The 57671-nt window shown below is 51.0% G+C and carries 50 protein-coding genes, 5 tRNA genes and 1 other RNA gene (2 of these 56 only partly in view); 19 read left to right on the top strand and 37 right to left on the bottom strand.

Translation table 11 applies throughout. The features are described 5' to 3' along the window. Positions 1-1011 carry the 3' portion of a saccharopine dehydrogenase family protein gene (locus QET93_RS07145; protein ID WP_280132875.1) on the top strand. The gene continues 216 nt to the left of window position 1, outside the view, so the window shows 1011 of its 1227 coding nt (coding positions 217-1227); its start codon lies beyond the left edge, outside the window; it ends in the stop codon at positions 1009-1011. An 88-nt stretch (positions 1012-1099) separates the two neighbouring features. Here QET93_RS07145 and pepT read toward each other — a convergent pair whose 3' ends face one another. The 7 genes from pepT to QET93_RS07110 all read right to left on the bottom strand — a co-directional run bounded on the left by pepT (position 1100) and on the right by QET93_RS07110 (position 9032). Next, positions 1100-2338: a peptidase T gene (gene pepT / locus QET93_RS07140; RefSeq protein ID WP_345786078.1), complete on the bottom strand. Its 1239-nt coding sequence runs from the start codon at positions 2336-2338 to the stop codon at positions 1100-1102. A gap of 69 nt (positions 2339-2407) precedes the next feature. Next, entirely contained in the window at positions 2408-3127 is a 720-nt protein-coding gene (trmD, locus tag QET93_RS07135; RefSeq protein ID WP_280126521.1) for a tRNA (guanosine(37)-N1)-methyltransferase TrmD, read from the bottom strand. Between the two features lie 52 nt (positions 3128-3179). Continuing rightward, a protein-coding gene (prfB, locus tag QET93_RS07130; RefSeq protein ID WP_345783060.1) for a peptide chain release factor 2 occupies positions 3180-4302 on the bottom strand; the annotation gives its coding sequence in 2 pieces (ribosomal slippage) (positions 3180-4214 and positions 4216-4302; 1122 coding nt in all). A gap of 163 nt (positions 4303-4465) precedes the next feature. Continuing rightward, positions 4466-5719: a DUF1015 family protein gene (locus tag QET93_RS07125; protein WP_280126519.1), complete on the bottom strand. Its 1254-nt coding sequence runs from the start codon at positions 5717-5719 to the stop codon at positions 4466-4468. Positions 5720-5749: 30 nt separating this feature from the next. Then, positions 5750-6820 (bottom strand): alanine--glyoxylate aminotransferase family protein, encoded by a 1071-nt coding sequence (locus QET93_RS07120; protein WP_280132877.1) that lies wholly within the window; start codon positions 6818-6820, stop codon positions 5750-5752. 216 nt (positions 6821-7036) lie between these two features. Continuing rightward, the gene (locus tag QET93_RS07115; protein WP_280132878.1) at positions 7037-8203 is read right to left on the bottom strand and encodes a pyridoxal phosphate-dependent aminotransferase; all 1167 of its coding nucleotides are present in this window, start codon (positions 8201-8203) and stop codon (positions 7037-7039) included. A gap of 241 nt (positions 8204-8444) precedes the next feature. Next, a complete protein-coding gene (locus QET93_RS07110; RefSeq protein WP_280126516.1) occupies positions 8445-9032 on the bottom strand; it encodes a hypothetical protein in 588 nt (195 codons plus the stop codon). A 188-nt stretch (positions 9033-9220) separates the two neighbouring features. Between QET93_RS07110 and QET93_RS07105 the strand changes: the two genes are divergently transcribed. From QET93_RS07105 to QET93_RS07095, 3 genes are all read left to right on the top strand, one after another. Continuing rightward, a tRNA-Thr gene (locus QET93_RS07105) sits at positions 9221-9295 on the top strand. Positions 9296-9331: 36 nt separating this feature from the next. After that, positions 9332-9407, top strand: a tRNA-Lys gene (locus QET93_RS07100). A gap of 23 nt (positions 9408-9430) precedes the next feature. Next, positions 9431-9506, top strand: a tRNA-Lys gene (locus QET93_RS07095). 98 nt (positions 9507-9604) lie between these two features. On the opposite strand, the gene thiD is transcribed toward QET93_RS07095, so the two are convergent. Next, positions 9605-10414: a bifunctional hydroxymethylpyrimidine kinase/phosphomethylpyrimidine kinase gene (gene thiD, locus QET93_RS07090; protein WP_280132879.1), complete on the bottom strand. Its 810-nt coding sequence runs from the start codon at positions 10412-10414 to the stop codon at positions 9605-9607. A 92-nt stretch (positions 10415-10506) separates the two neighbouring features. Here thiD and QET93_RS07085 point away from each other — a divergent pair, with 92 nt between their 5' ends. From QET93_RS07085 to QET93_RS07075, 3 genes are read left to right on the top strand one after another with little or no spacing between them, the layout of a single operon-like run. After that, a complete protein-coding gene (locus QET93_RS07085) occupies positions 10507-11001 on the top strand; it encodes a hypothetical protein (RefSeq protein ID WP_280132880.1) in 495 nt (164 codons plus the stop codon). Positions 11002-11033: 32 nt separating this feature from the next. Beyond that, positions 11034-11627 carry a leucyl/phenylalanyl-tRNA--protein transferase gene (gene aat / locus QET93_RS07080; protein ID WP_280132881.1) on the top strand — a complete coding sequence of 198 codons (594 nt, stop codon included), beginning with the start codon at positions 11034-11036 and terminating at the stop codon, positions 11625-11627. Positions 11628-11646: 19 nt separating this feature from the next. Continuing rightward, on the top strand, positions 11647-13110 hold the full coding sequence (locus QET93_RS07075; RefSeq protein ID WP_280132882.1) for a 5'-nucleotidase C-terminal domain-containing protein: 1464 nt from the start codon (positions 11647-11649) through the stop codon (positions 13108-13110). A gap of 17 nt (positions 13111-13127) precedes the next feature. On the opposite strand, the gene QET93_RS07070 is transcribed toward QET93_RS07075, so the two are convergent. The 7 genes from QET93_RS07070 to QET93_RS07040 all read right to left on the bottom strand — a co-directional run bounded on the left by QET93_RS07070 (position 13128) and on the right by QET93_RS07040 (position 18092). Then, on the bottom strand, positions 13128-13826 hold the full coding sequence (locus QET93_RS07070) for a hypothetical protein (protein WP_280132883.1): 699 nt from the start codon (positions 13824-13826) through the stop codon (positions 13128-13130). Then, positions 13823-14275 (bottom strand): rhodanese-like domain-containing protein, encoded by a 453-nt coding sequence (locus QET93_RS07065; protein ID WP_280132884.1) that lies wholly within the window; start codon positions 14273-14275, stop codon positions 13823-13825. The genes QET93_RS07070 and QET93_RS07065 overlap by 4 nt, the downstream gene beginning before the upstream one ends. Further along, positions 14269-15162 carry an NAD-dependent epimerase/dehydratase family protein gene (locus QET93_RS07060; RefSeq protein ID WP_280126509.1) on the bottom strand — a complete coding sequence of 298 codons (894 nt, stop codon included), beginning with the start codon at positions 15160-15162 and terminating at the stop codon, positions 14269-14271. The genes QET93_RS07065 and QET93_RS07060 overlap by 7 nt, the downstream gene beginning before the upstream one ends. A gap of 15 nt (positions 15163-15177) precedes the next feature. Further along, positions 15178-15852 (bottom strand): 2-C-methyl-D-erythritol 4-phosphate cytidylyltransferase, encoded by a 675-nt coding sequence (gene ispD, locus QET93_RS07055; RefSeq protein WP_280132885.1) that lies wholly within the window; start codon positions 15850-15852, stop codon positions 15178-15180. A gap of 56 nt (positions 15853-15908) precedes the next feature. Continuing rightward, positions 15909-16364: a GatB/YqeY domain-containing protein gene (locus QET93_RS07050; protein WP_280126507.1), complete on the bottom strand. Its 456-nt coding sequence runs from the start codon at positions 16362-16364 to the stop codon at positions 15909-15911. Positions 16365-16659: 295 nt separating this feature from the next. Beyond that, positions 16660-17553: a TetR family transcriptional regulator gene (locus QET93_RS07045; RefSeq protein WP_280132886.1), complete on the bottom strand. Its 894-nt coding sequence runs from the start codon at positions 17551-17553 to the stop codon at positions 16660-16662. A gap of 29 nt (positions 17554-17582) precedes the next feature. Beyond that, positions 17583-18092 carry a thioredoxin family protein gene (locus tag QET93_RS07040; RefSeq protein ID WP_280132887.1) on the bottom strand — a complete coding sequence of 170 codons (510 nt, stop codon included), beginning with the start codon at positions 18090-18092 and terminating at the stop codon, positions 17583-17585. Between the two features lie 43 nt (positions 18093-18135). On the opposite strand from QET93_RS07040, the gene QET93_RS07035 reads away from it, so the two are divergent. The 5 genes from QET93_RS07035 (at position 18136) to QET93_RS07015 (ending at position 23244) form a co-directional block, all read left to right on the top strand. Then, positions 18136-18723 carry a YwaF family protein gene (locus QET93_RS07035; protein ID WP_322189921.1) on the top strand — a complete coding sequence of 196 codons (588 nt, stop codon included), beginning with the start codon at positions 18136-18138 and terminating at the stop codon, positions 18721-18723. A 348-nt stretch (positions 18724-19071) separates the two neighbouring features. Continuing rightward, complete coding sequence (locus QET93_RS07030; RefSeq protein WP_280126503.1) at positions 19072-19437, top strand: hypothetical protein; 366 nt, start codon at positions 19072-19074, stop codon at positions 19435-19437. Positions 19438-19619: 182 nt separating this feature from the next. Next, positions 19620-21737, top strand: coding sequence for a DNA gyrase/topoisomerase IV subunit A (locus tag QET93_RS07025; protein ID WP_280126502.1), 2118 nt, complete (start codon positions 19620-19622; stop codon positions 21735-21737). Positions 21738-21801: 64 nt separating this feature from the next. Beyond that, positions 21802-21876, top strand: a tRNA-Thr gene (locus tag QET93_RS07020). Between the two features lie 279 nt (positions 21877-22155). Beyond that, on the top strand, positions 22156-23244 hold the full coding sequence (locus tag QET93_RS07015) for a metallophosphoesterase (protein WP_322189920.1): 1089 nt from the start codon (positions 22156-22158) through the stop codon (positions 23242-23244). Positions 23245-23350: 106 nt separating this feature from the next. On the opposite strand, the gene purB is transcribed toward QET93_RS07015, so the two are convergent. From purB to QET93_RS06975, 8 genes are all read right to left on the bottom strand, one after another. Further along, entirely contained in the window at positions 23351-24775 is a 1425-nt protein-coding gene (purB, locus tag QET93_RS07010; RefSeq protein ID WP_280132890.1) for an adenylosuccinate lyase, read from the bottom strand. Positions 24776-24861: 86 nt separating this feature from the next. Beyond that, positions 24862-25536 (bottom strand): TetR/AcrR family transcriptional regulator, encoded by a 675-nt coding sequence (locus QET93_RS07005; protein WP_280132891.1) that lies wholly within the window; start codon positions 25534-25536, stop codon positions 24862-24864. Between the two features lie 40 nt (positions 25537-25576). Then, positions 25577-27838 carry a multiheme c-type cytochrome gene (locus tag QET93_RS07000; RefSeq protein ID WP_280132956.1) on the bottom strand — a complete coding sequence of 754 codons (2262 nt, stop codon included), beginning with the start codon at positions 27836-27838 and terminating at the stop codon, positions 25577-25579. Between the two features lie 150 nt (positions 27839-27988). After that, positions 27989-30133, bottom strand: a complete 2145-nt coding sequence (locus QET93_RS06995; RefSeq protein ID WP_280126498.1) for a polyribonucleotide nucleotidyltransferase — start codon at positions 30131-30133, stop codon at positions 27989-27991. A gap of 484 nt (positions 30134-30617) precedes the next feature. Further along, entirely contained in the window at positions 30618-31082 is a 465-nt protein-coding gene (locus QET93_RS06990) for a hypothetical protein (protein WP_280132892.1), read from the bottom strand. An 87-nt stretch (positions 31083-31169) separates the two neighbouring features. Further along, entirely contained in the window at positions 31170-32207 is a 1038-nt protein-coding gene (locus QET93_RS06985; protein ID WP_322189919.1) for a GDSL-type esterase/lipase family protein, read from the bottom strand. 36 nt (positions 32208-32243) lie between these two features. Continuing rightward, positions 32244-33779, bottom strand: coding sequence for a sialate O-acetylesterase (locus QET93_RS06980; RefSeq protein ID WP_280132894.1), 1536 nt, complete (start codon positions 33777-33779; stop codon positions 32244-32246). A 98-nt stretch (positions 33780-33877) separates the two neighbouring features. Beyond that, positions 33878-34660 (bottom strand): VC0807 family protein, encoded by a 783-nt coding sequence (locus tag QET93_RS06975; RefSeq protein ID WP_280126494.1) that lies wholly within the window; start codon positions 34658-34660, stop codon positions 33878-33880. Between the two features lie 228 nt (positions 34661-34888). On the opposite strand from QET93_RS06975, the gene QET93_RS06970 reads away from it, so the two are divergent. After that, the gene (locus QET93_RS06970; RefSeq protein WP_280132895.1) at positions 34889-35878 is read left to right on the top strand and encodes a malate dehydrogenase; all 990 of its coding nucleotides are present in this window, start codon (positions 34889-34891) and stop codon (positions 35876-35878) included. 215 nt (positions 35879-36093) lie between these two features. Here the strand turns inward: QET93_RS06970 and QET93_RS06965 are convergent, their stop codons facing one another. Next, the gene (locus QET93_RS06965) at positions 36094-37167 is read right to left on the bottom strand and encodes a L,D-transpeptidase (protein ID WP_280132896.1); all 1074 of its coding nucleotides are present in this window, start codon (positions 37165-37167) and stop codon (positions 36094-36096) included. A 212-nt stretch (positions 37168-37379) separates the two neighbouring features. Between QET93_RS06965 and QET93_RS06960 the strand changes: the two genes are divergently transcribed. Beyond that, a complete protein-coding gene (locus QET93_RS06960; protein ID WP_280132897.1) occupies positions 37380-38789 on the top strand; it encodes a Gfo/Idh/MocA family oxidoreductase in 1410 nt (469 codons plus the stop codon). Between the two features lie 56 nt (positions 38790-38845). Here QET93_RS06960 and QET93_RS06955 read toward each other — a convergent pair whose 3' ends face one another. The 4 genes from QET93_RS06955 to QET93_RS06940 all read right to left on the bottom strand — a co-directional run bounded on the left by QET93_RS06955 (position 38846) and on the right by QET93_RS06940 (position 40294). Continuing rightward, the gene (locus QET93_RS06955; RefSeq protein WP_322189918.1) at positions 38846-39160 is read right to left on the bottom strand and encodes a hypothetical protein; all 315 of its coding nucleotides are present in this window, start codon (positions 39158-39160) and stop codon (positions 38846-38848) included. Positions 39161-39190: 30 nt separating this feature from the next. Beyond that, a complete protein-coding gene (locus QET93_RS06950) occupies positions 39191-39490 on the bottom strand; it encodes a DUF2089 family protein (RefSeq protein ID WP_345783059.1) in 300 nt (99 codons plus the stop codon). Positions 39491-39768: 278 nt separating this feature from the next. Further along, positions 39769-40130, bottom strand: a transfer-messenger RNA (tmRNA) gene (gene ssrA, locus QET93_RS06945). A gap of 87 nt (positions 40131-40217) precedes the next feature. Further along, positions 40218-40294, bottom strand: a tRNA-Arg gene (locus tag QET93_RS06940). A 193-nt stretch (positions 40295-40487) separates the two neighbouring features. Here QET93_RS06940 and QET93_RS06935 point away from each other — a divergent pair. Both QET93_RS06935 and QET93_RS06930 read left to right on the top strand, forming a co-directional pair. Further along, positions 40488-42659 (top strand): RecQ family ATP-dependent DNA helicase, encoded by a 2172-nt coding sequence (locus tag QET93_RS06935; RefSeq protein ID WP_280132899.1) that lies wholly within the window; start codon positions 40488-40490, stop codon positions 42657-42659. 196 nt (positions 42660-42855) lie between these two features. Further along, a complete protein-coding gene (locus tag QET93_RS06930; RefSeq protein WP_345786077.1) occupies positions 42856-44424 on the top strand; it encodes an alpha-isopropylmalate synthase regulatory domain-containing protein in 1569 nt (522 codons plus the stop codon). A 24-nt stretch (positions 44425-44448) separates the two neighbouring features. On the opposite strand, the gene QET93_RS06925 is transcribed toward QET93_RS06930, so the two are convergent. From QET93_RS06925 to QET93_RS06910, 4 genes are read right to left on the bottom strand one after another with little or no spacing between them, the layout of a single operon-like run. Then, positions 44449-46446, bottom strand: coding sequence for a hypothetical protein (locus QET93_RS06925; RefSeq protein WP_280132901.1), 1998 nt, complete (start codon positions 46444-46446; stop codon positions 44449-44451). 6 nt (positions 46447-46452) lie between these two features. Then, on the bottom strand, positions 46453-47187 hold the full coding sequence (locus QET93_RS06920; RefSeq protein ID WP_280132902.1) for a glycosyltransferase: 735 nt from the start codon (positions 47185-47187) through the stop codon (positions 46453-46455). A 2-nt stretch (positions 47188-47189) separates the two neighbouring features. Further along, the gene (locus tag QET93_RS06915) at positions 47190-48431 is read right to left on the bottom strand and encodes an NAD(P)-binding protein (protein WP_280132903.1); all 1242 of its coding nucleotides are present in this window, start codon (positions 48429-48431) and stop codon (positions 47190-47192) included. Further along, the gene (locus QET93_RS06910; RefSeq protein ID WP_280132904.1) at positions 48428-48976 is read right to left on the bottom strand and encodes a GtrA family protein; all 549 of its coding nucleotides are present in this window, start codon (positions 48974-48976) and stop codon (positions 48428-48430) included. The genes QET93_RS06915 and QET93_RS06910 overlap by 4 nt, the downstream gene beginning before the upstream one ends. A gap of 401 nt (positions 48977-49377) precedes the next feature. Here QET93_RS06910 and QET93_RS06905 point away from each other — a divergent pair, with 401 nt between their 5' ends. Continuing rightward, a complete protein-coding gene (locus QET93_RS06905) occupies positions 49378-50667 on the top strand; it encodes an aminotransferase class I/II-fold pyridoxal phosphate-dependent enzyme (protein WP_280132905.1) in 1290 nt (429 codons plus the stop codon). A 102-nt stretch (positions 50668-50769) separates the two neighbouring features. Here the strand turns inward: QET93_RS06905 and QET93_RS06900 are convergent, their stop codons facing one another. Further along, on the bottom strand, positions 50770-52695 hold the full coding sequence (locus QET93_RS06900; RefSeq protein ID WP_280132906.1) for an alkaline phosphatase family protein: 1926 nt from the start codon (positions 52693-52695) through the stop codon (positions 50770-50772). 273 nt (positions 52696-52968) lie between these two features. On the opposite strand from QET93_RS06900, the gene QET93_RS06895 reads away from it, so the two are divergent. Next, on the top strand, positions 52969-53220 hold the full coding sequence (locus tag QET93_RS06895; protein WP_280126479.1) for a helix-turn-helix transcriptional regulator: 252 nt from the start codon (positions 52969-52971) through the stop codon (positions 53218-53220). A gap of 206 nt (positions 53221-53426) precedes the next feature. On the opposite strand, the gene QET93_RS06890 is transcribed toward QET93_RS06895, so the two are convergent. Then, a complete protein-coding gene (locus tag QET93_RS06890; RefSeq protein WP_280132907.1) occupies positions 53427-53933 on the bottom strand; it encodes a dihydrofolate reductase in 507 nt (168 codons plus the stop codon). 18 nt (positions 53934-53951) lie between these two features. Beyond that, the gene (locus QET93_RS06885; RefSeq protein ID WP_280132908.1) at positions 53952-54773 is read right to left on the bottom strand and encodes a thymidylate synthase; all 822 of its coding nucleotides are present in this window, start codon (positions 54771-54773) and stop codon (positions 53952-53954) included. 105 nt (positions 54774-54878) lie between these two features. Here QET93_RS06885 and cls point away from each other — a divergent pair, with 105 nt between their 5' ends. Further along, positions 54879-56327, top strand: a complete 1449-nt coding sequence (gene cls / locus QET93_RS06880; RefSeq protein WP_280132909.1) for a cardiolipin synthase — start codon at positions 54879-54881, stop codon at positions 56325-56327. 19 nt (positions 56328-56346) lie between these two features. Here the strand turns inward: cls and QET93_RS06875 are convergent, their stop codons facing one another. Together QET93_RS06875 and rfbB are read right to left on the bottom strand one after the other, a co-directional pair. After that, positions 56347-57159 carry an undecaprenyl-diphosphate phosphatase gene (locus QET93_RS06875; RefSeq protein ID WP_280126475.1) on the bottom strand — a complete coding sequence of 271 codons (813 nt, stop codon included), beginning with the start codon at positions 57157-57159 and terminating at the stop codon, positions 56347-56349. Positions 57160-57241: 82 nt separating this feature from the next. Then, positions 57242-57671: the 3' portion of a dTDP-glucose 4,6-dehydratase gene (rfbB, locus tag QET93_RS06870; protein ID WP_345786076.1), read on the bottom strand. It continues 626 nt past the right edge of the window; 430 of the gene's 1056 nt are visible here — the last part of the coding sequence; its start codon lies off the right edge, out of view — the gene reads right to left on this strand; it ends in the stop codon at positions 57242-57244.

Genomic DNA, 57671 nt, shown 5'->3' with positions numbered 1-57671 from the left:
CGGACGGTCAAACCCAAGCTGCTCATCAACGTCGCCCTGCCCTATCAGGACCTGAACCTCATGGAAGCGTGCCTCCAGGCAGGTGTCCACTACATGGACACGGCCAACTATGAACCGCTTGATGTCGCCAAATTCGAATACTCCTGGCAGTGGGCCTACCAGGATCGCTTCCGCGATGCCGGGCTTTACGCCCTGCTCGGTTCCGGTTTCGATCCGGGCGTAACAAATGTCTTCACGGCTTGGGCTCTCAAACACCATTTCGACGAAATCCACACGCTGGATATCATTGATGTCAACGGCGGAGATCATGGACAGGCTTTTGCCACCAACTTCAATCCGGAGATTAATATCCGCGAAGTCACAGCCGAATGCCGCCACTGGGAAAACGGTAATTTCACAACCACCCCTCCGATGAGTCTCCACCAGACATTCTCCTGTCCGGACGGCGTCGGTACTTACGAAATCTACCGTATGTACCATGAGGAAATGGAAAGCCTCGTGAAGCACATCCCCACTATCCGCCGGGCTCAGTTCTGGATGTCCTTTTCTCCGAACTATCTCAAGCATCTTGAGGTCCTGCAGAATGTCGGCATGACCCGTATCGACCCGGTCGTGTACAACGGCGTGGAAATCGTCCCTCTTCAGTTTTTGAAGGCCGTTCTCCCCAATCCGGGAGACCTGGGCAAAACGACGCACGGCAAAACCTGTATCGGCACGGTCATCACCGGTATCAAGGACGGTCAATTCAAAGCCGTTTACATTTACAACATCTGCGACCACGAGGAATGCTTCCGCGAAGTCGGTTCCCAGGCTATTTCCTACACGACCGGAGTACCCGCCGCTATTGGAGCCCGCATGATCCTCGAGGGCAAGTGGGGCGGCAAGGGTGTCTTCAACATGGAACAGAACGATCCCGATCCCTTCATGGAGGAACTCAACCTCCGGGGACTTCCCTGGACTTGCATCGAACTGACGGAGGAACAGGCAAAATCCCTCACCGTCACCAAGTAAAAATTCAACCAACCCCAAAGGAAAAGGGCGTATCCGGGATTTCCGGATACGCCCTTTTGCAAGGTATTTACGGCTTTTAAAAAAGGAATCAAACACCACCCGCCGTGCCAAAGAGACGGACTATTTCCACAAGAATATCGGAAATTTTTTCCAAGGACTGGACGGGAACGTATTCAAAGCGTCCGTGGAAGTTATGTCCGCCGGCACACAGGTTCGGGCAGGGAAGTCCCATGAAGGAAAGCCGGGCTCCGTCCGTACCGCCGCGAATAGGGACAATGGACGCTTCAACGCCAAGATTTATCATAGCCTGCCTGGCATGATCCATCAGGAAGGGATAGGGGGCAACCTTCTCCTTCATATTGTAGTAACTATCCTCAATTTCCGCGGTAAACGCACCTTCGCCATACTTGTCGTTAAGATAAGAGCAAATGGAACGGATGCATTCCTTCCGGGTTTCAAACGAATTGCGGTCATGATCCCGGATGATGTACTCCGCCCGGGCCTGTTCCACCGTACCAGACAGGGCTTCCAAATGAAAAAAGCCTTCGTAACCCTCTGTAAAAGAGGGATTGTCAAACACGGGCAGCATTTGCTGGAATTCCATCGCCATCAACAAGGCATTTTTCATCTTGCCCTTGGCATAGCCGGGATGAATGTTTTTCCCGGAAATCGTTAGATTAACACTGGCGGCATTAAAATTTTCATACTCGATCTCACCCAGCTGACCGCCATCGACCGTATAGGCAAAATCCGCACCAAAACGCTTTACGTCAAAAGCATCAGTACCATGCCCGACCTCTTCATCAGGGGTAAAGGCAATCTTGATTTCGCCGTGAGAGAGTTCCGGGCGGTTCATCAGAGTCTCCACCATAGTCATAATCTCGGCAATGCCCGCTTTATCGTCCGCTCCCAGCAAGGTCGTACCATCCGTGACAATCAAATCCTGTCCCTTGTACTGGAGCATTTCCGGATAATCCACCGGAGAAAGCACAATCCTCTGTGCTTCATTCAGCACAATGTCACCACCGTCGTAGTTCGAAACAATGCGAGCCCGGACATCCTTGCCGGATACGGCGGGAGAAGTATCCATGTGCGCTATAAATCCGATTGAGGGCAGATTCTCAATACCCGCCGAGGCAGGAATCGACGCATAAACGGTACCGGACTCATCAACGGAAACGGTGACAACCCCCAGTTCCTTCAACTCATCCGCAAGCAGGAATGCGAGATTCTTCTGCTTCTCACTACTGGGAATCACTCCTGCATTGGGAACGGATTGCGTATCAATCCGTACATAATTCAAAAAACGCTTTACAACAGAACTCATATCCATGCCTCCCTACACCAAAACCACGGCCATTCCAAGATTTCTCTGCGTAACGCAATCCGGGGTTATCTATCTAGCCTCACCACCGTGGTTCTTCACCCATGCCTCATAAAGATCCGGACGATTCGTACGCGTCCGCTCCAATGACATCGCATGCTTCCATTTTTCAATGGCAGGGTGGTTGCCTCCCAGGAGGATATCCGGCACAGCCATGTCGCGGAACACATTGGGCTTGGTGTAAGCCGGGGCTTCCAAAAGACCGTCTGCAAAAGACTCGTCCACGGGAGAGCGCTCATCACCCAAAGCCCCGGGTATCAGGCGCGCTACAGCGTCAATAACGATCACAGCAGCAATAGCGCCATTGGTTAAAATATAATCGCCGATAGAAAGCTCAATGTCCACCAGTTGCTCGACCACCCGATGATCGACTCCTTCGTAATGACCACAAAGAATAATCAAGTGACCTCCCTCCACGGAAAGCTCTCGGGCAATTCCCTGGTTGAACACCCTGCCCTGCGGCGTCATCAGCACCACACGCGTGTTCGCGCGACGCAATGCTTCAACAGCGGCGAAAATCGGTTCGGGCTTCATCAGCATGCCCTGCCCTCCGCCACACAGGTAATCGTCCGTCTTGCGGTGCTTGTCGGTCGTCCAGTCGCGGATATTGTGCGCCTGGATCTCAATCAGCCCTTTCTGCCGGGCTCGGCCCAGAATACTCTCACCAAGAGGCGCTTCCACCATCTCGGGAAACAGGGTCAGCACATCGATTTGAAGAGATGGTTCAGCCACGGCGGAAAAGGATGATTGGTTAATATTTGAATCGTTGGTTGCCCAGGAAGAATTAACCGCGTTTCTGACCGCGCAGCATCGCCTCGATGAAGGGGTCGAGATTGCCGTCCATCACATCCTGAATATTGCCGGATTCCTCACCCGTGCGTAAATCCTTGACCATCTGGTAGGGCTGGAAGACGTAGGAACGGATCTGGTTTCCCCAGGCAATGTCGCCCTTCTCGCTGTACTGGCGGTCGGCTTCGGAACGCTTGCGATCTTCCTCCAGCTGAATCAGTTTGGCCTTCAACATGTTCATGGCTTCTTCCCTATTGCGAAGCTGGCTGCGTTCGTTCTGGCAGGCAACGATAATGCCCGTCGGAATGTGCGTAATGCGAACGGCGGTTTCCACCTTATTGACATTCTGACCACCCTTGCCGCCGGAACGGTAAGTATCCAGCTTGATGTCGCGGTCAAGAATTTCAATGTTGACCGTGTCGTCAACAATCGGGGTAGCATCCAGCGATGCAAATGAAGTGTGACGCTTACCGGCAGAGTCGAACGGGGAAATACGTACCAGACGGTGAATGCCTCGTTCGTTCTTCAAGTAGCCGTACGCGTAGTCTCCATCGATTTTCAGAGTGACGGAACGGATACCGGCATCGTCTCCATCCGTACTTTCCATCACAGTAACTTCATACCCCCTGCGTTCACACCAGCGCATATACATACGGAGCAACATACTGGCCCAGTCGCAGGCTTCGGTACCACCCGCCCCGGCATGGATCGTGATGTAGGAACCAGCCTGGTCATGTTCTCCGTTGAGCAAAGTCAGCAGTTCGAAATCGGCGAGAGCCTTCTGCCATGCCGCATATTCGCGTACGGCTTCTTCCGTCAGAGAATGATCGTTTTCATCCTCATGGGCAAATTCGATCATGACATCAACGTCGTCCAGTTTGCTTTCCAGCCCCTGGAATGCTTCCAGCCTTCTTTTCAAAGGATTCACCCGAGCCATCAGAGCCCGTGCCGCTTCCGGGTTATCCCAGAAATCGGGAGCGCTCATTTTTTCATCGAGTTCCGCAACCTGTTGTTTAATGCCATCCAAGTCAAAGATAGCTCCCGAGCTCGGAAAGACGACTGCGTAAAGCAGCCGTGTCGAGCGCCGAGAGATCAGCAGCGTGTGGTGTCGTATCCATACGCGGAGGAACCTACCCGATCCCGTTCAGGGAAAAAAGCCCAAAATCCCGGATGACGTGAGGATGCATCCTCTTCAAAAAAACAAGAGCCGGACGGCAGAACTCCAGTCCTCCGTCCGGCATCTCAAAAAACGGACAATCTTCTTTCAGGAAAAAGAAGCGTTCAGTCTTCGAACTCGTGAACAAACAGGCCGCTGCGCAGCTTCGGCTCGAACCACGTCGATTTCGGAGGCATGATCATGCCGGAATCCGCCACGCGGAACAGATCCTCCATCGTCACCGGATACAAAGAAAAAGCTACACGCATTTCCCCAGACTGGCAACGGCGTTCCAATTCCTCCAACCCACGGATACCGCCGATAAAATCGATGCGTTCATCCGTGCGAGGGTCGTCAATACCGAGGATAGGCCGCAATACCAGCTGTTGCAGGATGGCACAGTCCAGGCTCTCGATAGGATCGCTTTCGTCTACCAGTTCCGGTTTGATCTTCAGAGAATACCAGGAACCGTCCAGGTACATGCCGAATTCGTGCTTGGACGACGGAGCATATCCGGAGGGCGATTCCTCGAGGCGAACATCGGCCACATCGGAGAGACGTTCAAGAAAAGCCTCCTTGTCCAGACCGGCAAGATCTTTGACCACACGGTTGTAATCCATGATGAAGAGGTCTTCGTCGCAGAACACCACCGCCATCAGGTAATTGAACTCCTCCTGCCCCGAATAGTCAGGATGACTCTGCCGCCTCTTGGCGGAAACCGCCGCACTGGAAGCCGTCCGGTGGTGACCATCGGCAATATAGAGTTCACCGACTTCTTCAAATCCCCGCCGGATCGCTTCGATCACCGCATCATCATCGACGGGCCACAGAATATGCGTAACCCCGTCTCCGGAAGTAAACTGGTAATCCGGTTTGTGGAATTTGATCCATTCCCGCACGGAAGCGGAAATCCCCTCATGTTTTCGGTAAGCAAGAAAAACGGGTTCCGTCTGGGCCGAACAGGCATCGAAATGGCAAATGCGATCCAATTCCTTCTCGTGGCGGGTCAATTCATGCTTTTTGATCGTTCCGGACAAATATTCGTCCACGGAGGCACAACCGACAATACCTGTCTGCACCCGCCCGTTCATGATCTGGCGGTAGATATAAAAACAGGGCTTGGCATCGCGGACCAAAATACCTTCCCGTACAAAACGCTGCAAATGATCGCGTCCCAAGGCATAGGCTTCCGGAGCATGGATCAGGGACTCGTCTGCCAGATCCACATCCGGGCGGCAGACATGCAAAAACGACGTCGGCCTCCCGGCCGCCATGGCAACAGCCTCACGATGATTCATTACATCGTAGGGCAGGCAGGACACCTGCTCCGCCATATCTGTCGGAGGCCGCAACGCGGCAAAGGGACGTATCGTAGCCATACGCAAATAAATGAAAGGCTTTGCCCGGAATTACAGATGCAGAATGTCCGCAATGGCAGACGTCACTTCCTTCATGTCATCCATAGTCAGTTCACCCATGTGAGCAATACGGAACGTCTTGTCCTTCAAAGCACCATACCCGTTGCCGATTTGCAGGCCGCGTTCTCCGAGAGCCTTGTTCAGGTCACCTACATTGATATCGCGCGTATTGGTAATCACCGTCAATGTATTGGAAAGATAACGGCGGTCCGGGAACACGGAAAAGTACTCGTCAGCCCAGGAACGGGTAAAATCAGCCATAGCCATATGACGAGCCCAGCGGTTTTCCACACCTTCTTTCATGATGCGTTCCAACTGGTAATTCATCGCATACATCAAAGGAAGACTCGGAGTGGACGGGTACTGGTAATCCTTCTTCTGGATAAAATCGTAGAGTTCACGAAGATCGAAATACAAGCCGCGGCACGGCACCTGTGCCGTCCGTTCATACGCCTTGGAGGAAAGAGTGCAAGCCGCCATGCCGGGAGGCAAAGCCAAAGCCTTTTGCGTGGACGTAATCAGAATGTCGATACCAAGTTTGTCGGTATCAATCCGGGTTCCGGCAGCAGAACTCACCGCATCGACACACCAGACCACATCGGGATACTTCTTCATAACTTCCGCGATTTCTTCCACCGGGTTCATGATACCGGTAGCCGTTTCATTGTGCGTCACGCAGATCGTATCGTATTGGCCGGTCGCCAAAGCTTTGTCTACCATCTCGGGAGTCGTGGCCCGGCCAAGTTCGCTCTTGAAAATATCGGCCGGTACGCCATTGGCTACAGCCATCTTGTACCAGCGGTCTCCAAACGCCCCCACTGAAAAAACAGCCGCTTTTTTCGCCGTGCAGGAACGGACGGCGCCTTCCATCAATCCGCTACCAGAGGAAGTGGAAAGAAGAATCTCATTCTCTGTCAGAAAAACCTTGCGAAGTTTGTCGGAAATACCCCTCTGCAGCTCGGAAGCCGCTTTGGAACGATGTCCAATCATAGGGCCGGCAAGGCTAGCCAGCACATCTTCGGCCACTTCGGTAGGTCCGGGGATATATAATTTCTTTCTCATAATGTTGATGGGGTACGGGGATAACACATAGTTACCACACTTTCCGCGTCTTGTCTGCGAAGATGACACAACACAAAAATATTACTGAGTCCGGTCAAAGGGCTTCATCGACAAAAACGAGATATTGCCGATTCAAGAGAAAATCAAATATTTTTAAAAATAAAAAAGAGCCCTCCCCCCACGGGAAAGGCTCTTGGAAAATCATATCCGGCAACCTTAGTGCGCCCTGCAGAATTCTTCAAAGCGGTCAAGACCTTCTTTGAGAATGTCCAGCGTGGTGCAATAGCTAATGCGGAGGCTCTTGTCATTACCGAAGGCAACACCCGGTATGGCAGCCACTTTGTAGCGTTCCAGAAGTTTGTCGCACAGATTCAGGGAGGTCAAACCGATCTTGCTCGTATCAACGAGGAAGTAGAATGCCCCCTGAGGTTCCACGACGCTGATGTTCGGAATGGCCTTCAGGCGTTCATAAACATACTGGCGGCGCATATCATATTCGTCCCGCATGTCGGAGATGAAACTCTGATCGCCCTTCAAGGCAGCAATACCGCCGTACTGGGCGAATGTACAGGCATTGGATGTCGTGTGATCCTGAATCGTTTGAATCGCCTTGGAAATTTCCTTGGGAGCCGCCGTGTAGCCAAGCCGCCAACCGGTCATGGAATATCCCTTGGAAAATCCGTTGACCGTTACCGTCAAGTCATAGATTTCCGGACTAAGGGAAGCAATGCTGACATGCTTGGCATCTCCGTACACGAGGTGCTCGTAAATTTCGTCGGAAAGAATGAGGATGTCTTCGCTGGCGGCAAGTTCGCCAATAGCCTTAAGCTCTTCCTCAGTATAGACGGCCCCCGTCGGATTGGTCGGCGTGTTGACGATCACCATCTTGGTACGGGGAGTCATCGCTTCTTCGAACTGTTCGACCGTCATCTTCCATCCGGTTTCCGGCGTCGTTTCAACAATCACGGGGATGCCGCCGACCATGCGCACCATTTCCGGATAACTCACCCAGTAGGGAGCGGGAATGATCACTTCATCTCCTTCGCTTACCAGAGCGTTAATTGCGTTGAAACAAGCATGCTTGGCTCCGCAGCTGACAACAATCTGCGTGGGCTCGTATGTCAGACCGTTCTCCTTCTGGAGTTTTTCGGAAATGGCTTCGCGAAGAGCGAGGAGGCCCGACGAAGGAGTATACTTGGTCTGGCCGTTGTTCAGGGCATCAATGGCAGCCTGCTTAATAAATTCAGGCGTGTCCATTTCGGGTTCGCCACCTGCCAGTCCATAAACCTCTTCTCCCGCAGCCTTCATGGCTTTGGCACGGTTGGTCACCTTCAAAGTCAGAGAAGGAGTGAGGCTGGCAATGCGGGGGGAAATCATATCCATAAGTCTTAGTGCTTGGTGGTATTCGCCCGTTTGCGGAAAGCGACCCCCGCCCTCCGCCAGGGCGTTGAAAACATACGCCATTCACTCGTCTTCCGCAAGAACAATACTGAAATTTCACAAAGGGAAGCATACGTGCCCCCCGGTTCCCCTTCTATTCGCCTCCGCCAATAAAAACAGGAGCCGTTTCGCACACGGCAAAACGGCTCCATAAATCAATGATTACTTGCAAGAAGGAAAACAATCAGCGAATGGTCACGCGGGGATCGTTCGCCAGAACATCAGCCAATTCGTCCCAACCTTCCTCCGTCTGCAACTGGAACATCTGAAGATACACTGAAGCAACCCCGGCAGGGTATTTTTCAAACAACTGATCCACCGCCTTTTGAAGTTTCTCCTGATCCAACGTATCCGGCAAGACATCCACGACACCATGACCGTTGTGCTCAATGCCAAGAGTGTTCAAGAAATCTACAAGCATGGATTCATGCTTGCGAAGCAGCCACACCTGAAGAAGGTGGTCGCCAATTTCCTCGCTGGGCTTCCAGGAAAGCATTTTTTTCAAGAAAAGGAACTGCTCCTGAAGAGGCTTTTGCTGAATATACTGGGGGCGCAACTTCTTCAGGGCACCCAGTTCACGCACGGCAGCGCGGTAAATGGCGCGTTCCCGATTGCGCATCCAATCCAGAATGTCACTAATCGTTGCTTCGTCTGCCTGCTGGAAAATGTAATAAGCCTTCATCTGTTTGTCGAGTAAGTAGTAAAGGGGTCGTTCGTAATTATCGACATAAACACTAACATCCCCCGCCCTGTCCAGCAAATCTAATGTCACACCCAAAAAACATACAAATCACACATTCCTTCCGGCCTGCATACTTAAGTAACTCATCTTTTTAGGGCAGTAGGTTATTTTGCCCATTTTCACAATCTTGTCGATCAATTTTTTTACAATGCCAGCAAAAAAAAGTCTTGCATCGGTTGGGGTGCTGTGGTTAATTCCTGCCACGCTTCACGCCAGACGCCACTGTAGCTCAGCGGTAGAGCAACGCATTCGTAATGCGTGGGTCGTCAGTTCAATCCTGACCAGTGGCTCCATGAAGTGCAACCCGGTCGTGAGACCGGCGGATACATGCCTCCTTAGCTCAGTTGGTAGAGCAGCTGACTCTTAATCAGTTTGTCCACGGTTCGAACCCGTGAGGGGGTACCATCCGCCGATCCGTAACCATCAACGCCTCCTTAGCTCAGTTGGTAGAGCAGCTGACTCTTAATCAGTTTGTCCACGGTTCGAACCCGTGAGGGGGTACCAGATTTCTCAAATCTCCCTTCGCTCTGTTTCAGACCGAAGGGGGATTTTCTTTAGATAATTCTCATAGGATTGAACAAGACCTACCCAAGGCAACGTTGTCAAACCTTCAGGGCATCAACCTGGCGCGGCAACATCCAGCGGTAATAGTCGGCGATCGCATTGTACACGAAATCAAGCCCCGTTTCCACCGCCATAGGAAGAGGCATGCCTTTGGCCAGGGATGCCGTAATCGCAGCTGAAAGAGTACATCCCGTACCGTGCGTACTTACATCCGAAATCCTGGGATGCTTCCATTCGTAAACACGGCTGTCTTGGCCAACAAGAACGTCGATACATTCTCCTTCCAAATGACCGCCCTTCAACAAAATGGCGCATTTGTAACGGTATGCCATCTCACTGGCGGCATCCTTGAGCTGGTCAGGCTCGGTAATGGGAGAAGACCCCAGCAAGGCCGCCGCCTCATCAAGATTGGGAGTTAAAAGCGTCGCCAAAGGCATCAACTCCGCTTCATACACTTCGATGGCCTCCTGCATCATTAGCGGGCTACCTGCCGTAGCAATCATGACCGGATCAACCACCAGCGGCAACTTCCATTCATACAATTCCGCGGCAAGAACACTGACAATCTGGGGGGAATACAGCATTCCCGTCTTGATCGCCTTCACCGGAAAAGAAGACAGACACAAACGCACCTGGTCGGCCACCATGCTCGTCTCCATTTCTTGGATACCATGCACCTGTCCAGGCACTTCGGATACAACGCAGGTCACTGCCGTCAACGCATGCACCCCCAGGGTGTGCGCCGTTTTGAGATCCGCCTGCAACCCGGCCCCGGCAGAGCAATCGGACCCCGCCACCGTCAGAATAACAGGAGGAGCATCAAGTACGTGCTGAGAATAATTGTCCATACTTTCCTTCTATCATATTTTTCCGGGAATGCATCAAAAAAACAATTCCACACCGTGGACAATCAAACCATTCATGGTATCGTCAAGGCAACATGCAGCCACACCCGGATATCGATACCGACGACCTCCCCGAATTCTGGATTTTTACAGAACCCGGAGCACTTCCTACTTTGGATGAACTTCAGGACGATATGTTTACGATGGACTCATGTGCCCGTCTCAAATCATCCGGAAAACTGGAAACCCTCCCGGACGGTATCATCGAAGGGGAATGCCTTGACGAACAAGGAGCATCCGGATTCGACGTCTGGTGGGAAGTCCAGATCGTAGATGCCCGCAAAGCTTTCAAAAAAGACCGCCGTGCCCTCCAATCCATCGGCTCATATACCCAGATGCTGATCTTTACCATGGAAGACGATTGTGCTCTCGGTCATGTCTTTACCATGATGCACGCCCTTCTTTCTCTCCGCCCCGGCCTGCTGGCAATTCTGGATGGGGGAAAACAAATCACGCTGGACCGCCGCGATGCCCTCGCCTTCCTCGAAGAAGAAATCAAGGATAACCTCAATTTTTCGGACGAGACCTGAAGCTTCTTCCCATTTCCTCTTCTCCGCTCACCATGGATTCCCTCTCCCCGGAAACCCTGCTCTCCGCCTACTGCGAAGGGTACTTCCCCATGGCCAACCCGACTGCCGGGCCGGCTTCTCCCATTGAATTTTTCTCTCCGGATCCCCGGGCAATCATCCCGCTTGACGAACGTTTCCACATCCCGCACGGTCTTCGCCGCACCTTGAAGAAAAAAACCTTCGAAATCCGCATGGACACCGACTTCCCCAGCGTCATCTCCGCATGCGCCCGCGCCGACACACCGGAGGAGCAATGGATCGATTCCCGAATCAACCAAGCCTACTGCCGACTCCACGAACTCGGCTTCGCCCACTCCGTGGAATGCTGGGATGCCGAAGGACTCCAAGGCGGCCTTTACGGAGTCGCTATCGGCAGGGCCTTTTTCGGGGAAAGCATGTTTCACCGCAAAACAGATGCCAGTAAAATTGCACTGGTTGCCCTCGTCCGTTTCCTGAGATCCAACAATTTTACCCTGCTCGACACCCAGTGGACAACACCTCACCTAGCCACCTTCGGAACTCTTGAAATACCCAGAAGAAAATACCTCCGCCTCCTGCACGCAGCCATTATAGACAACAACATCTAATTTTCCCCCCTAAACCAATATGTCCTCTCGTTTTTTATATAAGTTCAGGTTCCTGTTCTTTCTGGCGTTCCTCTTCGCCGTTCTTCATACCTCCGGATATGCATCCACCCAACCCCGGGAACCCATTACAATCGTCTCTACCAACGACATCCACGCCTCTATCGACAATTTTCCTCAACTGGCATCTCTCGTCCAGAATATCAGGAACCAGCATAAAAACGTTCTTCTGATTGATGCCGGCGACAAATTTTCGGGAGATCCCTGTATTGACGATGCGCCTTCCCCCGGATGGCCGATCATGCAATTAATGGGAGAACTGGGCTACAACGTCATGGTCCCCGGCAACCATGCTTTCGACTACGGCTGCGACCAATTCGAAGCCATCTGCCGCCAGGCGGCACACCAGTACCCGTCCCTTCATTTCCTGAGCTCAGACATGCAAGGAAGACGAACACTCCGGGATCTGTACCAGCCTTATATCCTCTTTCCACTGGGAGGGATCAACATCGGTATTATCGGCCTGACGAACGCGGAAAGCTGTTCCCGAGAAAAACTCGGAGGAACTTCCTTCCACATGCCTTCCGACTCCTGGATTCGCAATTTCAAAAAAAATCATAACGTCGATCTTCTTATTCTTGTCAGTCATATGGGAGTCAACAAAGACACTGAAATCGCCCGACATTTTCCGGAAATCGACCTCATCATCGGAGCGCACACGCATACGGCCCTTCTCGCCCCCCTCATTGAAAACGGTGTCGTCATCACCCAGACGGGTTGCAATTTGAAGTACGCAGGCGTCACAACAATCTCCCCTCAGGGAGAAATATCAAACAGCCTTACCGAACTCGCCACCTATCCGGCAAAGGACAAACACTTTCAGACCCTGGTCGACTCCATCAAACAAGCCAACAACACCCAACGAGAAATTGCCACGGCGGCGACCAGACAGGATCCTCCACACCTTGCGGAACTCACCTGCGATGCTATGAAAGAGGCAACGGGAGCCGACATAGCTTTTTATAACATCCGGGGTATTCGCATTAATGAAATCCCCAAGGGATCTATCACCGCCCACCACATCTATGCGGCAGAACCTTTCCATAATACAATCTTCCTTTGTACCATGACGGAAGAGGAGATCAGAGACATGATCCTCAACCGACTTGCCATTGATCGGCAACGCTTTCCCCTTTCACCCAGAATCGACCTCTATTGTTCCGGGCTCTCCTACCACATCACCAATGAGACTCCCCCCTCCATCACCCTTCGTCTGCCTTCCGGCAAGTCCCCCGACAACACACCCCGTTCCTACCAGGTAGCCGTATCAAATTACCTCCTGTCTACCTATAGCATTCCAAACAAAAAGGAGGCACGACCAGTAAAAATCACCGTCCGGCAGGCCATCATCGACTACATCGAAGGAAAGACCGTCGCCCAGGATTCCAAGCCGCTTCGCTCTACGATCACGTACAAGCCCGATTAACAGACGGAAACAAGAACTCAGCGTTTGAAATCCGGGCTCTCCAGAATCATCAGAGCCGCCTTCTGACCTATGCGTTCCAATTCGTCTTCGGTCTGAGGGGGATTATCGTCGGTATAGCCCAGTTCCTTCATCGCCTGGGGCATCACTTGGTCGATCCTCTCCAAAATCAACGCGTAGTATTTCTTGAAAATTCCGGAGACGACATCCTCCGTAAACCCGTACTTAATCAGAAGGTCATCCCCTTCTGCAGAAGCCTTCTCTTTTTCCGTCTTCAAACGCTCCAGGGTTTTCCGCGGAACATTGCCGCGCACAGCCTCCAAAAGCTGCCGTGTAATCTTCAAATCCTTGATATGGTTCTTGAGAACATCGTCCGGTACGCCTTCCATATTCAACGAAGCCATGGCATTCACTTCCATTTCCAACATGCGTTCCGAGTACGGACCGGGAATACCCTCTTCCTCTGAGGTTTCGCAATGAAGAGTCAGGCGATAACGAATCGATTCGAAAACAGCATCGTTCATACATCTCTGCAAAGCCATCATCTGCTCGGGAGAAGCCGCCACACCTGCTTCAGTCTTTCCGTCGGACGTTTCCTCCCCGGCAGCCATTGATAGAAGAGCTAAAGCCAGAGCCAGACCTCCGGTCAACAGGGTATTCCTGACCAAAGTATAACCGCCGACATAAAATACGGCGTTTTTGACAAACAAGATATTCATCTCTGAATTGGAGGGCGTTCGGGTTCGGACAACTCTTCTTTTTCCTGAAGGGACTGTTTGAGTTTGTTAAGGTTGGTGACCTTTTTGTACCCCAGTTTCAGTAAATTCTCCCGGGCAAGTTCCGCTCGTTTGCCAGTCTTGCAATAGACAAACACCGGGTAATCCTTGCGAGGCATCATCATGGGAAATATATTACCCACGGATTCACAGGAAATATTAATCGCCCCATCACAATGGCTGGCATTGAATTCCCCCCCCGTCCGCACATCGACCAGCAAAAACCCTTCGTCTGCAAATTCATCCTTAATCTGCGAACGAACAATTTTATCAATCTCCGTAATTTCGCCATTCGTCTTGGAACGTTCTTCCTCCTTGCTCCAAATAAACACGATCGACAAAACAACGACCATGATCAGATAAGGGGAAATATAGAGCTTTTTTTCTAGCATGATCTCACCGGGAAAAGATCGTCGTTTTTCATTTCCAAATCCTCAAGGACATTGTGTACTCCATCTACTACGCTCAGGTACAGGGGTTCCCAGCCCTGAGACATTAAAAGAGAACAGGAAATTCTTTGATTAGTCATCCCTCTCCGCGACGAGGGATGAGCCTCCGTAAAACGAGGCATCGGCCTGTCAACCAAACGGCTCAGGAAGGCATAAACCTCCCGCAAACGCATCGGAGTCATATCAGTAATATTGAAACACCCTCCGGGAATGGCTGCATCCATCAAATGAATCATCGCAGACACGGCATCATCCCGGTGAACATAGTTCACCCACCTATCCGGGTCTCCCGGCAAAGCTTCCCCCTGGAGCATATACTTCTCCACAAGCACACAACGACCGGGACCATATAAGGCCGACAACCGGCCAACTACTCCGCCCGCCTTGCGGACGATCAACTCACCGTCCAGCAGAACGCGGGACTGCGGACGCACGGGATTTGCGGAATGCTCCTCCGTCACCCACGCTCCATCCGCAACTCCGTACACAGCCGTACTGGAACAGAAAAACAACCGGGCCTCCGGAAACAACCGCACCAAATTCGACACACCTTCCACGTAAATCCTCCGGTACTCATCGACACTCCCGCCCCGAGTACTAACGCTGTACACAATCCATGACGGAGAGAAGCCCTTTCCCTGCAATTCATTTTTCAATCGTTGCAATTCAACAGGATTCCGGACATCAGCCTTATAATCCGCCCGTTCTCCTTGAAGATCCGCCGTCACGACACAATGGTCTCTTTCCCTCAATTCAAGAGCAAGCGAAGAGCCCAAATATCCGGTGCCAATCACAAGTACGCTATTTTTTGGAACTGGGGAAATATTCATGGCTGTATCAGTAGGTCAGATCATGGCTCGCAGAGCCGTCGCCATTGCCAAGTCTCCCGGCAATGTAATTTTCGGATTGGGCCAGGGATTCTGAACCAAAAAGGTCGCCCGTCCCATATGTTCCAATGCGGACACTTCATCCGTCACTAAATCACCCGTTTCAAGAACATGCCGATACGCCTCGCGAATCAGTGCCACATCAAATACCTGCGGAGTCTCCATCGCCCACAGATGTTCCCTGTCAATAAACTCTGCCTGTGAAAAATGCGCGTCGTCGGCACGTTTCAACGTATCGACAACAGGATGAGCGCTGGCCGCAGCCCCATGTACCGAAGCTGCCTCAATGCAATTCATCAAATGTTCCTGACGAAGCAACGGCCTGGCGCCATCGTGGATAGCAACCAAAGGAGATTCCCCCTGCAAAGCAGACAAACCGGCAAGCACGGAAAAACAACGTTCGCGTCCTCCATCCACACGCCTCACCGGCACGCCGGGCCGTTCTCCCTCCATCACCCGTACAAAACGATCCTCCGGGCAAACAAGCACAACCTCGCGAATGAGCGGACACTCCAGAAAAACCTCCAGGCTCCGGCGCAATACGCAAGTACCGTCCAACAGAGCCATGAGCTTGTCAAACCCAGCTCTGCGAGAACTGCCTGCAGCTACAATAATAGCGGAACAATCAATCACGGGATAGTTTAGACCTTCGGAAAGTCATTTCTGTTCAGTGCAAAAACAGGGATTGCTCAGGAAAGTCTGGCCCCGATGAGGCTGGAAAGAGTCTTCCCATCCACTCTGCCTTCCGTACGTTCTTTCATCAGTTTCATTACCTGGCCCATATCCTTCTTGGATGAAGCTCCCGTTTCCGCAATCACGGCATCCAGAAGAGCAGTAACTTCTGCCTCGCTCATGGCAGGAGGAAGAAATTGCTGTAAAATGGCAATTTCGGCCTTTTCCTTTTCGGACAAGTCGGAACGTCCGGCCTTTTCATATTGTTCCACGGAATCCTCGCGTTGCTTGATCTGCTTCCGGACAACGGCCAATTCCTCCGGAGCATCCAGAACGGTCGTCAAACTACCTTTTTCAATCGCAGCATTCGTCAAAGCAGCCTTCAAACTCCTTAGCGTGTTCAATCCAATGGAATCCTTGGCCTTCATGGCATCTTTCATCCCAGAGATAATCTGTTCGGACATCTTACTCATAACAGTCGCTATTCAATACAATACAGAGCCGCAATTCAAGACTTCTTCACGGAAAACAAAGGAAATGCGCCCCTGGCAACACGAACCGGTTACCAGAGAAACGCCCGCATGCGATTTTCACATGCGGGCGTTTTTCCAACTTTCTACCTATGAATCAGTTCAATCTCTTCCAAAACCCCGAAAGCTCTCTCCTTCCTCCGGGATTATCCAACTGATATGGGTTGGACACAACCGGAAGGCAATACGTTCATCCTCCAGCAGAGGTACCGTGTCATCCCGGTAACACGGAGAAGCATTAAAACAATTCCGTCTGGAAAAACGAATGGTCGGAATCCGTTCGTACAATCGGAGGCGCATCTTCTTCAATCATCCTCTCCTCCTTCTCCTTTTGGCGAGCTGCTTCCTGCAAACGTGCCATGTGCGATAAGTCTTCCAATGTCACGGGTTTCAACTCAAAGGGATCCACCTCATCCGTCACACCGAGCTCCAACTGCGACACATCGTCCCTGGATGCCTGGGTACGACGAACCGATTTCCTGCGAACGGGGGGCTCCTCATCCCCTCCCCACTTGCTCTCTTCCGGAAAATCCTTCAAATAGGAACCCACCGCACAATCAAAAATAGCATCGCGATCCCAGTGCAAATTCCACTCACGCCCCTTGCGGCAACATATCCTGATATCAGCTTCCAGCATCTCGATCCTGAGAGCGGCGGCAGAATCTCCCTCCTCCTGCGAATACGCAGCAGACCAGACACGGCACAATTCTTTCTTCAGGGGAGAACACACGGCATCGCAATCCACATCAATTAATCCCGTAGAAGCTTCACGTTCATACGCCATGATCTCGCTATCCCAGGAATCGCCGTCGAGTATCCAGTCCAGAAGACTTCCCGCCAACTGAACAAAACGTTCCTTTAATTCCGCAGGAGCCATAGCTGCCACATCCGCACAATCGTGAAGCATCCAATACAGATGGATCTCTGCCGACCGCGCCTGCAGAAAAGACCAGACCTCCCGGTACAATCCCGCCTTATCCCGGAAATAATAGCTGATTGCGGCACTATTAGCCCCGCTCTTTACACTAATATCCTGGTTCGTTACATGGTAGAACCCTCTCCGTCCGAATTCCTCTCCGGCCGCCCTGAGAATCCTGCTTCTCGTCTCTTCTCCGTCACTCCTGATTGGCATATCTTCTTGGGAATAGGCATCAAAAATTCTCATTCCGTCTTCAACGTATCATCGATCAACTCGCCAAGACGTTCGGCACTCACATTCCCCACCATGTCGCGCAAGCGCATCCCCTCCACGTAAAGTACAGTTTTTGGAACGGCATCCACCCCGTACTCCTGGGCAATCTGAGGGTACTTGTCCGCATCCACCGTCAGTACAAAACAACGCCCTTTCTGAGATTTGGCGTAATTCATCAACGATGTCCGATACTGGGCACATTGGGGACACCATGGAGCATAGAACACAAGCAACACATTACGCCCCGACATCCCGGTTATCTGATTCAGGTCATCTCCCACGTACTCGCTCATCACAACCACTTTCTCTTCCTTGTGATCTCCGATCATTGGCGCGGGAGGGGGAGTAAATGTTCTCTCCAAAGGCTTGGGGGCCGGTTTTTTCTCAGAATACCTGGCACGGCGCTCCTCCGAATCGTCGCATCCGCACAATCCGGCGATCACTACCGCGCTCACACAAGCTGCCAGCCACTGTTTCATGCGCATGAATATGGTCAATACAAAGCAGCATGAAAAGCAAGAAATGACTCGAATCACCGCCCAATTCAGGCATAAAGCATCCATGCCTCACCCTATCGAAACGTCTGCAGAAGGCACACTCCTTCCCTTATTTACCCAATACAGCCTCTCCCATTTCGCAGCATTAGCCGTTGCTGCCATCCTGGGCACATGGGTTATCCGGCATGCCGGAAAGCAAAACCAAGCCGAAAAACACCGTACCGCCCGAATCCTCGGATGGCTTTGCCTAGCCGTTATCCCCGGAGGAGTCCTGGCGACACACTTCACAGTTCCGTCTACCCCATGGGAGGAACTTCTCCCCCTTCATTTCTGCGATATCATGCTCGTCTGCTGCGCCTGGTCCATGTTCAAGCCATACTCTCCCATCTCAAACTGTACCTACTTCTGTTCCCTGGCCGCCACAGCCCAGGCACTGATAACTCCTTCTCTGGAGTATGATTATCCAACTCCCCTCTATTTTTCATTTTTTACCAGCCACTCGCTCGTCATCCTGTGTGCCTTATTCATCCCCCTTGTTTTTAAATGGGTTCCGAAGTCATCCGGAAAATTTTTGGCGCAACTCTTCGGCATATGCTATCTCATTGCAATTTAACCTATTAATATATTATTGAATACCAATTTTGGATTTGTCCTCCATATTCCCGAATCGGATTCCATCCTTTCTCTCTTCGGCCCTTGGCCATGGTATCTTGTCGTCATGCAAATTCCTGGATTCATTATTATTTTTTTGCTAGACATTCCATTTCATATAATACGTTCCAGACAAATTAATTATGCAACAAAACAAACCCAAAAAAACACGAGTGCCAACATGGAGGCATGAAGAGAGCAATTTTTTGAAGCCATGATACGATATTGAAAAAACATAGTTCCAATCCGTAATTTTTACTTGCATCCTTCACTCAATTTTATATATTTTTCTCATCTCAAACAATTTGTTATGGAAAACGAGAGCAATCAAACCACTAAGGCCAAGCGCTACACAGAAACGGAAAAAGCAGAAATCCTTGATTTCATTGCTAATTTCACGGGACGTGGCGCACAGAAGGCAGCTGCTGAAAAATTCGGAGTCAGCGCAGTAACCATCTCCAATTGGACTAAGGCAGCCAAGAAAAGGCGTGGCCGCAAGCCCGGTTCTAAAAATACAACCGAGCGTTCCAAAAAAATGATCGTTGTCACCAATCCTGATGACCTCCGCCGTCTCGCGGCTGTTATGGAAGAAATCGCGGAACTCGAATCCCTTGTCGAAAAACTTACCGCGCTTCGTGAAGAAGCCGACGCCCTTCGAGCCAAGTTCGTTGGATAATTCCCATCCGATCGGATGACAATTTAAAACTTCCCTTTGCAACTACGGCAAAGGGAAGTTTTTTTATGTCTGCCGATCCCTTTCAACCTTGGGAATATGGTAGCAACACATGCATTTTACATCCCTCCCGTACGGGAATCCCGCTTGCCCTTCGAAAAGCACTTCCCTATAATTAATCACACGTGAGTAACCCACCCGACATAATTCCACCCCGCCGGACAGTGGAAGGCATGTATGCCGACTACTTCATGGACTATGCCTCCTATGTCATTCTGGAACGCGCCGTTCCGCACATCAACGATGGATTCAAACCCGTCCAGAGACGTATCCTGCACTCCATGGAGCGGATGGACGACGGACGCTTCAACAAAGTCGCCAACATCGTCGGCGACACCATGAAATACCATCCCCACGGCGACGCCTCCATCGGAGACGCCCTCGTTACCCTAGGACAAAAAGGATTACTCATCGACACACAGGGAAACTGGGGCAACATCCTCACAGGAGATCCTGCCGCTGCTTCACGATACATAGAAGCGCGCCTCACGCACTTCGCCAAAGAAGTCGTCTACAGCCCCAAAGTCACCGAATGGCAACTCTCATACGACGGACGCAACAAGGAGCCGGTTACACTGCCAGTCAAATTCCCCCTCCTTCTAGCCCAGGGAGCAGAAGGTATTGCCGTTGGACTTTCCTGCAAAATCCTTCCTCACAACTTCAACGAACTCATCGACGCCTCCATTGCCCACCTTCGGGGAGAAGAGTTCACCCTCCTACCCGACTTCCCTACAGGAGGCATCATGGATGCCACGGACTATCGTGATGGAGACCGTGGTACCGGAAGAGTCCGCGTGCGTGCCAGAGTTGAAATAGAAAGCAAAAAAATCCTCCGGATCACGGAAGTTCCCTTCGGTGTCACTACCGATAAATTGATAGAATCCATCGTCGCAGCTGCCGACAAAGGGAAAATCAAAATTCAAAAAGTCGAAGACAACACGGCACAACATGCCGACATCCTCGTCCACCTCCCCCCCGGTAGCGATGCCGAACAGATGCGCCAGGCCCTCTACGCCTTCACCGACTGCGAAGTCAGCATCTCCCCCAATGCCTGCGTCATACGCGACAATAAACCCTACTTCATGGGGGTCAGTGAAATCCTCAAATACAACACGGACAACACCCGGAGCATTCTCCGGCAGGAACTTGAAATCCAGCTCCAGGAGCTCAATCAGGAATGGCACCGTTGCAGTCTGGAACGTATCTTCATCGAAAACCGCATCTATCTGACAATCGAAGATTGCGAAACCTGGGAAAGCGTCCTCGACACCATCGACAACGCCCTCCAACCCTTCATCTCCCACCTCAAGCTCCCCGTTACACGCGACGACATCATTGCCTTAACCGAGATCAAAATCAAACGCATTTCCAAATACGATGCCGACAAGGCGGAGAAAAACCTCCTCCACCTTGAAGAAGACATCGCCAAAACTGAAAAAAACCTCGCCAACCTCACCCGCTACACCATTCGCTGGTTCGAGAACATCCGTAAAAAATACGGAGCCGCCTTCCCCAGAAAAACCCGTCTGGAAGCATTCGGTACCGTCGACCGCGCCCAAGTTGCCGCCGCATTGGAAACTCTCTACCTCGACGAAGAAGGTTTCGCCGGATTCGGCGTCAAAAAAGGCGAACCCATTTGCAAGTGCTCATCCCTTGATGATGTCCTCATCATTGATGCCGATTGCGTTCTGAAAGTAGTCCGCATTCAGGAAAAATTCTTTGCCGGGAAAAACCCGCTCTACATCAATATCCTTCGCAAAGACGACGATCCCGTCTTCAACCTCATGTACCGGGATGGTCGTAACGGTCCCCTGTACGCCAAACGCTTCAAGATCGGAGGATTTACCCGTGACAAGGAATACCCTTTAACCAAAGGGACCAAAGGTACGCGTATCTTTCACTTCAGCGTACACGCCACGGAAGAAGACAGTGCCGCCATCAGCGTCAACGTCTATCTAAAAGCCGTTCTCAAACTGCGCAACCTCGTCCGGTCCTATTCTTTCGGCGAACTCCGCATCAAAAACCGTAATGCGCAAGGCAACATCGTCATCAAACACCAGGTAGACCGAGTCTCTCGCATCATGGCGCCATCCAAACAACAGGAAGACAGCCCGGCAACTCCCGCTTCCCCAGTCCCTGCTCAATCGCAAATCCCTCCTCCCTCCGCATCTTCGTCGGAAGAACATCCCGAAGATTCTTCTCAGGATACATCTCCCCCCATGACACAGGGATCTCTCTTCTGATTTTGACAACGAATTCCCTTGCCAAACTAATTACAGCCACTATATTGTTTCCCACATAAGTCATGCCGATTTAGCTCAGGGGTAGAGCACCCGCCTTGTAAGCGGACGGTCGTCGGTTCAAATCCGACAATCGGCTCCATTTATAACCCTCATAAGCACAAACGCTTATGAGGATTTCTTTTTTGATTTCACTTGGTAAATATTGTCTCACTTTCAGAATCAGACTAGTTCTAGAACACCTGAAACCATCCGCAGACTTTTTCTCAACTTCTCAACACAACAAGAGGAAAGGAAGGAGACAAATAAAACGGGAAGCTCTCTTGCCGAACATATCTTCTGCATTTATAAACAACCTTGAATGAATGCTATGATTATTTTTGGAGCAGTACTGACTCTCTATGTTTTTTGGAGAGGAATCATGCCGTTGAAAATCAAAAGAATCTGGAAAACAGGACTCCTTTTGGTACTAGCCGCCGTAGCTTTCAAATTCTATCTACTTGGTCTTATCGGTGGTCCTATGTTTTTTGCGCCGGATCTTCCCAAAAGTTTTCTGATGATCACAACCTGGTTGTTTGCCACCTTGTTCATCTTTTTTTTCCTGCTTCTGGCAGCTAATATTCTCAACGGATGTTGTCACTTGTTGCGTCTTTGTTTCCGCCGCAGAGGAAAGGCCAAGTTCCCATTTGCCAGTAACCATGTCAATCTGGTGCTGCTGATCCTATCTCTCATCCTGGCAACATTCGGCATCATCAATGGTACCAGCGTGCCTAATGTCCGGGAAGAAACGGTCTTCCTCAAGCATCTGCCCCTGGAAGCGGAGGGCATGACTATTGCCGTACTGGCCGATCTGCATGCGGACAGTATAACCCGAGCCGACCGCATCCAGTCTATCGTCGATCGAGCCAATGCTTGCAAACCGGATCTGACCGTCATTGTCGGAGACTTTGTAGACGGACCGGTCAATATCCGTGGCAGGGATCTTCTCCCCCTTCAGAATCTTTCCGCTCGGTATGGTGTATACGGCGTTCCGGGCAATCACGAATATTATTCAGGATACGATCAATGGATGGATTTTCTCTCCTGTTTGGGTATCAAAATGCTTCCGAATGAGCATGTACTCGTCGGTACGGGTAAGGCCGGAATTGTACTGGCGGGCGTTACCGACCCTACAGCAGGTCGTACAGGACATCCACAGCCTTCCATCGAACAGGCGTTGAACGACGCACCGCACTATATGACCAGAATCCTTCTCTCCCATCAGCCCCGACTAGCACCCGAGGCTTCCCGAAACGGAGTGGACCTGCAAATTTCAGGACATACCCATGGGGGAATGATCGTCGGAGTAAACCGTATTGTAGCCGGATTCAATGCCGGTTACGTCTCCGGTTCATACCATGTCGGCGACATGGTATTGTTTATCTCAAACGGATCAGGGATTTGGAACGGCTTTCCAATACGTCTCGGAGTACCGTCCGAAATCGTCATTCTTCGCCTGAAAAAAGCCTGAGTGTCTCCCTTCCCAAAAAAATCCGGGCTGTTCTCTGCACATCACGGCAGAAACAGCCCGGATATTTATCATGCAGCCGGTACAGCCATACCGACAGCTCTTGAATTTACAGGATAGCCCCCGGTTTGTAAGAAGCACCAGCCGGGTACTCCGCTACAAGAGCTTCCACAGAATCACGGAAATAATCCACCTGCGAGGCGGCCATGCCCGTTGTCCGGGAATTATGGTCGAAAATTTCCTGAAGTTCCGCCCGCGTCATGCCGAGACGTGAATCGGCACCAAGACGATCCAACAAGTCATTGGATGTGATTGAGCCCTTACGGAGATCATTGGAAACCGCCACAGCATGTTCCTTGATGACTTCGTGGGCGGTTTCACGGCCAACACCACGCTTGACGGCTTCCATGAGAATAGTCGTCGTCATCAGGAAGGGCAGATAACGACGCAGTTCCGCTTCGACAACGGGTTCGTAAATTCCCATTTGGTCTAAAACCGTCAGGAAGGTCTCAAACAATCCATCGGCAGCAAAGAAAGAATCGGGCAACACAACGCGCCGTACCACTGAGCAGGAAACGTCCCCTTCATTCCACTGATCACCGGCAAGTCCGCCGATCATGGTCAGCAATCCCTTGAGGATGATATGGAAACCATTAACACGCTCACAGGAACGGGCGTTCATCTTGTGAGGCATGGCGCTGGAACCCGTCTGTCCCTTGGCAAATCCTTCCGTCGCCAGTTCATGGCCGGCCATCAGGCGCAATGTCTTGGCAAAGGAAGAACAACCGGAGGTAAGTTCTACCAAGCCGGAAACGACGGAAAAGTCCAGAGAACGCGGATACACCTGCCCGACGTTCATCAACTTGGAGGGAATGCCGAGATGGGCGCACACACGGTTTTCCAATTCAATCACGCGAACCTTGTCCTGCTGGAACAGAGACAACTGATCCAACTGGGTTCCGACAGCTCCTTTAAGGCCACGGACAGCATAGCGATCCATCGTTGAAATCCAGGAAGAAAGAGCATGGACGATTTCCTCGCCAAACATAGCTATCCTTTTCCCTACTGTCGTCGTCTGAGCCGCTACGTTATGCGTCCTGGCTGCAAGAGGTACATCCTTCCACTGCCCGGCACGAGTACTCATGCGGACGAGAACCGCGACGGCCTTGTCGCGAATGATTTGCATGGAACGCCAAACCTGAAGTTGTTCGACATTTTCCGTCAAATCCCTGGAAGTCATTCCCTTATGAATATGTTCACATCCAGCTAAATCGCAAAATTCTTCAATGCGAGCCTTGACGTCGTGCCGCGTAATACGTTCCCGGGCATTGATGGAATCCATATTGACCTGATCCTTGACCTGTTCATAGGCTTCAATCACACCGTCCGGAATATCCAGGCCCAGATCCTTCTGCGCCTTCATCACGGCAATCCAGAATTCACGTTCGAGAACAATACGGCCTTCGGCCGACCAAATGGACTTCATCGCGGAAGAAGCGTACCTCTCCGCTAAAACATTGGGAATGACACTCATATCTGCTCCTATTTTACCACTGGCAAGCGAAGAATGCACGCCTAATCCACCTGTAAATCCACATAACCAGGCAAATCCAGGCCTTTTTATTTCAGCATTGATTCCAATGCGGAACAAAGGGATTTCACCATGCGATTCAGCACCTCTTCGTAATCGCTGCTCAAGGCCTCGCAAGGCCAGATGTTGCTACTGGCGCTACGCCCCAGCGTAGAAAAGAAGAGTGACCTGGCAATATGCATAATAAACTGGATGTAGATGATAGAAACATCAGGGTAAAGTTTTTTGATACACGTCACATACAACTCATAAATCGGAGTAACGTATTTTGGAGTCATTCTCTCTTGAATAAATTTGGGTTCATGGGGAAGACGCCACAAAAGTCTGGCAAATTCACAACCTCCGTATTTGGAATCCAAAAGAATCTGAAACGCAGGTTCCATAAAAGCACGAACATATCCCTCTAAAGACGGGTTCTTGTCTGCTTTTGCCACGGCTCTGCGGCGAAGCTCAAGAATATCTTCCGCATAACGGTCGATGACAGCAAAATACAGGCCTTCTTTGCTCTCGAAGTAATAGACAATAGAAGCAAGGTTCACCTGTGCTTCCGCTGCAATAGCACGCATGGAAACACCTTCAAATCCATTATTGGAAAACAATTTCTGAGCTCCGTCAAGAATCCGAGTACTCGTTTCTGCGGACCGTTCAGCCTGTTTGCGTCGTATGTCTGTCATAGAGATCTGGTTTTGGATGATGGGCGCCATTCTTTGAATATGCCTTGCGGGACTTTATCTCATTTTTTCTTCATTGTCTAGACGAGCGTTCCAGAATTCTCCAAGATCCATGATGATTTGAATTAATCTTTAAGGATTGTTCGGCATATTTCTTTGATTTTTCTTTATTTCCTATTTGGGAATAAATTGTGGCTATCGCGTAGGGATAATCTGCGTTTTCCGGTTCAAATTTCATGCATTTTTTCAATTCGCGAATAGCGATTTCATGGTTACCCAAACTATTGTAAAGTAATGCCATATTATAACGGGCACGTGAGAAAAATTCATCAATTTCAACTGCTTTTTCAAAAGACGTCAAAGCTTGTTGATTTTGTCCAATTTCAACCTGTCCCAGCCCCAAAAGATACCATAGGGAAGCATCTTGGGGAGAAAGTTTGACAGCGTCTGTCATAAGAGCTACCGCTTCATTAATTTTCCCTTTACCGGAGAGATAAACGGCATAATCACGACGAACGACAGGAGATGTGGCATCCCAGCGTAGAGCTTTCTCGAACCACTCGCGGGCCGCTTCATCATTACCTCGTCCAGCTTCCAATTGGGCAAGTTTCATGGCACCGGACGGCTGGTCGGCTTGGTGCATGGCTGCCCTGCCCAATTCCAGAAATCCGGCACTCTCCTGGGGCAGTTCATCCCGAAGAGCCCATTCCGCCTGCAGGCGGACAACGCGCGAAGAATCCTGGAGCAAAGGTTTCAACGCCTGGGGATCTGTCCTGCCGAGAACTTTGGCCGCCGCCGCCCGCAACAAAGGTGTTGGCGACTTCATCCCCTGCAGTGCGTAAGACTGGACACGCTGCTCATCAGACCAGGAATCCAGCAACTCCATCAGTGTTGCCTTCCATGTATCGTTCTCTTCACGTCCATACGCTTTCAGCAAAGCGTCCAGAGCACGTGAATCACCATCGTAGGCCCATTGAACTGCCCGGGTACGATCCCGGTAACGGGCCATTTTAGGAGTCTTGCCATAATACTGCTCCACGACACGGGCGGCCCATTGGTCATCCTTGTCCTTATGGCACATCGTACAGGCATTGGGAATTTTCAATTCCAGGCTCATGGCCGGATCGGGAGAATTGAACGAATGGTCCCGGCGAGGATCACGCGCCATATAAGGGCTCTCCGGCATGTGGCACTCGACACAGCGTCCCCCCATGGAATCCGGCGGACACGGCGTATGCTTCGCCATGTCGATCACCGGAGCCGCCACTCCGTTGACTTTCTCACCCGTAGCATGACAACGCATACACAGGGCATTGTTTTCCTGAGGCAACTTGAGCAGGCCGGAATGGGGATCATGGCAATCCAGGCAGGTCACCCCCGCCTTACCCATCCTGCTGAGACGGAGCCCCGTCTCGCAATAGTCTTCATCGCGTTGCATACCGTTGGGCCAAAAGACACCGGGCTGAACGGGCAAAACCAATTGAAAGTGGTCATCAAATTTTTTGCCAATGGAGAATTCATGGTCAAACTCATCCCGTCTGGCATGGCATGCAGCACAATTGTCGTGGTTCTCTTCCAGAGTTGGCTTCCGTACGGTGGAAATCATGCAACCGGTCTTGTCCTCAGGTTTGTTAAGCAAGGGGCCATGACACTGAATACAACTCACACCGGGTTCTTTCCATGTGGAATGATAACGGTCGGCAGCAGGGTCGTAATTCTTACGGAAATCACTCATGTGGCACCATGCGCACTGGGAGTTCCAATTCATCCCGCGACCGAGCCAATGTCCCCAATCGTTGGAGGAACGTTCTTCCTTTCCGAAAATATCGAACCATTCTTTATGGTTCACATCCCACGCGGCGCTCATCGTATGATAACCTTCATCGGACGCCGGCAGCAGATACTGCACCAACGGCGTACGACCGGTAGCCCAGGCAACTTTCCATGTTTTACCAGACTTCTCATCCGACACCGATCTCTCACCATCCTTCCCTGTCGAAAATACAAGCGTACTCCCATGAGCCTTCAATTTGTTGCCATGGAAAGCTTCGGCGTCAAGCTGGGGATCCAGCTTGCGGAAGGCCCAGGCGTGATCGGAATTACTCCACTGACGAAATTCCTCCGGATGACAAGCCGCACATTGCAAGGAAACCGGCACCTCGCTTTGGTCCCAATGGGCGCTAGCTCCTTGATAAATCGGCCTATCCTGTCGGACTGCATCAGTCTTCAAACGGTTCCACCACAACAAAGCCGAACCGATACCCAAGAGCACTGCCGCACCACAGACCATCCAGATGATCCACGACAAACGAGAGGATTTTTTTTCTGTTTCCATCACAGTCAATAACTTCCCGGCTTACGCCGGATCAATGAGCAGCATCCCGGCACCATGCAAGTTTCCTGCTGGAGGGATGATGACAAAAAAGCCCCTTCCGGGCAAACCGGAAAGGGCTGAAAAAGCATAAAATAGAATTACCGGGGAAAATTATTCCGTGATGCCCCGGTCTGCGGCTTCCTTCGCTTTCTGTTCGCGAATCGCGGCCTTGATGGACATTTTCACGCGCCCCTTGTCATCAATACCGATGCACTTGGCAGTTACCATATCACCGACATTGACCACATCTTCCGTCTTGGCGGTGCGGCCATCGGCAAGTTCGGAAATATGGATGAGACCGTCTTTGCCGGGCAACACTTCCATGAACGCACCAAACGCGGTCGTGGAAACGATTTTACCCGAATAGAGTTCACCCACTTCGATTTCCTGGAACATGCGCTTGACCAGGTACATGGCCCGGTCGAGGCCTTCCTGTTTGGAAGCATAAATATGTACCGTACCGTCATCTTCAATGTTGATGTCGGCTCCGGATTCAGCCTGGATCGCCTTGATATTCTTACCGCCCGGACCAATAAGTTCGCCAATGCGGTCGGCAGGAATCTTCGTGGATTCAATGCGGGGAGCATTCGGACTCATCGGTGCGGGAGAAGAAATGGAAGCGTTCATCGTTTCCAGAATCTGCATGCGGCCCTGCTTGGCAAGGCGGATAGCTTCTTCCAAAATGGAGAGCGGGATACCGGGCAGCTTCAAGTCGAGCTGGTAACCGGTCACGCCAACTTCCGTACCGCAAAGTTTGAAGTCCATATCACCGTAGAAGTCTTCGGATCCGATAATGTCCAGAAGGGTCTTGTAGCTGGTGATCTCATGCTGGTCGTTCTGTTCCGTCACCAAACCGACGGAAATACCGGCCACCGGACGCTTCAGCGGCACACCGGCTGCCAGAAGGGACATCACGCCGGCACACACGGAAGCCATCGAGGTAGAACCGTTGGATTCCATGATTTCAGAGGAAATCCGAATCGCATACGGGAATTCTTCAGCACTCGGCACCACGGGAGCAATCGAACGTTCGGCAAGAGCGCCATGACCGATTTCACGGCGGTTCTGTCCTCCGAAACGCCCCGTGTCACCCACGGAAAACGGGGGGAAATTGTAGTGAAGAATAAAACGTTTTTCATTGGAGCTGCCCGTATAGTTATCCACATACTGCTTGTCTTCCACCGGAGCAAGAGTCGCCAAACAGACGGACATCGTTTCACCGCGAGCGAACAAGGCGGAACCGTGCACTACGGGAGGCAGGACATTGATTTCTGCGGTCAACGGACGCAGTTCCTTGATGCCACGACCATCAGCACGCTTGTCTTTCTCCATGATGGAAATGCGGAAAGCCTTCTTCTGGATGTATTCGAACACCTGTTCCACATCAAAATCCGTCGCTTCAGGATGGCGTTCCTTAATAGCGGTTTCCACTTCGTTGCGGAGGGCGCCCACCTTCTTCTGCCGTTCAATCTTGGAATCGGCATAAATAGCATCTTCAATGCGGTCTCCGGCAATTTCGTAACCGATTTCAAGCAATTCCGGTTTGGCAAGGCAGAGTTCGTAGGAGCGCTTTTCCTTGCCGCAAAGAGCGCGAAGTTCCTCCTGCTTTTCACAGATGATCCGCACGTTTTCCTGGGCGAGGTGAAGGGAAGCGATAAAATCGTCTTCGGAGAGTTCTTTCGCAGAACCTTCGATCATGATCACCTGATCCTTCGTACCAGCGAAGACAAGGTCAAGATCGCTTTCTTCGCGGAGGCTGTTGCCGGGGTTGATGACGAATTCACCATTGACTCGACCAACGCGCACAGCTCCGACAGGTTCGGCAAACGGAAGGTCGGAAATCACGCAAGCCGCAGAAGCGCCGTTGATGCTCAAAATGTCCGGCTCATTCTCACCATCTGCGGAAAGAAGAAGGGAAATCACCTGGGTATCGTAGAAATAACCCTTCGGGAACATGGGACGCAACGGGCGGTCCGTCATGCGGCAAGTCAGGATTTCTTTTTCTGTGGGACGGCCTTCGCGCTTGAAGTAACCTCCCGGGAACATCCCGGCAGCGGCAGCCTTTTCCTTGTATTCCACAGACAGGGGGAAGAAGGTCTGGCCTTCCTTGATCTTCGTGGCACTGACGACCGTCACCAGTACGATGGTGTCGCCGCTACGCACGGTTACAGCGCCGTCAGCCAGACGGGCCATTTTGCCGGTTTCAATGATGATGGGGCTTGTACCGACATTGCATTCAATCGAATGTATACTCATATTTCTTGTTTTTCAATCACCCTCGGCCGCAGCTAATCACACGCGCCGGCCAGGGGTGGGCATTGCGCAGGTGATGGTCAGGTACGGGCAGTGCCTCAGGAAGAATCTTTTCCATCTCCGGGAAAACCAGAAGGGTTCCGAAAACGTGACCAGGCGTACATTCCTACGAATCAAACGTCTAATCCAACTCCCGCCGATTGTTTCGGCCTTGGATAAAATTTTAAAATTTCTCAAGGCATGCCCGACGAAAAAACGGCCATGGACACAATCCACGAACGTTGCCCTACACAATAAGAGGTTACAAGGATAATGCAAGCAAATAGTTGCAAGGCTACGAGATTCCCCTATCTTCATGGGGAATATATATTATTTGCCATTAAATAACTTATCAATAAAATACATTTTTTCTCTCCCTCCGGCAACGGTAAAGGCCCTCCGACATAACGCCGGAAGGCCTTCGGAAAAGATTGGAATAAACCCGTACTTACTTCTCGCTCTTCTCTTCCTCCTTATCTCCGGCAGCAGGAGCGGGAGAAGGAGCTGCGGACGGATCCTTGGGTTGCAAAGCTTGAAACGCCTTCGCAAGTTCCGGGGTAATGAAACCACCCTGTCCGATGCGAGAGAGATTGGCTTGGAACTTCGTATTGATGTCCATCATCCTCTTCTGGAGGGCCTGCAAATCGGCACTTTCTTCGGGAGCAGGCGGGGTCAGGTTATCAGGCTTCATCACCTTCACCGTCAGAGCGGCGAATTTGGTAGCGATCTTTTCAATCTCCGGGGCAGCAGCCGTCGCGGAATCCTTATCTTTGATAGTATCCAACTGCGTATTCAGGGCAGCAAGCGTATCAGCCAATTCGGAAAGAACCGATTTCATGGTTTCCGCTGCCTGTACCGAAGCGGAAACCATGCAAATGCCGGCGGCAGTCAAAATAAATGGGGATGTTCTCATATTCGTTTGTGTGAGGTATCATTCATCGAAAAGGCTTAATACAGAATCGATGGAACCGGTTCTTTATACCCACACGACATGGATGAGTCAATCTCTTCCCTGTCCCGGTACTTTATTTTCCGAAGGAAATGGTTTTTTCAAAGGGCGTAATTGGAAATCAGTTTCCTGAGTTCCAGATACCTTCCAGCAAAGTTTCTCCGTCGGATCATTGGCCGTTTTCTCACCAAGAGTGATCCCGATCTCCTCACCGGGATGCAGGACAGTATCTTTTCCAAAAACAAACACCGCCCTTCCGGGGCCGGAAATAGCATACATTTCCATCAAAATACCGGTTTCCCCGGAATTGGAAATAACCAACTGATCATCCTCCTTTTTCATGACAGGTACAGGCTGTTTGATCTTTAACACGGGAACAAGCTTGGCGAAAGTAATCTCGGCCAAGCGCCTGGCTCCGGATGCATTCGGATGCAAGCCGTCCCCATACCACTGCGGCTTGGAAGCCATGGCCGTATACGCATCAAAGAGTTTTACTTTATGTTTTCCACCCACCCGGCTAATCAGCTTCTCGGCATCGCCCCGTCTGGCGGATGAGCCATTGTCTGTCCCGGAGAACTTATAATCCGGAGCAAAGACATTTCCGGGAAAAGCCTTCTTGCCGGCCGGTCCACGAAAATCCGGGCCCAATTTTCCCCATGCCAGCAAATGAGCTTTGGGGTTGGCCTTGTGCCATGCTGTCAACAACTTGTCGTAGCCTTGTTCAAACAATCGGGCATCCCACCACGAACCCGTATCATTAATGCCGAGATTACAAATATAAACATCGGCCGCATACGCGACGGAATCCTTGTACTGGGGAGTATCCCCATACCAGCGTCCATTCTTCTTCTGGGAAGGGTAATCTCCGGCCGTCTTGCCCGAGTTGCCGAAGTTTTTGACTTCATAACCGGGCCCCAGCAACTTGCCGAGAACGGCGGGATATCCCATAGTCTCCCGGGCGCCAATACCGTAACCGAAGGTAATACTATCGCCCACGCAAGCAACTTTCGTTGTCTCCGCCCAAACTTGTAACGCAGAACTAGCCAGCAGAAGGCAAATAGCGCGTCCTATCCATTTTTCGATCTTCATGTTCATCGCTTTATATCGTTGGAATAAAAGCTGTCTTCATTCTTCCTCATCGCCGTCCGTACGGAAGGGGACCGCCGGGAGACCAGCTCCGTTCACGAGGTTTGGTTCAACAAAACTGTCCCAGCAATACCGGGCTGACACAGGCTTGCGAACATCGGGAGACGAAAGAATCACCATAACGCCGCCATTGCCGCAATTCATCACTGCTTCTACGGAATAAAACACACCGTCGTCACCAGCCAGTTCAAAGCACTTCGGTGTCTGACCATCCGTCGTCACCAATCCTTCCGAGTACTTGAATTGCAGGAATACATGCCCTCCCTTGATTTCCCAATCCTTCAGTTCCGGGCCAAAGGCCTGTCCTTTGCTCCCGTAAAACCGGTTCAAGGCCACATTAGCGGCACGTTTGCCCACCTCGATCTTTTCCGGAGGGTGGACATTACTGTCTGCCGATCCCAAATCGATCGTATTGACGAATTCTACGTTCTTCAATTCACCGGCGACATCACTCTGCACCTCTCGGAACTCAGGCCAGTGAATGCGCAAAGGACTGTGATCGTTGATACGCGGCAACTGGATCATGACAAACGGCAGTTCCGGATTCTTCCACCCAGCGCGCCAGGACTGGATCAAATCCATCAACAACTTCCTGTTTTGCCTAGAATCATTGATTTCGGCATCGGATTCGCCTTGGTACCAAAGGATCCCGTGTACCGGCAATCCGGCCAACCATTCAATTCCGCTCTCATACAAAAACGCCGGTTTGAAAGGATGCTCCGGCGTTTCCCCTTTCTCCAAACGGTCAGAAATATTTAATTTGGCTCGCCCTCGTACCCAGGCTGAAATGAAGGGAGATCCCAGCCATTCATTTCCCCGGCAAGATGCGTATTCCCTACGTTTTGCAATGATTTCTGAAGGCAGCCAGGCAGCCATTTCCGAACCGCCCAACGAGGAATGAATCAACCCAACCGGCATCCCGAGCGACTTCTGCAAATCGCGCGCAAAATAGTACCCGACAGCAGAACACGGAGCCACGCTTTCCGGGGAAGCCACCTTCCATTCACCCTTGAAAAAACCTTCCGGAGTCAACACGGAAAATTCATGTTCACCATACTTGCGGCCGGATGTCCCCGCCTGAGGTTCGTTATGCATAAGCCGCAGCATGGGATTGGCCGACGAGGGGATTTCATCCTTTCCGGAAGGCGTCTGGTTCATTCTCCATGCCATATTGGATTGTCCGGAGGCAACCCAGACAACGCCAACGAGAATATCCTCCAATTCGGTTTTCTCCTTCCCCTGCTCCACCGCCAGAACTTTGCCGGTAGAATCCGGTTTCATGGCAGGGAGAGACACCATCCACCTGCCTTGAGCGTCAGTCTTACCCTTCACTTTATTGTTGCCGAAGGAAACAACCACGGACTTCCCCGGATCTGCTGTCCCCGATACAGATACGGGCTTGCCATAAGGCAGCACCATATGACTGCCGAAAACACGGTCAAATTGTGGCGCGGCAGCCCATACCGAACATGCCGCCGTCAATAAAATACCAAATACTAGGGAGATTTTTTTCATGGGAGGACAACTCTGTAACATATCCCCGACTGTACCGCAACCTCGGAAAGCGGAGCAGCCCACCCAAGAGGCCAACTTCTTGTCAACCACAGGATGGTTTATTTCATTAACTGCTTTTTCCCCAGCCCCGTCAATCGTTCCAGGCTGTTGATCAAGTGCACAATGATCACCCCCAGCGCCGCCAGAAGAGGAACCCCGATAATCAGAAATCCCCACCAGGTAATCTTCCCTATAGCCACATTATAAGCAACCTGCTGCTCGGACACGGGAAGCAGAACAACCGGAGACATGAAGCCATACGACACAGCAAAGTTCGCAAAGGCTGAAAGCATAAAAGCACCTGCAAGAATCCAGGTCACGCGCGCCAACAAGGAATCATAGGCAGTTTCATGCCCCCTCGACCGGATTTCACGTTCAATCAACCGTACGTCAAAAACATCGTCCTTATAAATAAAAGTCTTCAACAAAGGAGCATTCGTCCGAGAAGACACCACGACAACTACCCCCAGAAAGAGAGGAATCAACGCCTCCTTTACCCCAAATAACCACGGTGTGCAAAAATGCACCGAACCGTCGGGAGCTATGACAAACAAGCTGATTACTCCCGTCAAAATCACCCCCGTCATCCCCACGGCAGACATCAAATCAAACTTCCCATCGCGGAAACGGGAATGGAGTCCGTACCCGATCGGAAACGCCAGGGCAATTACCATCGCCCACAACGGCCCGATCTCCCAAACCCTTTGTCCCGGCATGCGGATCCAGGGATCAATAGCTCCCTCGCTGCAATATTCCAGGACTGCTACCGGAATCAAAACACTCATTAAAATCCCCCACCACGAGGAAGACGAACGGGACGCAGTTTGAGAAGAATCCGGCATGTTAGTTTCAGAGAGCAAAAATCAATCCTGTCAGAAAAGAAGGTACATCCCCCTCTCCTGCGGAGTCGTAATTACCATAAAATCCCCCACTCAATCAAGCATTTGAATACATTCCTACCCCTCGGGCACTTCATCGGGCAGAAGCCATTTTGCACGATTGACCCGTCGGGATTTCCATGCTACAGACATAGGCATCAGGTGGAATTCTCCATCAAATTTCCAAAGATCATGAAAACTCCTATTACTGTCACAGTAACCGGTGCAGCCGGCCAGATTGCATACTCCCTCCTTTTCCGTATCGGTTCCGGCTCCATGTTCGGGCCCGAGCAGCCCGTCAATCTCCGCCTGTTGGAAATTGAACCGGCCATGAACGCCCTCCAAGGCGTTGTGATGGAACTGCGTGACGCTGCATTCCCCCTCATCAATGATATCGTTGCCACTTGCGATCCCGCCGAAGGCTTCAAGGGAGCCAACTGGTGCATTCTCGTCGGTTCCGTCCCCCGCAAAGCCGGTATGGAACGCAAAGACCTCCTCGGGATTAACGGCAAGGTATTCGTCGGACAAGGCAAGGCTATCGCCGCCAATGCCGCTCCCGATGTCCGGGTGTTCGTCGTAGGCAACCCCTGCAACACCAACTCCCTCATCGCCAAAGCCAGCGCCGCCGGCATCCCCGAAAACCGTTTCTTCGCCATGACCCGTCTTGACGAAAATCGCGCCAAGAGCCAGCTTGCCGACAAGGCCGGAGTTCATGTCACCGACGTCACCAACCTCGCTATCTGGGGTAACCACTCCTCCACCCAGTATCCGGATTTCACCCACGCCAAGATCAACGGCAAGCCCGTCACGGAAGTCATCACCGACACCGAATGGCTCCAGAATGACTTCATCACCACCGTCCAGCAGCGCGGCGCCGCCATCATCAAAGCCCGCGGAGCTTCCTCCGCCGCCTCCGCCGCCTCCGCCGCCGTTGACACCGTTCGCAGCCTCGTCACCCCCACCCCCGAAGGAGACTGGTACTCCGTTGCCGTCTGTTCCGACGGTTCCTACGGTATCGAAAAGGGACTCATGTTCTCCTTCCCGATCCGCACCAAAGCCGACGGTTCCTGGGAAATCGTTCAAGGTCTCAACATCGATGCCTTCTCCAAGGAAAAGATTGCCGCTACCGAAGCCGAACTCAAGGAAGAACGCGACGCCGTTCGCGAACTCGGCATCCTGTAAAAAACACCCTCGTTTTTTCTAATCAATATCTCAAAAGAGGCCTTCCGCTACACAACGGCGGGAAGGCCTCTTTTCTGATGTCGATATGAGATCCAATCTCATTCTTGATAGAAAATGGGGGGTACCCCTTCCTTCTCTTGACCGAAAAAAGGGCATGGCGAGACGAATATTCCCTGCCACGCCCGATTCCTTGCATGTCTATTTCCGTTTCTCCATCAAGGCTCCGCTTGGGGAAGAGAAACTGCCGGAGCGGAAAGAGGCTGGGGGGTACCGGATGAAGCCGGTTCATCGGCCTCCGATGCCGACACTGGCACCACGACCCGAACAGGTTTGTCCGACTCGGCGGGCGCCTGGACCTTCTGTTCCTCCAGTGACGGAGCCGGGACATCCTGAGACGGAGCAGGAGAAACAGCGGGGACCTGAACATCCTGGGACGAAGAGGAAGAATTGGCAGAAACAGTCGCAGGCGGAGTCTGGCTGGCGGATGCAGGAGAATCGGCGCCTCCTTTCTCCTGATTTGCAGCGCCGCCCGCCCCAGTCACAGTCTTCTGCCCGTCAGCAGCAAGGGAAGCCGCCTTTTGTTTCGCTGCTAAAGCCTTAGCCGCCTTCTGGGCATCCCTCTTGACAAAGAAATCCTTACCCAGATCCCCCTTGATCAGTACGCGGGTACCGACCGGGGTCGCATTAAACAACTTCGCCGCAACGAGATCCGGCACACGGATACAACCGTGCGATGCGGGTTTCCCGGGAAGATACCCCTGATGGATGCCCACCGTATCCTTGATCCGCATGAAAAACGGCATCTCGGCCGGAACGAAACGCTGACCTTCGGGAACGGCATGAACACGGATATCGGCGTTGTCATTCATCACCTTACCCGTTTCTTTCGAAACAAACTGCCCATAGCAGGAATGGTGTTCCGAATTCTTGAGAAGCACCTTAAACTCGCCCTCCGGCGTACTCACCGAGTGTTTGCCCGTACTCACAGGAAAATATCCCATCAACTGATCACCTCGATAGAAATATCCCATCTGCTTCTTTTTATCGATCACAATCTCCGGTTCTCCCGGAGCAGAAGGATTATCCTGCCACTTGACCGTATCCCCGGGTATCAAACCGTTGTTGAAAAAACCATCCAACTGATCAAACGGCCGGGGTTTATATGTTTCGCTGCGAATCGTCGTTTCCTTGACATGCGGAGTCACCCAGCTGCAGGAAGAACATGCACATATCAGCAACATGGCGGCAACACATCCTCCAATCGTCCTTTCTCTCGTTTTTCCGTTCATTGGTCTACTCTCTCGTAATGCTCATCCTGAAAACTTCCGGGAACGGATACCCTGCTCCCACATTTCATTAATGATCCTTGCTTTACCGACTCGTGTCAAGAGGAAGTCTTCTTAAGTGACTATATTTCCAACGTTTTACGTCTTACTGAAATTTTCTTTGTTCACAAATGAAAGACACCTTCAGCAACTCACGTATATCAATGAATAGCACCATGATGAAACCGTCATCCAGAAGACATTTCTTACAAATTCTGGGGCTTGCCTCCAGTGCCTTTGCCCTGAGTCCTGCGTCCCATGCCCGAGTCACTTCGACAAGCTCGGCTCCATCCGTAGGACCCGCATCCACCCCCCGGCCAAATGGCTCCATCTACATGGGAGACTTCCGCGCACCCCGACTGGACATCGTCAAAATTGCCTTCATCGGCCTCAGCCGCGGTTTCACCCATCTTGCCAGTTCATGTGCCATCGAAGGAACGGACATTGTCGCCGTATGCGACCTTCACCAGGATCTCGTCGACCATGCCGCCAACCATGTCCGGCAAAAAACCGGCAAAACTCCCCGGCAATACGCACAGGGACCGGAAGCCTACCTCAACATGATGCAGGAGTGCAAACCGGACGCTGTCGTCATCAGCACGGACTGGGCCTCCCACGTTCCCATCGCCTGTAATTGCATGAAGCGAGGCGCCCACACTTTCGTGGAAGTCCCCTTTTCCCCATCCGTTGCTGAACTCTGGCAACTCATCGACACGAGTGAAGCCACGCAAAAGCACTGCATGATGATGGAAAACGTCAACTACGGACGAGAAGAACTCCTGTTCCTCAACATAGTACGCCAGGGACTCATCGGAGAACTCCTGCACGGAGAAGCCGCCTACATCCACAACCTGCGCGACCAACTCCTCCAAACTGACCGGGGAGAAGGATCATGGCGCACCGCCTACATGGAACTGACCAACGGCAACCTCTACCCCACCCACGGACTCGGCCCCGTCGCCCAATACATGAATCTTTCCCGTGGAGAAGACACCTTCAGCCACCTTGTCTCCCTCTCTTCGCCAGCTCGCGGGCGTGCCGAATTCGCCCGAAAAAAACTCCCCCCGGATCACAAATGGAATGCCGGCAAATTCATCTGCGGAGACATGAACAGCACCATCGTCCAAACCGGCCTAGGACGTACCGTCCTCATCCAATGGGACGAAACCACTCCCCGCCCCTATTCCCGTCTCAACCTCATTCAGGGAACTGCAGGCACCCTTGCCGGGTTTCCGACTCGCGTCGCCGGAGAAAAACTCGGATCGGGCAACTATCATGAATGGATCCAGGGTAAAGACATGGATGCCATTTACGAACAATACGAACACCCTCTCTGGAAACGAGTTGGCGACCTGGCTCAAAAAATGGGAGGACACGGCGGCATGGACTTCGTCATGATGTTCCGTATCATCGAATGCCTCCGTCAGGGAGCCCCCATGGATCAAAACGTCTACGAAGGAGCATTCTGGTCTGCCGTCGGCCCTCTATCCGCGCAATCCGTCGAGAACGGAGGCATGCCCGTCCGGTTCCCGGATTTCACGCGAAACGGCTGGAAAACCACAAAACCTCTCGGCATCATATCCTGATCCGGATTCCCGGTCCCGGGATAAATTTCTTTTCCTCATCGTCCCCAAGACGGAAATTACTTCATGTCATCAATATACATCTTATTCAATTCCAATTGCGTATATCTCTTTTTGAGAATCCGGTAAGTATACGATACCGCTACAACAGGTACAAAGCCACAGATAAAAAACGGAAACCATACATGATAAGGTTGTCCCGTCAACAATGCGACACCGCCGGCAAGCAACAACATGACGCCGACAGTGAAAAAAAACTTTGCCGCCCCCAGGACAAAACTTCGCCCCCTGCCTTTGGGAGCAAGTACTCCGGTCATCGTCCCCCAAATTCCACCGAAAAGGCCGATCGACACTCCAAGAATATTGGCAATCAAATGCCCCGTTGTCTCATTGAACCACATATTTTATTCCTTTCTCGTTTTATGTTTATGATATTCATTGATCAGAGACTTGGCTGCCTCCAAACTGATCTTTTCATTCAAAGCTAGCTGCTTGATGTGCATCACGAAAGGATCTCTCATTTCAACTGTGTCTGCCTCTTCGATTTTTTGAATCAACCTATCCAGACGCAACCTCACCGTCGGATATGTAACCCCGTATTGCTGCGCCACAGCCTTCAATGATCCTGAAGACAGAACAAACCGCTTGATGAAGTTCATGTCTTCATTCTCAAGATGCGTGAACCAATCCGACATTATATGCATGAAATCTTCCTTATTTGATTTAATAATGTTAAAATACTATTGAAAATTATTCAAGTCAATATCTATCAATCATCATTCTTTTCCTGACGCCTCGCTCCCTCCACATAGAGGACGACAGAAAATACAATCACTTCGTCGGCTTCTCTCTCACAGAACTTTTTCATACCCACAGCACATTGTTTCTAAAATCCATTATAATGTACTGCACTTTGTACTGCAGTTTACCAAAATGAAAAACCGCAAGCCCTATATTTCAAAGACTTGCGGCATGAAAGGAGTGGTGGAGGCGAGGGGAATCGAACCCCTGTCCTGAATGCCGTTGGTGCTGGCATCTCCATGTTCAGACGCATATTGCTGCAATCTCGCGTCCTCTCCGCCATGCGTCAGCTATGAGGCTCGCCAGTTGCCTGTGGAAATCTCGTGCGCGGCGCGGCAACCCCGCTTTGCACCAGCCTGCTGATTATGACGTCTTCCCACCTAGCAGGCGTTGGTGATCGGACGAGGCCGCGTTAATTAGGCAGCCAGTGCGAGCTCGTTAGAGTCTGCATTTATTTTTTTGATCAGCTTTTTAGAAGGCCAACTGATCAACCTTCACATGCAGCCGGCACCTCAAACTTCCAGTCGAAACCAAGGCGCCCCCACGTTATGTATGTTGAGACAAAAAAACCTGCCCTTTGTTCGAACTTCTTTGTCCGTAAGGCAGGATTCCGTGTCTTCATGGTGCAAATGGCACGCCCGTAGGGATTCGAACCCCAAACCTTCTGATCCGTAGTCAGACGCTCTATCCAATTGAGCTACGGGCGCTTTTATGATTTGCATCATGTACCACCGAAGCGGTGAGAGGAATATACACGGTTCTTGATTTTCGTCAAGCAGTAAACGGAAAAAATTATTAGAAATTCTCATCTTTTTCCTTATTTCCTCCTTGATGGCGCAAGGCGAAGGGGTTTCGACTTCCATGTTTTCCGAGGATATGGCAAATTAGGTGGGACGTATTATGAATGAGTTCCGCGTTCTCCGAGATCCCCTGCTTGCCCTGGAAACCTATTTCGGTTTTTCCGGGTTGCGAGAAGGCCAGGATCAGGTTGTCCAGGCTGTTCTGGAGGGCAAAGATGCCCTGGTCGTGATGCCGACGGGTGGAGGGAAATCCCTTTGCTATCAATTGCCTGCCATCTGCCGGGAAGGAGTAACTCTGGTCGTCAGCCCGTTGATTGCATTGATGAAGGATCAAGTGGATGCCCTGGAGCAAAAAGGGATACCCGCCACCATGATCAACAGTTCCCTCTCCATGCAGGAACAACGGGAACGCCTCCACAAAATGCGGGAAGGACTCTACAAACTGGTGTATGTGGCTCCGGAACGGTTCGGACAACCGGGATTCAGGCGTGCGCTGGCGGAAGTGGAAATCGATCTTGTCGCCATCGACGAAGCCCACTGTCTCTCCCAATGGGGACATGACTTCCGCCCCGATTATTTAAAACTGGGCTACGCCATGAACGAACTGGGTAATCCCCAGCTGCTTGCCCTAACAGCTACGGCTACTCCGAAAGTCCGCGAGGACATCCTTTCCCATCTCCCGATGCACGATCCCGAAGTGATTGTACGCGGGTTCGCTCGCGAAAATCTCCATTTCCACATCACACCCTGCGATACGAACAAGGAGAAATTCAAAAAACTCCACGAAATCGTCCGCACCGGCAAGACGGGTATCGTATATTGCACCACCCGCAAGAAAGTGGAACTCGTCTATGAGGAACTCTGTAACCTTGGAATCAATGCCATTGCCTACCACGCCGGCATGGATGACAATGCCCGGGAGGAGGCTCAGAACAAATTCATATCCAAAGAAGCCGATGTTGCCGTCGCCACCAACGCCTTCGGAATGGGAATCGACCGCGACGACGTCCGTTTCGTCGCCCATTTTGAAATTCCCGGCAGTGTTGAAGCCTACTATCAGGAAGCAGGACGGGCGGGACGTGACGGAGACGATGCCAGTTGCGACCTGCTGTTCAACCACGCCGATCTGAGAACACAGGAATTCTTCATCGAAGGGGCCAACCCCGGATTCGTCTTCATCGTCGACCTGTACGAAATGCTCCGCAAGTTCTGCGACGCCCAAACTCACGAGCTTTTGTGGAGCATGGAGGAAATCGCCACCAAAATGCAGTGCAAGAACGAAATGTCCGTCGGTTCCGCTCTGGCGGCTCTCGCCCGGGCCGGAGCCATCGAACGCTTCGATGTCCCAGGACAACGCATCCGCGGCACGCGTATCCTCCATCCGGAATGGGGTGCCCAGCACATCAATATCGACGCCCAGGCTATTATTGAAAAGGAGAACCGTGACCGCGACAAACTCAAGGCCATGACCTCCTACGCCTACTCCGACGGCTGCCGCCAGCAATGGATTCTCCAATACTTCGGCGAAGGAGACTCCGAACCTTGCGGCCATTGCGACCAATGTGCCGGCATGGACGGCTATACCGCAGAGGAACTGGGGCCGCAGGAGACGGAAATCGTCCGTAAAGCTCTCAGCGGTATCGCCCGGGCATCCTACCGCAACCGGGATGGTCAATGGGAGGGACGCTGGGGCAAGGTGAAGATCATTCAAATGCTCAAGGGCGCCAAAACCCAGGATATTCTCAAAACATCCCTGCCCCGCCTGAGTACCTACGGCATCCTCTCCGACATGACGGAAGACGCCCTCAAACAACTCTTCCAATCACTGAAATTAGCCGGTTACCTCCGCACCTGCGGGGCGGAACGCCCCATGCTCACCATCAGCAAACGAGGCCATGATGCCATGATGGGGCGGGAACCCGTCCGCATGATCTGGCCTCTGGCGCGCAAAACGCCCGCCCGGGTTCTTGCTCCGTCTGTGACCTCTACGCGAGGAGGCCCCACCCGCCCGCGCTTCAACAATGCGCGTCCCGACTTCGGGGTATTCGACGAAGAACTGTTCGGGAAACTCAAGGATCTCCGTCGCGAATTGGCGGAAGAATACCACCTCCGCCCCTACATGGTTTTCCACAACAGCACGTTGGAAGCCCTCGCACGACTCAAACCCACTACGCGCGAAGGAGCTATGAACATCCACGGCATCGGCGCCGGCAAGGCGGACAAATACCTCGACGATTTCCTCGAACTCATCGCAGAGCACGAAGGAGTTTGAACATTCTTTGCAGAACGTTCCTCCTTCGATGAGGCCCTTGGAAAAGCGTACATATCGGTCAGCCCTCCACCCGCTACCGCCATTCTTCCCATCATGCACGGTAATTGGTCTTGCGCTCAAGGAAAAGTCCTGAGAAATTGCGTGTGCTATGCCGGATTTATCCAATATGCCCCAAGGCGAACGCGTCATTGAGATCATGGACACCACCTTGCGCGATGGAGAACAAACATCGGGCACATCCTTTTCCTCGAAGGAAAAGTTGAGTATTGCCCGTCTGCTGGTCAAGGAATTGAACGTCGACCGCCTGGAAATCGCATCCGCCCGCGTCTCTCAGGGAGAGATGGAAGGCGCCCGTGAAATCACCGCCTGGGCAGATAAATTCGGCTGTCTGGATCGCATGGAAATCCTCGGTTTCGTCGACGGCGGCATCTCCCTCGCCTGGATCCTCAACTCCGGTTGCCGCACGGTCAACCTGCTCACAAAAGGTTCCCTGAAACATTGCGAAGGCCAACTGAAGAAAACACCGGAAGAACACTGGGACGACATCCGCCGCAACATCGACATGGCGGAACGCATGGGTATCGCCGTCAACATTTACCTCGAAGACTGGTCCAACGGCATGCTGAATTCACCCGGATACGTCCACGGCATGCTGGAATCCTTGAAGGACAGCCCCATCCGCCGTTTCATGCTGCCGGATACCCTCGGCGTACTCAACCCGTGGAACACCTATGACTTCTGCGCAGAAATCGTAGCCTCCTTCCCCGGATTGCACTTCGACTTTCATCCGCACAACGACTACGACCTGGCCGTCGCCAACGCCGCCGCCGCCGTCAAGGCTGGTATCAGCGGCCTCCATACCACGATCAACGGCTTGGGAGAACGCGCGGGAAATGCTCCTCTCTCCAGCATCCTGCCCGTATTAAAAGATCAACTGCACGTTTCCTGCCGTGCCGTGGAGAAAAAGATTAACCACATCAGCCGCATCGTGGAAAGCTGCTCCGGCATCCGCATCCCTTCCAATAAGCCCGTCATCGGCGCCAACGTATTCACCCAGTGCGCCGGCATCCATGCCGATGGAGACAGCAAAAACAACCTCTACTGCAACGACCTCCTCCCGGAACGTTTCGGCCGCGTCCGCGAATATGCACTCGGAAAACTCTCCGGCAAAGCCAATATCCGTAAAAACCTGGAGGCCCTCTCCATCCAGCTGGACGAAGATTCCATGCGTCGAGTCACGGACAGAATCATCGAACTCGGCGACAAAAAAGAAGTCGTCACCGCCGAAGACCTCCCCTACATCATCGCCGATGTTCTCAAGCAGGATCGCGAGGAAGAACAAGTCCGCATCCTCAACTACAGTCTCTCCCTAGCCCAAGGACTCAAACCCGTCGCCACCATCAAAATCCTCATCAACGGTTGCGAATATCAGGAAACCTCCTCCGGCGACGGTCAGTACAACGCATTCGTCCAGGCCCTCAAACGGATCTACAAAAACCAGCTCAAGCGAGATTTCCCCCGCCTCACCAACTACTCAGTCAATATCCCGCCAGGCGGGAGAACCAACGCCATCGTCCAAACCTTCATCTCATGGGAATACAGGGGAGAAGCCTTCCGCACGCGCGGGCTCGACCCCGATCAAACGGAAGCAGCCATCAAGGCCACCATCAAAATGCTCAACAAGATCGAAACCATGCACTCCGACCGGTCCGGCCTCCAAAACGACTTCCAGTCTCCAGACGATACGCAACCTGCCTACTATTGACAGAGGCGGTTGGGGAAAGTTTCATCATTTCCACCGCTTCAATCCGGTTTCGTCATCCTTGAGGAACATCTTGAAATGTTCCTGCACGGATGGATGATAATTATTATTCATACTTTTCTTGGCTGTCTCCACATCCACATACACAGCCTTATATTTCTTACAAGATTTCTCGAACTCGGATAGATTTTGAGGATAAGGGAAAAATGGAGAATATTGAGGTTTAGAAACATATAAATCCGGACGGATAAATTTGATATAGTCAGGAGCCCATAAGACACAAGATCCGGAGGAAATATCCTGATATTTTAACAAGAAACCATGTTCCATTTTCGCATAGGATGTTCCAGTGCGAACGGATCTGAATAATTGGACAGGATCAATTATAGAACAGATAAAAAACAAAATTACGGCAATTGTATATTTTTTATGATTCACGACAGTATCGCATATATTCCTGCCAGCATTCGTCTTGATAAGGTAAGACAAAACTCCGGATGCGACAAGAATGGTAGCCGGTTGTAAAAGTCTGAAACCTAAAGTATCAAAATACGTTGTAAAACGAGAATAAACGATCAAAGCATAATAGATCAAACCGACACAACAAAAGCACAGGGACAGAACATTTTCTTCGGCAAAACTGATCAATTTCTCATAAGTCACCTTGCGGGATCTCTTTGCAATTTCCCATGCACATAAAAACAAGACTGGCAAGATAATCGCACTGGATGAAATATATAAATTATTCTGGAATTCAGCCAATGTGGAATACAATAGCATTTTAAAAAGAGTAAAAATAGATTCCGGCGCCGGGAATCTCTCCAGCCCTGTCGCATAACCGCACTTCACAACATTGAGTAACATATACCCGAAAGCCAGAATACTCGTCGCTATTGCTGATAGAAAGAGCCCTATGGTTGCTTTGGCATTATTTTTCTTCTTTCCTTTAATATAAATCAAAAACTGTAGCGCAACACCCATCCACAAAACACCGGTAATAAAACATCCGATATAGCGCGATAAAATGACTAGGGAGGCTGATAAAGTCAAAAGAACAAATTTACGTACTTCGAGCGTCCAGCATTCCATAATATCGGAGAAAATAAAACAGAATGATACCAATCCCAGAATAAACGGCTGTTCCGACCATGTTTGAGAAAATATCATTAAAGAAAAAGGAGTTACAAACAAAAGGCAAAAAGCCCATGAAGCATCTCTAAATCTCTTCCAATATAGAAGGAAAATACACCCAAGAATCACGAGAGAAAGAATGACAGATGCAAGTAACACCGGTACCCGGAACAATAATGAGCAGAACGCGATTAAAGCAGGATAACCCACTGGCCACCATGTAAACCAGGAATCGGGATCCCCGGCTGCAAAATCATTGTGCATGCCATGCCCATCAACCAAAGTCTGTGCCTCGCGCAAATATCCGCAAGAATCAGGACTGATTCTATATCCAAATAAATAGGAAAAGGAAACAATGCAAACAACAGCCGCAATAAAAATACTCGTCTGAATGGCAAATCCATTCCTCCGGGCAAAAATATTCTGCCCCATTGGTGCACGATTACAATATCTCCCCTGTAGTATACCTTCAAAAATACTTGCTATGACAATGGCAACAGGTACGGAGCAAGCCCCCAATCCAAGAGAGAAGAGCTTCGAAATTAGCATACGGATTGATATTGAATCTGGAAGCAGGGAAAGCATCCTAATCCCAATCCTACTTCCTTCACCAGCGTTATTCAGAGGTAGGTAAAAAAATCGACCGTATATATCAATACCATACAAACCAGAGCCAATCAAAGCCAGGCATATGATGATCCATAATTCTTTTCTTTCGCCTGAAAAATAGTTCAAAGAATCCTCTACAAAAGACGTCCTATAAACAAAAATAACTCCTATAATAATCCACGGCAAAAATAGGGAATAGGAACTTAGAGGCAAAAATGCAGCCAGAAACGAAAACAAAACAATAGCTTTCGCCTGAAACCCATGTTTTTTCAAATAGTCGAACATAACTAATTATCGGATGATGTCTTTTTTACCCGACCACCTGCGGAAGGTATAATAAAACAGGCACTGCAACGAATTTTTAATCGCATTCTGCGAGACACGCGGTGAAGGAGAAACATAGTGAATCGGAACCTCGATCCAATCACTCTTCCTGAGCAAATAACGTAGTTCCGTCTGATAAAAATGAGCTTTTGATCTGAGAGAATACGAAAGTATTTTACCCATTATAGGGCGAGTAAAAGCTTCATACCCACTCGTCACGTCCCGCATGGGGCATCCTAGCAATACCCGTGCCAGAAACGAACCGAATTTTGACAAAACACGGCGTTTCAAAGGAGAATCGTTCAAAGAGCCTCCATTAATATAACGAGATCCGAACGCACACTGATTCCCTTCCTGCAACGCACGGATAAACGCAGGCAATGCGGCCGGATTATGAGACCCTCCGCCGTCCATTTCTACAATATAATCGTGTCCGGCATGAAACGCCTCCTTGAATCCTCTCAAATAGGCATCCACGACATTACGGTTTTCCGGAGCCCACACATAAACAAACCGGGAATCATCTTGAGCAAGTTGTGAACACAAGTCAGGGGTGGAATCTGTTGAAGCTCGATCAACAACAAGATAAACTTTACCTCCAGGGACATTATCCAAAGTATCCTTAAGAGATTCAATAAATGAGGCAAAACCCTCTTCTTCATTAGCCATGGGAATGGCTATTCCATAATTTGCAGTTTTCATATTCAAGAAAAAATCCGTTTCTTTAAATCAAGAGCAGCGCCCATCACCGCATCCATGTTATAATATTCCCACTCGGCAAATCTCCCCAATAGATAAATGCCTTCCGGTTCCACAACTTCGCGTACCTGTTGAATGACTTCCCTCGTCATACCGTTCTGCATGGGATAGGTATATTCCTCAAAATGATGGGTAATATATTTTGGGCAGAAAGGTATCTTCTTTAAATTTTCCAATATTTCATTTTTCTCCAATACAGATGAAAACTCAATGGTAACCGACATCCTGCCGGGTTGAGAGTTCAGAGGAGAAAAATTTCCGGTACAAATAATGCGGTGGGCTTCATGATCATCAGCAGGCATGTATATCCAACTGTACGGATTGGCATCCACATAACAGAGAACGGACGTTGTCCCGTGATACTCCAGTTTTTGAATTTCTGCATCATTTATCCTTATGCCGCTCTTCTTCAAAAGAGAAGGCAACACTTTGATATTACCGCAAAAAACAACCTTATCAAAGATCTCATCACCAATTACCCATCGGCTCCCATTTTTGACAATCTCGGTAACATCGGTATCGAGAGATAGATCCAATCCTTCTGCAAGCGTATCCGCAATAAATTGAGATCCATTTACTTTAGGATAAAAAAATGAACTATGGACGAAGCTGTTGCTTTCTCCCTGGCGGCTAATATTACTGATGAAAATATCCTCAATTGACGGCGTGGGAAGCTTGCCTTCCATCCATTCCAGAGGAACATTTTTTAAACTCTTTCTCCAAATCTTACGATTATAAGGACCAAAATAAATTCGATAGAGAGTTTCTCCAAACCGACTTTTTAAAAAATCGTCAAAATTACTGACTGCCGCAGGCGGGTTCATTGCAATTTCCAATAGTTCCCGTATGACGGATGCTTGTGTTAATAAGTCCAGCTGATAAACATGGTTTTCCACGGGAGCTCCAATAATACGGGTATCATCAAGAGCAATCGCTACATTCCGATTTGCAGGAATAAAATCAGCTTCTTTGTTGAATAGACTCCAAAACCAGTCCAACACATCCTGACGTTTGGAATTGAATACATGCCCTCCTGTCAAATGATAAAGATTGCCTTCTTCCATGGTACATTTGATCAATCCTCCGGGACGGCTCTGTTTCTCGAAAACCCTGACTTTATTCCCGGATGATAACATGCGGGCTATTGACAATCCGGAGACTCCCGCTCCGATTACAGCAATATTCATACTTCTGAATGTGATAGATGATAATTACGGAAAACAAAGCAACGGCTCATCAGATAGGAGGCAGCAGCGGCAAAAAACATTCCGCTCAATAAAGAAGGGGGATAGGAAGCTCCCCTGCAAAAACGAACTAAAGCATCCGTCCTTTCCACCTGGTTAGTTAAAATATACCAGTCAAAATAAAGAATTAGGATTTGCTGGGCAATCCATGTGGCCAACAGCAACACGATGGCAGCGACAAACTGGCTTATTATAAATCGAAAAACAGATCCTTTAATACTTGTATGAACAGCCTGTATTTTAAAGCTCCACAATCTATTTCCTATATAAGAACACACCCATCCTCCGCTGTAACCCGACAATGTTGGCACCAGAGTCATTCCGAAAATTACATGGTAATACATCCACCATGAAATACACCAATGCACGGAAGAAGAAGCAACACCAACTACAATAAATTTGTAGAGACTTGAATTATTCGCGAGTACATCCTGGATGTTTTTCTTCAAAATGCTCATCTCTAACTTTTCAACAAGAGTAAGTCTCATGTACCTGTCCGAATTACCTCCCGGAATTCAGTTAACACATGACGCGGCAGAACGACCGCCCGCGGGATAGTTATAGCGGATTTATAATCCGCAATAATTACTCATAATTAACTTAATATAAATATAATATAAATAATAATACAAATCAATAAAGAAGCCAATAGGTCACAATTCTTGACAGCAAGTGTTTACCATTGAAGGGTGAAAAAAATGTTGCATACGGATTATAAAATCGTCACAACACCCGGACTATTGGATAGGCATCGGCAAGCGTTCCGCCTTGATCTTGACAATGTTCCCATCCCCTCTAGTATCAGCTCCTACGAACGGCACTGGCTCTGCGCCTTCGCTACGCGAACCGGCCCGCCTCCTCCTCCGAAACACCGAATCATTATACAAACATGAATCAGCCACTCCGTCCAGAAACGCTTTGCGTCCAAGCCGGCTGGACACCTAAAAAAGGTGAATCCCGCGTCCTGCCCATCTACCAGAGCACAACGTTCAAATACGAAACGAGCGAACAGATGGCCAAGCTATTCGACCTCGAAGAAGCCGGATTCTTCTACACCCGCCTCCAAAACCCGACCAACGAGGCAGTCGCCTCCAAAATCGCCCAGCTTGAAGGAGGCATCGCCGCCATTCTCACATCATCGGGCCAAGCCGCCTCATTCTACGCCATCTTCAACATCTGCGAAGCCGGCGACCATGTCGTCAGTACATCCGCCATCTACGGGGGTACCTACAACCTTTTCGCCATCACGCTCAAGAAAATGGGTATTGAAGTCACCTTCGTCGACCAGGACGCCCCTGCCGAGGACATTCTCAAGGCTTTCCGTCCCAACACCAAACTCCTTTTCGGCGAAACCATCTCCAACCCCTCCCTCAACGTCCTCGACATCCGCAAGATGGCCGACATTGCTCACAGTCAGGGCGTACCGCTGATCGTAGACAACACCTTCGCTACGCCGATCAACTGCCGTCCGTTCGACTTCGGAGCCGACATCGTCACCCACTCCACCACCAAATATATGGACGGCCACGCTTCAGCCGTCGGCGGTGCCATCGTCGACAGCGGAAACTTCGACTGGGACGCCCATAAGGACAAATTCCCCGGGCTGACCGAGCCCGACCCCTCCTACCACGGTCTGATCTACACGAACAGCTTCGGCAAAGGAGCCTATATCACCAAGGCCACGGTTCAGCTCATGCGCGACCTCGGCTCCATCCCCGCACCCCAGAATTCATTCCTGCTCAATATCGGACTGGAAACCCTCCACCTCCGCGTCCCACGCCATTGCGAGAATGCACAAAAAGTGGCCGAGTTCCTGGAACAACAACCCGATGTCGCCTGGATCAATTACCCCGGCTTGCCTTCCAGCCCCCTCCATGAACTGAGCCAAAGGCAATTCCGTAACGGTCAATCCTGCGGTGTGGTCACCTTCGGTATCAAGGGAGGCCGTGAACGCGCCATCAAGTTCATCGACAGCTTGAAACTGGCCGCCATCGTCACCCATGTAGCGGATTCCAGAACCTGCGTGCTGCACCCCGCCAGCCATACGCACCGCCAGCTTTCCGACGAGCAATTGCTCGAAGCCGGAGTCAAGCCGGATCTCATCCGCTTCTCCGTCGGAACGGAAGCCGCTGAAGACATCATCGCCGACCTCCAACAGGCTCTGGATGCCATCAAGTAATCGCGGCGCAAACAATTTACGGAATAAAAAACCATGGGATCTATCAGTCCCATGGTTTTTTGTAGGGAGTCCCCTCCTCTCGCGCAAGAGCTCACATCCCGCTTACTTTTTCTCGCGGGCGGCAGGAAGACTCGCAACCGGCAGGTTCTTCCTCCATCCGCTGGCATGCTGGTAATAATTGATCGCCTCCTGGAGCATTTCCTCCGCCTGCGCATCCGCCGGAACAGGTTCTCCGTTCTTATAGTAATGAGCCTCCTTCACCGGCTTGAGGACGATCATCCCGTCCCCCCGGCAGTACCCGATGTTCTGGTAATTGCTGATGAAGTAACGGGAGCGGTAACCGGGCTTGCGGGCGTCCTTGCCGTAGAACGAGGCATCATACGTCCAATTTAGCAGACCGAGCAGAGTCGGCAAGGCATCAATCTGGCTGATCGGCATATCGTAACGTTCGGGCTTGATGAGAGAAGGAGCATAGATAATCAGCGGAATCAGGTGCGTCTCCGGATTCAGATCCTTCTTCCCGGCACTGCCCGCACCATGATCGGCAATAAACAAAAAAACCGTATTGTCAAACCACGGTTTCATCTTTGCCTGCCGGATAAACTCTCCAACCGCATAGTCAGCATACTTCACCGCTCCGTTTCTTCCCGTCTTGGACGGAATATCGATCCTGCCATCGGGATAGGTATACGGACGGTGGTTGGACGTCGTGAAAACGAACTGCAGGAACGGCTTACCGGACGCGGAAGAACGATCCGCCTCCTGAATACAGCGGCGGAACAAATCTTCATCGCACACCCCCCAAACCGTTGAATGGGTAATGTCCTTGTCGTCCATCGTCGTACGATCCAGCACCTCGAATCCATTGTTCCCGAAATAATAATTCATGTTGTCGAAATATCCATAGCCGCCGTAGATCCATTTCCTGTCCTCGTACCCCTTCTGCTGAAAAATCGAACCTACTGTCTGGAGGTTCTCGTTTCCCTCCTTTCTCAGAATGGCCATGCCCGGCAACGGGAGAATGGACGTACTGACCGCCTCCAATCCGCGGACGGAACGCGTCCCCGTCGCATACGTATGCGGGAAGAAAACGCCTTCCGCTCCCAGACGGCTCAAGTTCGGCGTCAGGATCAGGCCGTCCTTCCGGTTCTCCGGCAGGAACTCGGCCCCCATACTCTCCATCACCACAATCACAACATTGGGATGGATCTCCTGCTCCGGATTGTGGATCGTACGGGCAATGCTGCCCGTCTCCGGAGCCAGAAATACCGTCCCGGGTTCATTCAATTCCTTCTGCAGAAATGCAGCTGCCTGACGCTCGTCTGTCGTCGGATAATATTCCTTGTAACTCAGTTCGTTCTTCAGGAATGCGCTAAACAGGCTGTACATCCCGTCCTTGGCCAACTCCGTATTGTACCGGTTTCCGGTCATGTCCGTATCCTTCGTATCGAAAGATACGAAGGATAGTCCGCAGAGCAGCAGCAAACCGATCAGATGAAAGAAACGCTTCCAAAACCCCGGCGCCGGAGAAGAAGGAACCAAAGACTTCCTCATCAGCCACGTCACAAGCGCAACCACCACGACCAGGCCGCTCATAATCGGAATAATCGGATAGGACTGGTAAATATTGCCGATCACCTCCTTCGTATAGATCAAATAGTCGACGGCTATGAAATTGAAGGTCGAGGAAAATTCGTCCCAGAAAAATCCCTCGGCAATTTCTTCAAACAGGCTCAACCCCAGGAAAAAGGCGAAAAACAGACACGTCGCCACCCGGTCGAACTTCCCACCATGCCTCTTCTGCGGCAAAACGAGAAGATAAAGAAAATAAGGAACCATCCAGTACAAAAAAGCAATCACCAGTTCCACAACAAAGACGGCAAACGTCTTGAGCACAGCCCACCCCCCCCAGTCTACGTTACCCGCTTCCAGCAAAGTCGTAATAATAGTTTCCACGACCTCAATCCCCGCGAAGAAAGCGAAAAACGGGAGGACGCGCCTCAGGTAATAGTAATGGTCAAGCCTCATAATAATTGCCAAGCATCATAATAGGTAGTCTTCGGAAAAGGACAATTCCTTTTCCGGTCGTTCCTTTGACACAAGTAAACGGTTAGCCGTTCAAAGAACAAAATTCCCCTCATTCTTCTACTGATCACGATCCCACATCTACTTGTTCCGAATGCCCAATCCCTTTTATCCATCTACTCCTACAAAATGGACATGCGGTTTGTGTAACCGCAACAAGAAACTCATCCGCGAGACAGGCTCTGGATGCGCCTCTGTTGCTAACCCTCTGATACGATGACGCACTATATCAAGCTTGTAGCAACTGACAACGGCGACATAATTCCTCCGGACAAGCTCGTCCGGATGGTTGTGGAAAACGGCAAAGCGCACGGGATTACACTCCAAGAGATCGCCGACCGAATAGAGGTAACGCGAATGACCGTTTTCCAATGGATGAATTCGTACACGCTGCCGTCGATTGCCCAGATCGACACTCTCCGCGCTATCGAAGACGGATTTCAGAAAGTGCCGGTCATTGAATCCTGAGATTGGTAGGAAGCGCGGTTATAAAAACAATATTGTCCATTCAGGGCGTGAATAAAAACAAAAAAATAACCTGCGTTGCCATTTGGCAGCGAACATGTTGAAGGGACTGTCTCACGAAGGATTGAAAAATCCGAATGAGACAGCCCTTCTTTTTTGCATAGAATGCAGTATGGAAAAGAAAACGCTGGAAGAAGACCAGTAAAAACTCAACGGATGTATTTCCACAGTTGGAAACCGGAAAAGGTCTCCATAAGTTCCGCATGAGGGAATTCCCCCTCAAAGTCCGGGAAGAATGTGTCGCCGTCGTATTCCGCAGCAATTCTTGAAATCCAGAGAGTGTCGAGCAGGGGCATGAACAGGGCGTATATCTGGGCTCCGCCGATGATGCACACTTCCCTGTCCATCAAATCCAGATTAAAAACGTCTTCCAGCGCGGAAATGCGCAATACTCCTTCTGCCGACCAGGAGGAATCCCGAGTCAGAACGATATTCTGGCGGTTCGGGAGGGGCTTGCCAAGGGAATCGAACGTTTTGCGCCCCATCACGATGGGATGTCCCGTCGTCAGCCGCTTGAAGACCTTGAGATCCTCCGGCATATGCCACGGCATGCCGCCATTTTTCCCGATAACCCGGGAAGGAGTCATCGCGACAACGGCAGAGAATGTCAAACCGCTCCCGCTTTTCAGGGATTCCATCGTTTCCTGGTTTATCATAGGTTTTCGGGGTAATTGTTAGACGGAAATCGGAGCCTTGATGGCCGGGAAGGGATCGTAGCCGGTCAATTCGAAATCCTCATAGGAAAAACCGTCGATATCCCGGACATCCGGATTGATTTTCATAACGGGAAGAGGCTTGGGCGTCCGCGTCAGCTGAAGGCGAGCCTGTTCCAAGTGGTTGTTGTAGAGGTGCAAGTCTCCGAAGGTATGGACGAATTCCCTGGCTTCATATCCGCACACCTGAGCCACCATCATCAGAAGGAGGGAATAGGATGCGATGTTGAAAGGCACGCCGAGGAACAGGTCGGCACTGCGCTGGTAGAGCTGGAGGGAAAGTCCGTGCTTGGTTTCTCCACGCGCGGCCTGGGCCGGGATCACGCAGAATTGGAACAGGGTATGGCACGGAGGAAGAGCCATCTCGTTCACGAGAGGCACGTTCCACGCACTGACAATGTGGCGGCGGGACCAGGGAGTTTCTTTCAGGGAACGGATCAGATTGGCAATCTGGTCGATTGACCGTCCATCCGGAGCGGGCCAGCTGCGCCACTGGGCGCCGTATACGGGGCCGAGATCGCCGTTTTCGTCTGCCCACTCGTCCCAAATCGTCACTCCGTTGTCGTGAAGATATTTGATGTTTGTACTTCCCTGGAGGAACCAAAGAAGTTCGTGGATGATGGAACGGAGATGCAACTTTTTGGTTGTCAAGCACGGGAAGCCGTCTCGAAGGTCGAACCTGGTCTGACGTCCGAAAACGCCGATCGTACCTGTACCGGTCCGGTCTTCACGACCGACGCCGTTTTCCAGGACATCGTTTAATAATTGCAAATACTGCCGCATGACGAAAAGGTTCTTTATTTTTTGGTAAGCAGATGATATGGAATCCCATCGAGAAAGGCAATCAGATTGCTTGCCTCTCTTCCTCTCTCGAGACCCATCAGAAGCATGTTCAGTTATCCGGCGAGTCACCCACTCTTCTTCGTTTTCATCATCCTGCACATTGCAGGCATCGTGCTTGCATTCCCTGCCCTGCTCTATACCCGGACACCCCAGGGTAGTATTGCGTGGGTCATCTCTCTCGTGTTCTTTCCCTATGTTGCCGTACCGCTGTACCTGATTCTCGGGCCGAGGCGGTTTGAAGGCTACATTGAAATGAGGCGTACAAGCCAGAAAAACAACGATGTTCTCAATCTTTTATCCGACGACATCAGCAATCAGCTCAAAGAATATCTGAAATCCGAACAGGGAAAACACAGTGGTTTTTTCAGAATGCTGACTCACTTGTCCAATCTCTACATCTGCCGGGGAAACTCCTGCAAACTCCTCATTGATGCCCAATCCGCCTATCCCGATATTTACGATGCCATTCGGAACGCAAAGGACTATATCCTCGTCGAATTCTACATCATCAAAAGTGACCTCGTCGGAGACATCCTCCGAAAACTTCTCATCGAACGCGCCCGGGAAGGCGTCCGTGTCTATGTCATTTACGATGAAATAGGCTCCCACAAACTTCCGCCCGGCTACATTTCCAGTATGAGACGGGCAGGTATCCGCATCCAGCCCTTCAACGGCAAACGCTTCTTCCTGCGCAACATTGTGCGCGTCAACTTCCGCAACCACCGCAAAATTGTGGTCGTGGACGGTAAAATCGGTTTCGTTGGAGGGATGAACATAGGCCTGGAATACATTGGTCAGAGCAACCTCGGCTACTGGCGCGATACATTTCTGGGTTTGTCCGGTCCAGCCGTGATCCAGGCTCAGCTCACATTCCTGGAGGACTGGCTCTGGGCAACTAACGGCAATATTCCCGAGCTTTCCTGGGTCATCTACCCACAGCCCCAGGACATGTCCGTCCTGATGCTTCCGTCCGGACCAGCCGACCGGGTGCCGACATGGAGGACGACCGTTATCGCCCTGGCCAATGCCGCCCGCCGGAGGCTCTGGATCGCTACTCCGTATTTCGTGCCCGATGAAGCGACCTTTGCCTCGCTTCAAGCAGCCGCTCTGCGCGGCGTAGACGTCAGGATTCTCAAGCCGGAAAAAGCGGATCACCCGATGGTGAAACTCTCATCCATGACATACCTTCCGGAAACCGTTCCGTTCGGTATCCGCATTTACCACTACACCAAGGGGTTCATGCACCAGAAGGTCATTCTGGTCGACGACGATCTTGCCACAGTCGGCACGGCCAATCTGGACAACAGATCACTGACACTCAACTTTGAAATCACAGCCATCGTCCATGATCCAGAATTCGCCGGAAATGTCCATCAAATGCTGAAAAAGGATTTTGACGATTCCCAATTAGTCGACCCGAAAGATTACGCTTCCAAGCCTCTTCTCTACAAGATCATCTGCAATTTCTTCCGCCTCCTGGCCCCCATCCAGTAAGGCATGCCCGCAAGAAACATTAGTACAACAATACGGCGAAGATAACGATCCCGATGGCAATGCGGTACCAGCCGAACACGGCAAAACTGTGTTTCTGCAGGTAGGTCACCATCCACTTAACGGCAAGAACGGCAGAAATCCACGAGGCCAGAGTCCCTGCAACCAGAGGTGCCCAACCAAAGTGTTCCAACATCACTTGCCCGTGCTTCATAGCGTCATAGCAAGTTGCCGCCCCCAGAGTTACCAACCCGAGAAGGAAGCTGAACTCGACGGCTGCCGACAGAGAAAGCCCGACAAACATGCCACCCAACATCGTCATCAAGCTACGGCTCGTGCCCGGCCACATGGCAACGCATTGTAAAATACCAATAATAAAAGCCTTACGAGGAGTTAGCTCTTCCAAAGAAAGTCCCGTGTTTTCATAACCATGCCTGTTCCGCCAGCGGACGTAAACCAAGATTCCGGCGCCACCGACAACCCAGGCGGCAATGACAGGCTTGATCCCAAAAAGAACGGATTTGATGGTATCGTCAAAAATCAACCCGATGACGACAGCGGGAATAAAAGCGACCATTATATTGATCAGCATTTTCAAGCCGGCGGGGTTTTTCCCGAAAAGCCCCTGCACCATCGCTCGGACACGCGGGTAGTAAAGGCCCAAGACGGCCAGGATCGCCCCCCCCTGAATACAAACGGCAAAGGCATCATCGGCTTCCCCGTTTTGAATTCCCAGCAGAGCCTGGGTTACCAGCAGGTGGCCGGTCGAACTGACAGGCAAATATTCGGTTAATCCTTCTACGATCCCGAGTATAATAGAATCAAAAACGGTCATGACGCGCCAGTCCTACTGGAATCGCGTCCACGGGTCAATATCGCAGAACGCCAAACTGCATTTTAGAGGATTTCCCGGTAAATTATCGCCTTCCGAGACGTTCTCCGGCATACTTCCCGGAACGAATAGGCTCCCACCATGCCGGATTATCTAAATACCACTGTACAGTCCTCCCGATACCTTCTTCAAACATAACTTCGGGACGCCAGCCGGTCTCCCGGTACAACTTCGAGAAATCAACGGCATAGCGGAAGTCATGCCCCGGCCGGTCATCAACAAAGGAAATTAATTCCGCATAAGACGCGCCCTCCCCTCGGGGGCGTAGACGGTCAAGCACGGCACAGACCTGGCGGACAATCTCCAGATTCGTTTTTTCGCAATTCCCTCCGATGTTATAAGATTCGCCCGGTCTGCCCTGTTTGAGAACCGTCAACAAAGCACGAACATGGTCATCGACAAATAACCAGTCACGGACATTGGAACCGTCTCCGTACACGGGAAGGGGTTTGCCC

Origin of the sequence: Akkermansia sp. N21116 (genome assembly GCF_029854705.2) — a bacterium.
In the GTDB taxonomy this organism is placed as follows: Bacteria; Verrucomicrobiota; Verrucomicrobiia; order Verrucomicrobiales; family Akkermansiaceae; genus Akkermansia.
This window is presented reverse-complemented; position numbering and strand designations above follow the sequence as displayed.

Coding starts and splice junctions, on each gene's coding strand:
- QET93_RS06885 (WP_280132908.1), bottom strand. CDS start 54,773: ATGCGGCAGTATTTGCAATTATTAAACGATGTCCTGGAAAACGGCGTC.
- QET93_RS06980 (WP_280132894.1), bottom strand. CDS start 33,779: ATGAAAAAAATCTCCCTAGTATTTGGTATTTTATTGACGGCGGCATGT.
- QET93_RS07030 (WP_280126503.1), top strand. CDS start 19,072: ATGGAAAACGAGAGCAATCAAACCACTAAGGCCAAGCGCTACACAGAA.
- QET93_RS06900 (WP_280132906.1), bottom strand. CDS start 52,695: ATGAGGCTTGACCATTACTATTACCTGAGGCGCGTCCTCCCGTTTTTC.
- QET93_RS07085 (WP_280132880.1), top strand. CDS start 10,507: ATGCAGCCACACCCGGATATCGATACCGACGACCTCCCCGAATTCTGG.
- QET93_RS06910 (WP_280132904.1), bottom strand. CDS start 48,976: ATGAGACTTACTCTTGTTGAAAAGTTAGAGATGAGCATTTTGAAGAAA.
- QET93_RS06965 (WP_280132896.1), bottom strand. CDS start 37,167: ATGAACGGAAAAACGAGAGAAAGGACGATTGGAGGATGTGTTGCCGCC.
- QET93_RS06960 (WP_280132897.1), top strand. CDS start 37,380: ATGATGAAACCGTCATCCAGAAGACATTTCTTACAAATTCTGGGGCTT.
- QET93_RS06925 (WP_280132901.1), bottom strand. CDS start 46,446: ATGTTCGACTATTTGAAAAAACATGGGTTTCAGGCGAAAGCTATTGTT.
- QET93_RS06895 (WP_280126479.1), top strand. CDS start 52,969: ATGACGCACTATATCAAGCTTGTAGCAACTGACAACGGCGACATAATT.
- QET93_RS07000 (WP_280132956.1), bottom strand. CDS start 27,838: ATGGAAACAGAAAAAAAATCCTCTCGTTTGTCGTGGATCATCTGGATG.
- QET93_RS06975 (WP_280126494.1), bottom strand. CDS start 34,660: ATGCCGGATTCTTCTCAAACTGCGTCCCGTTCGTCTTCCTCGTGGTGG.
- QET93_RS06930 (WP_345786077.1), top strand. CDS start 42,856: ATGGACACCACCTTGCGCGATGGAGAACAAACATCGGGCACATCCTTT.
- QET93_RS07125 (WP_280126519.1), bottom strand. CDS start 5,719: ATGGCTACGATACGTCCCTTTGCCGCGTTGCGGCCTCCGACAGATATG.
- QET93_RS07075 (WP_280132882.1), top strand. CDS start 11,647: ATGTCCTCTCGTTTTTTATATAAGTTCAGGTTCCTGTTCTTTCTGGCG.
- QET93_RS06970 (WP_280132895.1), top strand. CDS start 34,889: ATGAAAACTCCTATTACTGTCACAGTAACCGGTGCAGCCGGCCAGATT.
- purB (WP_280132890.1), bottom strand. CDS start 24,775: ATGAGTGTCATTCCCAATGTTTTAGCGGAGAGGTACGCTTCTTCCGCG.
- QET93_RS07035 (WP_322189921.1), top strand. CDS start 18,136: ATGACTCGAATCACCGCCCAATTCAGGCATAAAGCATCCATGCCTCAC.
- QET93_RS06920 (WP_280132902.1), bottom strand. CDS start 47,187: ATGAAAACTGCAAATTATGGAATAGCCATTCCCATGGCTAATGAAGAA.
- QET93_RS07065 (WP_280132884.1), bottom strand. CDS start 14,275: ATGCTAGAAAAAAAGCTCTATATTTCCCCTTATCTGATCATGGTCGTT.
- cls (WP_280132909.1), top strand. CDS start 54,879: ATGTTCAGTTATCCGGCGAGTCACCCACTCTTCTTCGTTTTCATCATC.
- thiD (WP_280132879.1), bottom strand. CDS start 10,414: ATGGACAATTATTCTCAGCACGTACTTGATGCTCCTCCTGTTATTCTG.
- QET93_RS07040 (WP_280132887.1), bottom strand. CDS start 18,092: ATGAAACAGTGGCTGGCAGCTTGTGTGAGCGCGGTAGTGATCGCCGGA.
- QET93_RS06935 (WP_280132899.1), top strand. CDS start 40,488: ATGAATGAGTTCCGCGTTCTCCGAGATCCCCTGCTTGCCCTGGAAACC.
- pepT (WP_345786078.1), bottom strand. CDS start 2,338: ATGAGTTCTGTTGTAAAGCGTTTTTTGAATTATGTACGGATTGATACG.
- QET93_RS06995 (WP_280126498.1), bottom strand. CDS start 30,133: ATGAGTATACATTCGATTGAATGCAATGTCGGTACAAGCCCCATCATC.
- QET93_RS06990 (WP_280132892.1), bottom strand. CDS start 31,082: ATGAGAACATCCCCATTTATTTTGACTGCCGCCGGCATTTGCATGGTT.
- QET93_RS07120 (WP_280132877.1), bottom strand. CDS start 6,820: ATGAGAAAGAAATTATATATCCCCGGACCTACCGAAGTGGCCGAAGAT.
- QET93_RS06985 (WP_322189919.1), bottom strand. CDS start 32,207: ATGAAGATCGAAAAATGGATAGGACGCGCTATTTGCCTTCTGCTGGCT.
- QET93_RS06950 (WP_345783059.1), bottom strand. CDS start 39,490: ATGCATATAATGTCGGATTGGTTCACGCATCTTGAGAATGAAGACATG.
- QET93_RS07045 (WP_280132886.1), bottom strand. CDS start 17,553: ATGCCAATCAGGAGTGACGGAGAAGAGACGAGAAGCAGGATTCTCAGG.
- QET93_RS07015 (WP_322189920.1), top strand. CDS start 22,156: ATGCCGTTGAAAATCAAAAGAATCTGGAAAACAGGACTCCTTTTGGTA.
- QET93_RS06915 (WP_280132903.1), bottom strand. CDS start 48,431: ATGAATATTGCTGTAATCGGAGCGGGAGTCTCCGGATTGTCAATAGCC.
- QET93_RS07050 (WP_280126507.1), bottom strand. CDS start 16,364: ATGAGTAAGATGTCCGAACAGATTATCTCTGGGATGAAAGATGCCATG.
- QET93_RS06875 (WP_280126475.1), bottom strand. CDS start 57,159: ATGACCGTTTTTGATTCTATTATACTCGGGATCGTAGAAGGATTAACC.
- QET93_RS06890 (WP_280132907.1), bottom strand. CDS start 53,933: ATGATAAACCAGGAAACGATGGAATCCCTGAAAAGCGGGAGCGGTTTG.
- QET93_RS07115 (WP_280132878.1), bottom strand. CDS start 8,203: ATGGATATGATTTCCCCCCGCATTGCCAGCCTCACTCCTTCTCTGACT.
- aat (WP_280132881.1), top strand. CDS start 11,034: ATGGATTCCCTCTCCCCGGAAACCCTGCTCTCCGCCTACTGCGAAGGG.
- QET93_RS06905 (WP_280132905.1), top strand. CDS start 49,378: ATGAATCAGCCACTCCGTCCAGAAACGCTTTGCGTCCAAGCCGGCTGG.
- QET93_RS07070 (WP_280132883.1), bottom strand. CDS start 13,826: ATGAATATCTTGTTTGTCAAAAACGCCGTATTTTATGTCGGCGGTTAT.
- QET93_RS07005 (WP_280132891.1), bottom strand. CDS start 25,536: ATGGCGCCCATCATCCAAAACCAGATCTCTATGACAGACATACGACGC.
- QET93_RS07060 (WP_280126509.1), bottom strand. CDS start 15,162: ATGAATATTTCCCCAGTTCCAAAAAATAGCGTACTTGTGATTGGCACC.